We start from the raw sequence: 56756 nt of genomic DNA on the forward strand, positions 1-56756 counted from the left end.
GGCGGTCAAGCTTCGCTAAAAGGATCATTTACAACTCACCGCCAACCTCACGGTTGAAAGCGAGCGCCGAAATGATCCGGAGATAATGAAGGCTCGCGCAACGATTTGCTGCACGATCCAACTCGGATCGATCTCCTCTTTACGATGTCAGAAATCACGCAACCTCACCGTCCATCCGGACTGGTGGGTGCGAAGTGATGTTTCGCGGACGATTTAGGTGCAAGACCTAGGTACAAGCTGCGCCGGCAATCAAACCATCTGGTGGAGCCAGACGGGATCGAACCGACGACCTCATGCTTGCAAAGCACGCGCTCTCCCAGCTGAGCTATGGCCCCGTAACCAGAAGACGAATGCCTACACTCGATGAAAGTGGTGGGCCTGGGAAGACTTGAACTTCCGACCTCACGCTTATCAAGCGCGCGCTCTAACCAACTGAGCTACAAGCCCCTAACGCATATCCTTCCTAGGACAAGGGTCTTGCTCGCGTGCGACCGGCGGCAAGCGCCAATCGTACAGCGCAGCCCCTGGCGCGTGTTCGTCCGCGAAGAAAGAGAAACGAAGACGGCGAAATCCCGCCAATGGAGCTCAACGATCTGGCGATCTGTTGGCCCCTGATGTTTCTAAAACGGTCCGATAGTGAGCGTGAGCTCTCTGAAGGACCATCCTTAGAAAGGAGGTGATCCAGCCGCAGGTTCCCCTACGGCTACCTTGTTACGACTTCACCCCAGTCGCTGACCCTACCGTGGCCGGCTGCCTCCATTGCTGGTTAGCGCACCGTCTTCAGGTAAAGCCAACTCCCATGGTGTGACGGGCGGTGTGTACAAGGCCCGGGAACGTATTCACCGTGGCGTGCTGATCCACGATTACTAGCGATTCCAACTTCATGGGCTCGAGTTGCAGAGCCCAATCCGAACTGAGACGGCTTTTTGAGATTTGCTAGGACTTGCGTCTTCGCTTCCCATTGTCACCGCCATTGTAGCACGTGTGTAGCCCAGCCCGTAAGGGCCATGAGGACTTGACGTCATCCCCACCTTCCTCGCGGCTTATCACCGGCAGTCTCCTTAGAGTGCTCAACTAAATGGTAGCAACTAAGGACGGGGGTTGCGCTCGTTGCGGGACTTAACCCAACATCTCACGACACGAGCTGACGACAGCCATGCAGCACCTGTGTTCCAGGCTCCGAAGAGAAGGTCACGTCTCTGCGACCGGTCCTGGACATGTCAAGGGCTGGTAAGGTTCTGCGCGTTGCGTCGAATTAAACCACATGCTCCACCGCTTGTGCGGGCCCCCGTCAATTCCTTTGAGTTTTAATCTTGCGACCGTACTCCCCAGGCGGAATGCTTAAAGCGTTAGCTGCGCCACTAGTGAGTAAACCCACTAACGGCTGGCATTCATCGTTTACGGCGTGGACTACCAGGGTATCTAATCCTGTTTGCTCCCCACGCTTTCGTGCCTCAGCGTCAGTACCGGGCCAGTGAGCCGCCTTCGCCACTGGTGTTCTTGCGAATATCTACGAATTTCACCTCTACACTCGCAGTTCCACTCACCTCTCCCGGACTCAAGATCTTCAGTATCAAAGGCAGTTCTGGAGTTGAGCTCCAGGATTTCACCCCTGACTTAAAGACCCGCCTACGCACCCTTTACGCCCAGTGATTCCGAGCAACGCTAGCCCCCTTCGTATTACCGCGGCTGCTGGCACGAAGTTAGCCGGGGCTTATTCTTGCGGTACCGTCATTATCTTCCCGCACAAAAGAGCTTTACAACCCTAGGGCCTTCATCACTCACGCGGCATGGCTGGATCAGGGTTGCCCCCATTGTCCAATATTCCCCACTGCTGCCTCCCGTAGGAGTTTGGGCCGTGTCTCAGTCCCAATGTGGCTGATCATCCTCTCAGACCAGCTACTGATCGTCGCCTTGGTGAGCCGTTACCTCACCAACTAGCTAATCAGACGCGGGCCGATCTTTCGGCGATAAATCTTTCCCCGTAAGGGCTTATCCGGTATTAGCACAAGTTTCCCTGTGTTGTTCCGAACCAAAAGGTACGTTCCCACGCGTTACTCACCCGTCTGCCGCTGATGTATTGCTACACCCGCTCGACTTGCATGTGTTAAGCCTGCCGCCAGCGTTCGCTCTGAGCCAGGATCAAACTCTCAAGTTGGACTTGAACTTTGAACCGGCTGATCACAACGTTTGACGAGGTCCCACCAAATCGCATAGCGATTCACATCGCTAGCGAACTGACCTCCGAAGAGGCCATGGTGTTACCTTTGAAACGTGTACCGCCGAAGTCTTTCGTCCGGTCTCGATCAGAAAAGCCGAAGCTTTTCAGAAGCGAGACCCGCAAGGACTCCGCCGTCCACGTTTCTCTTTCTTCATCTTCACTTGTCAAACAGCCCGGGACCGGAGAGGCCCCAACCTTCCTGGGAGGAAGGGTTCCGACACCCTTACCGACGATGAATGAACTCCAACCGACTAGCGTCGGCTGTTGTGCACTCAACAAGGTGAGGAGCATCAGTGGCGCGTTCGCTCGCCTCGGTCAGTGACCCGGCGGCGCCGCGCTCAGTGGTCGTGCTTATAGGCCCCTCCCCTCGGCGCTGTCAACGGGTATTGTCAACAAATCGTCGCACGGCCGAAGTTTGTGTGCAGTGCGGAAAAAAGCCGGTGTTTTCCGAGGCTTACGCGACAGGCACTTCGGCCTTCGACGACGCATTCGAAGAAAAACGCGAAAAAAGTTTGGTCCGCGAGAGAAAAATTTGGGTTCCGACCGGGGCTCAGAGGAGCCCTCTTGGCGGCAGCTCGCCCCGAGGTCCAATTGGGAAACTTTTTCAGAGTTAGGCGCCGTACTAGAGCCACAATCCCGCGGCGTTCTGGTATGACACAAGCTTGAATCGTTGGACGCCAGTGGGGGCTGCCGGCGATTTTCACTGGTCAAGGGGTGGCGAGCGATCTGTAAAGATGCAGCTGCCTTCCCGGGACATTCGAGAGACATCGAGAGACTTTCATCCGCTTCGCTGTTCGTGAACTTGGCCGGCCCGTTCGAGGGCTTTCTGGCTGACGAACGTCTTCAAGCGGCGCGCCTTGTTCCGAAGATCCCCCTTAAGAGGGCGAGTACGGCAAGGCGCGAGAACAGGCTTCGCGCATGTCGGTGATATTGGGGGACTTGGGTTGAACCATAGGGCGCCACGCGGGGGTTATGGGCGTGAGACCGGGATCATCGATCTCGGCCACGAACCGCCGCTTTCCGTCGATGGTTCCGAAGCTGCCGTCATCGATCGCCGTCGCGTCTCCGTACAATGGTTCAGCGGCACGATTCTGACCGGACTCTGCGGCGCGGCCTTGATCGGCGGCGCCGTTTTCGCATCGCTCGACGGCGAGATGACGTTTGCCAAGGTGCCGGAGCGCGTCGAAGGCGTGCTGCGCGGCGCATTCGGCGCCAATGATCGCGCCGCGACCGTGCACAAGAGCGACCGCCTGCCGCCACCGAGTGAATCCACCGCCTCGCGCAACGTGGTGCGCGTTTCCACTGTTGCCCGCGTCGGCAACCGCGACGTGATGCGGGTGCGGCCCTTCGTCCGCATCGCCGGCAACCTCTCGATGACGGCGAGCGATCTGTCGGCCAAGATCCCGCCGTTCAATGCCCAGCGCCTACTGACCGACGTCGGCTCCGACCCGAAGACCGCGTCCGACGATCCCAACAATCCCGAGGCGGTCGAGCCCGACGCCGAAGTTTCCTTCGTCACGAAGGATCTCTCGCCGGTGCTGCCGAAGGCGAAGATCGCGGCGGTCGTCGCGCTCGACGATATCCTGATGCGGGTGCGCGATGCCGCCAACTGGCGCGGCAATGGCGGCGGCGTCCGCTATGCCGCGCTCGCCAACGCCACCGCCGACGTCTCGGGCGCGACCGGCCCCTCCGACATGAAGATGGCCTACGCCACCGAGGCGCCCTCGGCGGACCCCTATGCCGGCTTCGAGACGCGTGTGGTGCCGGAAAACGTCACGCTGCTGCCGAAGACCAAGGAACAGATCACTGGCGGCAATCCCACTGGCGAGCGCGTGCACCCCGTCAAGAAGGGCGACTCGGTCGCCTCCGTGCTGCGCGATCTCGGCGCGACGGCCGAGGAGATCAAGGCGATCACGACAACGCTCGGCCCGCGCGGCCGCGACGGCGGCGTGAAGGAAGGCGAGAAGCTTCGCATCCTGATGGCGCCCGCAAGCCCCGGCGCAAGGCTTCAGCCCTACCGCGTGGTCGTCGCCAACGACACCACCGTCGAAGCCATCGCCGCGCTGTCGGATCTCGGCAAATACGTCGCGGTCGACGTCTCCAGCATGAACACGGTCGCCGACGCGACCGCGAACACGAACAGTGACGACGATGACGACGACGACGGCACCGGCGTCCGGCTCTACCAGAGCATCTACGAGACCGCGATGCGCAACAAAGTGCCGATGCCGGTCATCGACGACATGATCAAGATCTACTCCTACGACGTCGATTTCCAGCGCAAGGTGCAGCCGGGCGATTCCTTCGACGTCTTCTACGCCGGCGACGACGAGGGTACGGCGGCGGCCGACAAGAGCGAGGTGCTGTTCGCTTCCCTCACGGTCGGCGGCGAGACCAAGAAATACTACCGCTTCCAGAGCCCCGACGACGGCGTCGTCGACTACTATGACGAGACCGGCAAGAGCGCGAAGAAGTTCCTGGTCAGGAAGCCCGTCAACAGCGCCATCATGCGCTCCGGCTTCGGCGGCCGGCGCCACCCGATCCTCGGCTACGTGAAGATGCACACCGGCGTCGACTGGGCCACCGCCTACGGCACGCCGATCTTCGCCGCCGGCAACGGCGTGATCGAAAAGGCCCAGCTCGAAGGCGGCTACGGCAAGTACGTTCGCATCAAGCACAACAACGGCTACGAGACCGCCTACGGCCACATGTCGGCGTTCGCGAAGGGCATGGAGCCCGGCAAGCAGGTGCGGCAGGGCCAGGTGATCGGCTTCGTCGGTTCGACCGGCCAGTCGACCGGACCCCACGTTCACTACGAAATCCTGGTCAACGGCCGCTTCGTCGATCCGATGCGCGTCAAGCTGCCGCGTGGTCGCTCGCTCGAAGGGCCGATCATGGCCGGCTTCGAGAAGGAACGCGACCGCATCGAGACGATGATGAGCAACCGCTCAAGCGGCATCGCCCGCATCTCGGATGCGACCGGCGGCCCGCTCCAGGTCACGAACCGCTAGAACCCTCCTCCTGTTCGTCGGTGGTCTGGAGCTCGCATTCGCGTGTGCGCGGCCACTTCGACAAAGGTCTCACGGTCGCCGCGGGAACCGCGAGGAACCGCGTGGTGCGCGGGCCAGTTGTTCTGTCATCACGGGCAGGACTCCGATGGAGCAATGCCATGGACAATTGGACGAACGCAAAACTATGCGACGTCGCGAACCTGATCCTCGGCGCGTTCCTGTTCGTCTCACCCTGGATTTTCGGTTTCGACGCCGGACACGCCTCTCAGAACGCCCATATCGCAGGCATCGTGATCGCAGTGCTGGCGATCGCGGCGCTGGCTGCTTTTGCGGTGTGGGAGGAATGGCTGAACCTGATCGTCGGCCTGTGGACGCTGATTTCGCCTTGGGTGCTCAGCTTCCATGCCAACAGGGCGGAAATGACGGTTCACGTCGTGGTCGGTATTCTGGTTGCCGTGCTTGCGGCGATCGAACTCTGGATCATGTCGCAGACCCCGCCGCGGCTGACGGCAAGCCGCTAGCAAGCGGCCGGTTGGTGCTTCACCGCGGGAGATCGCATCGCGCCGATCTTCCGCGGCAGCCCTACGACAGCGCCGAGGCGCGCACGATCACGAACACGATCCCGATCGCCGTTAGGCCGAACGAGACGGCCATCAGCGGCAAGAGGACGTCGATCGCAGCGTGCGTGCCGTGAAGCTTCGCGCCCCAGACCACGAAATCGCCCGCCTCCCAATCGTGCAGGGATGTGCGACCGAGCGGCGGCTCGTTCGACATCCGATGCTTGCGCCAGAGGCGGGAGAGGATCCAGGGCAGGCCGACCGCGACAACGAACAGCAGCGTCACGAAGCCGAGTGAAAGGCTGACGTCGCTGCTGCGGTCGAACAGCACCCAGGCCATCAGCGCGAACCAGGCGATGAGGGCGACTGCGGCGCCGTAGATCTTGGGGTGAAGCTGGTCGAAGACGGGTCGATTGTGGGAGACGAGATCCCTGTTCATGGCGATACCTCGCGCTGGCTGGGGATTCGCCGTGACCCTCAAACAAGTTTCGCTACGGCAACCGACGGGGATCGCGAACTGGTTGACTTGAGGATGGCGTGACTTGCCGAGTGAGTTCCGGCGCTGGATCGCTCCGTCCACCGGCGAATCCATTGGGGCAACCGCCGCCCACGGCGGCCGTTTCATTAATTATCCTCCAGCGTGCAGCCCTCTGCTGCCTCTCCCGGTGGCGCGGAACCAATCGACGGTCATGATAATTTATTCCTCTGGTGCGAATTCCAACCGATCGAGTCAGGAGGAGGACGATTCATGGGGCACCTCTCACGCGACGACGTCACCAAGGCCGTCAGCGGGGCTGACGACGTCACCATTGCAGAGATCATCGGAACAGGCGCGACCATCGACGAGCTCGCCGAAGCCCAGGCCTGGCTCGCCAATGACGAGCCCATGATCAACGACCTGCGGCCGCTGGCTCAGGGCCGCGTGCGCGAGCTGGTGGATATCCTGTCGGAGCTCGAACAGGACGATGACGAGCAAGGCCCGGCCAATCCGGGCTCCGTGTCCACAGCCAGCTAGCCAGCAGGATCTGACAAAACAAACTCGCCCCGGAGAGGACGACCTCTCAGGGGCGGTTTGTTGTTTGGAGCGACAGGGACGATCAGTTCAGCTTGCGCTTCGGCACCGGTGCCTCGAACTGGGCGATCTCGGCCGTCTGCTGCGCCTTGCCGTTGAAGGTCAGCACGTTGCCCTCGGTGGAGATCCCAACGGTGTCACCGTCCTTCACCTCGCCGGCCAGGATCATCTCGGCGAGCGGATCCTGGAGATAGCGCTGGATCACCCGCTTCAAGGGCCGCGCCCCATAAGCCGGATCCCAGCCCTTGGCAGCGAGCCAGTCGCGGCCTGCGCCATCCAGCGCCAGCGTGATCTTGCGATCGGCGAGCAGCTGCTGGAGCCGCGCGAACTGGATCTCGACGATCCGTCCCATCTCGCTCTTCTGCAAACGATGGAACAGGATGATCTCGTCGACGCGGTTGAGAAACTCTGGCCTGAAATGTCCTCGCACCGTTGCCATCACGTGCTCGCGCACGGCAGAGGTATCTTCACCCTCCGGTTGATTCACCAAAAACTCCGAACCGAGGTTCGAGGTCATGATGATCAGCGTGTTGCGGAAATCGACGGTACGGCCCTGGCCGTCGGTGAGGCGGCCGTCGTCGAGCACCTGCAACAGGACGTTGAAGACGTCAGGATGCGCTTTCTCGATCTCATCGAACAGCACGACCTGGTAGGGCCGGCGCCGCACCGCTTCGGTCAGCGCGCCACCCTCGTCATAGCCGACATAGCCCGGAGGCGCGCCGATCAGCCGCGAGACCGAGTGCTTCTCCATGTATTCGGACATGTCGAGGCGGACCATCGCGGTCTCGTCGTTGAACAGATACTCCGCGAGCGCCTTGGTCAGCTCGGTCTTGCCGACGCCGGTGGGGCCCAAGAACATGAACGAGCCGATCGGCCGGTTCGGATCCTGCAGGCCCGCGCGCGAGCGGCGCACTGCGGTAGCGACCGCATGCACGGCCTCAGCTTGGCCGACGACGCGCTTGCCGAGCGCCTCCTCCATCTTGAGGAGCTTTTCCTTCTCGCCCTCCAGCATCTTGTCGACGGGCACGCCGGTCCAGCGCGAGACCACCTGCGCGATGTGGTTGGCGGTGACCGCCTCCTCCATCATCTCACTGCTGCCTTCACGCGCCTCGATATCGGCGAGCTTCTTCTCCAGCTCCGGGATCCGGCCATAAGCCAGCTCGCCGGCCTTCTGGAATTCGCCGCGCCGCTGCGCATTGGCAAGCTCGACGCGCAGGGCGTCGAGCTCGGCCTTGAGCTTCTGCGCGTTGGAGAGCTTGTTCTTCTCAGCGCTCCAGCGCGACGTCAGCGCCGCCGATTTCTCCTCGAGATCGGCAAGCTCCTTCTCCAGCGCCTGGAGGCGGGTCTTGGAGCCGAGATCGCTTTCCTTCTTGAGGGCTTCCTGCTCGATCTTGAGCCGGATGATCTCGCGATCCAGCGAATCCAGCTCCTCGGGCTTGGAATCGACCTGCATCTTCAGCCGTGCGGCGGCCTCGTCCATGAGGTCGATCGCCTTGTCCGGCAGGAAGCGATCGGTGATGTAGCGGTTGGACAGCGTCGTCGCCGCCACCAGCGCGGAATCGGTGATCCGCACGCCGTGGTGCTGCTCGTACTTGTCCTTCAGCCCGCGCAGGATCGAGATGGTGTCCTCGACCGATGGCTCGCTGACGAAGATCGGCTGGAAGCGCCGGGCCAGCGCCGCGTCCTTCTCGACGTGCTTCTGATACTCATCGAGCGTGGTCGCGCCGATGCAGTGCAATTCGCCGCGGGCAAGCGCGGGCTTGAGCAGGTTCGACGCGTCCATCGCGCCGTCGGCCTTGCCGGCACCGATCAGCGTGTGCATCTCGTCGATGAACAGGATGAAGGTGCCTTCGGTCGCGGTGACCTCCTGGAGCACGGCCTTCAGCCGCTCCTCGAACTCGCCGCGGTATTTTGCGCCGGCGATCAGTGCGCCGAGGTCGAGCGAGAGCAGCTTCTTGTCCTTGAGGCTTTCCGGCACGTCGCCATTGACGATGCGCAGCGCCAGTCCCTCGACAATGGCGGTCTTGCCGACGCCGGGTTCGCCGATCAGCACGGGATTGTTCTTCGTACGGCGGGAGAGCACCTGGATGGTGCGGCGAATCTCCTCGTCGCGACCGATCACCGGATCGAGCTTACCGTCGCGCGCGGCCTGCGTGAGATCGCGGGCGTATTTCTTCAGCGCGTCGTAGGCGTTCTCGGCGGTTGCGCTATCGGCCGTGCGGCCCTTGCGCAGCGCCTCGATCGCCGCATTGAGGTTTTGCGGGGTGACGCCGCCCTTGCTGAGGATCGTGCCGGCTTCGCTGCTCTTTTCGAGCGCGAGCCCGAGCAGCAGGCGCTCGACCGTGACGAAACTGTCGCCGGCCTTCTCGCCGGCCTTTTCGGCAGCGTCAAAGGTGCGCGCGAGCTCGGGCGCCAGATAGATCTGCCCGGCGCCACCGCCGCTGACCTTCGGCACCTTGTTCAGGGCGTCCTCGGTCGCCTTCAAAATCGCGCGGGAATTGCCGCCGGCACGGTCGATCAGACCGGCAGCGAGGCCCTCATTGTCGTCAAGGAGGACTTTCAGGAGATGGAGTGTAGAAAACTGCTGGTGCCCCTCGCGCATTGCGAGCGACTGCGCGGACTGGACGAAGCCCCTGGAGCGTTCGGTGTATTTTTCAATGTTCATTTTGTCTTTCCCTCGGCCTGCCCCTGGAGCCCTCTAAGGCACTCCAAATGGCATCTTCATTGGGTTTCCGCTCGCCGCATTGACGTTCCTCAAGCAGCAAACGGTCGTTAGCAGCCGACGCTGGCGCCGGCCTGACGCAGATGTGGGAACCAAGTCACGGGAACGGAAGAGGCTTCTTCACAAATTCGTGCGCCAAATGGCCGGCTTGGCGCCGGCGGGTAGAATCCCTTAACTAGCGCCATGATGACCAGTCCGACTGCCGAGATCACCGGCCTTTACCGCTATCCGGTCAAAGGCCTCACGCCCGAGCCCCTGCCTCGCGTTGCGTTGCGGGTCGGGCAGACCCTCCCCGCCGACCGCCGCTATGCCATCGAGAACGGCCCGAGCGGGTTCGATCCGGAGGCGCCGCAATGGATGCCCAAGACCCAGTTCCTGATGCTGATGCGCAATGAGCGGCTAGCCGGCCTCAACAGCCGGTTCGAGGACGCGACCAATCTTCTGACCATCCGCAAGGACGGCGAGGTCGTCGCCAGCGGCGACCTGGAGACGGCAAGCGGGCGCGCTGCCATCGAGAGCTACTTCACCGGCAATTTCCAGAGCGAGCTGCGGGGCCCGCCAAAAGTGCTGTCGGGGCGCGACCACAGTTTTTCGGATGTCGCTAGCAAGGTCGTCTCCATCATTAATCTCGGCAGCGTCGGCGCCATCGAGGAGATGCTCGGCGGCACCGCCGTGCATCCCCTGCGCTTCCGCGGCAACCTCTACGTTCAGGGCTGGCCGGCCTGGTCCGAGCTCGACCTCGTCGGCCACACGCTGGCGATCGGCAATGCGCGGCTGAAGGTGGTCAAGCGCATCAAGCGCTGCGCGGCGACCAATGTCGATCCTGTGACCGCGGAACGCGATCTCGAAATCCCGCCGACGCTGTCGCGCCATCTCGGCCACATGGATTGCGGCATCTATGCCGAGGTGATCGCAGGTGGTGAGATTGGCGTTGGCGACAAGATCGTGATGGAAGAGCCGAAGCTGGTGTGAGAGGACTGTCCCGCTACGTCCGGGGCCGCAAGATCGGCTGACCGCTTTTCAACCGTTCCAGAAAATCCTGTGGATCGATGGACCCACCATCGCCGAAGCTTAGCTGGCGCAGCGAGGCGTCTAGCTGGCGCAGTGAGGCGTCGCGGTCGTGGCGCGGCTCGATCGCCTGGGCAGCCGCATCGGTGTAGCCGATCGGCAGGCAATAGCCATCGCCGAACTCCATCTCGGCGGAGCCCCCGACCTCGGCCCAAATGTCCCACCCGTAGAAGAAGCGTGTCCGCAAGCTTCCGGAGACGATCAGCGTCGAATCCTCGAACGAGTTGAGGATGAGATCGCGGGCGACGAGATCGCCGTCGATGACGGTAAGTTTCCCGTAGGTGCCGGCAAAGGAGCCGCAGCTGACATTGCCGAACACAATGAAGAGCCCACCCCCGTCGTAACCATCGGGATTGCAGAGATCGGCAAGACCATCAACCTTGAGATCGCCGAGAACGATCGTGGCAAATGCCGGCGCCTGCAACAGGTTGGCAGCCGACAGTGGTCCGCGATGCACGATGCAATCGTCGGCTTCGTACAAATGCGCGAAGTCGTGGCCACACCGCTCGAGAAAGGTCGGCGAGCCGTTGCCAGCGATGATCCCGTCGAATTCCGCCAGCGTCACTTTCTCGAACGCCATGATTGATACATCCCTTTCGGCCAGTGGCATGCCGGAGGACCGATCGACCGCCCAACCGCCAACCCTGTTGTCGCCTGTCGCGACCGCCGGGTTCAAAGGATCAGGCTTCGCCGCATTGCCTGCTTGGCTTACTTGAAAATCGGTCGACCGCTTCTGATCAGGTTCAGAAAACGGTGAGGCTCGATATAGTCCGTGTTGTCGAGATTGAGCCGGCGTAGCGACGTCGCGCGATTATGCAATGGTTCGATCGCTTCAGCACCGGCGCTGGTATAACCGATCGGCAGGCAGTAGCCGTCGCCATAGTGCATCTCGGCCTTGCCGCCGACCACCGCCGAGATGTCCCGGCCGTAGAAAAAATAGGTCCGCAGGTTTCCCCTCACCACCAACGCGGAGTCATCGAAGGCATTCAGAATCAACGAGTCGGCTTCGAGATTGCCGTCGATGAACGTCCCCTTGGCAAAGCCCGTCGAGAACACCGTGCTGGCGACATTGCCGAGCACAACGAACACCCCACCTTCATCAAATGCACCCGCGCTCCCAAGATCGACCAGGCCGTCGACGGTCAGATCGCCCATCACCAGCGTGTTGAAGGCCGGCACGTCGACGAATTCGGATGCTGCGAGCGGCCCGCGAAGCACGGCACAATCATCCCGCGCAGGTGGGTCAGACTCCAGATCGTAACGGGCGAGCTCCCGCCGAAATCTGGCCGATCCATTGTTCGCCAGAAGCTCGTCGAAGACGGCCCGCGTCACTCTCTCGAACGTCATCCTGCCGCACCCCCCATGATCCGCCGGGCAAATGGCGCTAACCGCCGAGCCCGCGCCTCCTTAAGGTCGCACGAGCCCGACGACAGGTTCGCAATGTGCGGGAACGATCGATCAGTTCGGCATCACGTACGCATAGATCCGCCCGCGCGAGATCGGTGCCTCGCGGACGCGATTGCCGTTGTTGCCGGAGATCATGATCGGATTGCCCTTGGCGTCGATGCCGGTGATGATGCCGACATGGCCGCCGCGGCGACCGCGCGACATGACCGCAATCGCGCCGACCTGCGGACCGGAGACACGCGTTCCGTAATGCGCGAACGAGTTCGCCATGTCGGAGCCGGTGCCCTGGTGGCCGGTGTGCTGGAGCACCATGTTCATGAAACGCGCACACCACAGGCTGCCGCGTCCGGTCGGATTGCCACCGAGATAGCGGCGCGCTTCCGAGACGAGGCCCGAGCCACTGCCAAAGCCGCCCGCCACGGCCGCGGCATTGGCGCTCTGATCATAGCTGGCCTGCGTATCCATGAAGCCGTTCGCCTGCAATTGCGCGGCGCCGCGCTCGAAGCGCGATGAGCCTGCGTGGCGATAGTGATGATGCCTGCGCGCATGGTGCCCGGCGTGATGCACGTGAGCGTGCCGCTCTGCGCTGTGACGATGAGACCGTGCCGATGCTGGAGAGATAGATGCGGCGAACGCCGCGGAGAAGAGAGCCAGCGCGATGACGTGACGCAGCCGGCCGAACGCAAACAACTCAAACATTCTTCATCCTTCGTTGACACCCCCAATCCCCGTCGGCCGGTGCGGCGGCCGACATCCGCGGGTCGTATGAAAGTCGAGATGTGGCGAGAGCAAGGCACAATGCTGCATAGCAGAAATTCGCTTCAGGGAATTTATGCGATGATCCTGTGTCGATGCTGGTCTGATGCTGCCGCATTGCTGCCCACAGCATTAACTGCGATGCTTAACGCGACGGCTCAGAAAGAGGGAAACGGTTAATGCCCCACGCCACGACCAGGGACGATGTCCGCATCTATTTCGAGGAAGCGGGCCACGGCACACCAATCATCTTCCTGCACGAATTCGCGGCCGACTGCACCAATTGGGAGCCGCAGATGCGCTACTTCTCGCGCGGCCGTCGCTGCATCAGCTATTCGGCGCGCGGCTATACGCCGTCGGACGTGCCCGCGTCAGCCGACGTCTACACCTACAAGCACTTCTACACCGATGCACTCGCGGTGCTCGATCATCTTTCGATCGATCGCGCACATCTCGTCGGCCTCTCGATGGGCGCCTATTCCTCGCTCCAGATCGGCCTCAATGCGCCACAGCGCGCGCTATCGATGACGCTGGCCGGCGTCGGTTCAGGCTCGGAGCTCGACAATCTCGAAGCCTGGCGCCAGCAGTGCCGCGCCAACGCCGAGCAGTTCGAAACGCTCGGCTCCGTGGACGTTGCGAAAGCCACGCGCGAGGCGCCGAGCCGGATTCCCTTCCTGGTCAAGGACCCGCGCGGACACGCCGATTTCTATGCCGCACTCGCGCGGCACGATTCCAGGGGCTCGGCCAACACCATGCGCGGCTTCCAGGGCGGCCGCCCCTCGATCTACACGATGACAGATGCGATCAGAGCCGTCGCTACGCCCGCGCTGATTATCTGCGGCGACGAGGACGATCCCTGCATCGGGCCGAGCCTGTTCCTGAAGAAGCATCTGCCGGCGGCGGGACTTGCAATGTTCCCGAAGTCCGGCCACGTGCTCAATCTCGAAGAGCCCGCGCTGTTCAACGAAACGGTGGAGCGGTTCGTCGCGCTGGTGGAAGCCGGGCGTTGGCCAGTACGCGATCCGAGGTCAGTGGCTGCTAATTAGTTTGCTGTCGTTCCGGGGCGCTCGAAGAGCGAACCCGGAATGACACCAGAGGTGTCACTTCCCGCCGCCGCGGCTCAGCAGAAATACGCCCTGCTCGCCGAACAGATTCCACACCCACCAGGGCAATCGCAGCCGCAGCGGACGGCCGTAGAGATCGAGCGCTTCGGCGCGCTCCATCTTCACGCCGATCTCGTCGCAGAGCTGGACGAAGTCCTTGATGGTGCAGAAATGGATGTTGGCGGTGTCGTACCAGGTCGCCGGCAGGTTCTGCGTGCGCGGCATGTGGCCGCCGATCAGGAGCTGCAAGCGCATCTTCCAGTAGCCGAAGTTCGGGAACGACACGATGGCGCGGTGGCCGATGCGCAGAAGATTTTCCAGCACCACCCTCGGCTGCCGCGTCGCCTGAAGCGTCTGCGACAGGATCACATAGTCGAAGGCGTCGTCGGGATAGTTGATGAGGTCGGTGTCGGCGTCGCCCTGCACCACCGCGAGCCCCTTGGCGACGCAGCGGTTGACACCCTCGCGCGACAGCTCGATGCCGCGGCCGTCGATGCCGCGGTTTTCCAGGAGTTGCAGCAGATCGCCGTCGCCACAGCCCACGTCGAGCACCTTCGAGCCGCGCTTGACCATCTCCGCAACCAGCAAATGATCGGCGCGAAACTGGCCGGATTGTTCGGTCGCAAGGCCACCGAGCGGCAGCACTTCCTGTACAGACATTTCAGCCGCCCTTGCCGTTGATGCCGCGCGCCTTGCCCGCGGATTGCAGGAAGGCGCGGGAGATATCGAAGAATTCGGGGACGTCGAGCAGGAAGGCGTCATGGCCGCGATCGGTTTCGATCTCGGCGAACGACACCCGCGCGCTCGACGCGTTGAGCGCGTGCACCAGCGCGCGCGATTCCGAGGTCGGGAACAGCCAGTCGCTGGTGAACGACACCACGCAGAAGCGCGTCTTGACGCCGGCAAACGCCTTCGCCAGCACGCCATCATGGTCGCCGGCGATGTCGAAATAGTCCATCGCGCGCGTCAGGTAGAGATAGCTGTTGGCATCGAACCGCTCGACGAAAGACGAGCCCTGGTAGCGCAGATAGCTCTCGACCTGGAAATCCGCATCGAACGAGAATGTCGGTAGCTCACGGTCCTGCATGCGCCGGCCGAATTTACGATGCAGCGCTGCGTCCGAAAGGTACGTGATGTGCGCAGCCATCCGTGCCACCGCGAGCCCGCGATGCGGATGGATGCCGTGATCGGTATAGCGCCCGTTGCGCCAGTCGGGATCGGCCATGACGGCCTGGCGGCCGAGCTCGTGGAAGGCGATGTTCTGCGCGGAGTGCCGCGTCGAGCAGGCGATTGCGAGCGCCGAGAACACGCGCTCAGGATAGGCCGCGGTCCATTGCAGCACCTGCATGCCGCCCATCGAGCCTCCGACCACCGCAAACAGCGTGTCGATGCCGAGGCGATCGATCAGCATCGCCTGCGCGCGCACCATGTCGGGGATGGTGATGATGGGAAAATCCAGGCCCCACACCTTGCCCGTCGCTGGATTGAGCGAGGCAGGTCCGGTCGAGCCCATGCAGCCGCCGATGACGTTGGCGCAGATGATGAAGTACTGGCCGGGGTCGAGCGGCCGGCCGGGCCCGACCAGGGTCTCCCACCATCCGGGCTTGCCGGTGACGGGGTGGACATTCGCGACATGCTGGTCGCCGGTCAGCGCATGGCAGATCAGCACGGCGTTGGAACGCTCGGCATTGAGCTCGCCATAAGTCTGATAGGCGATCTGGAACGGGCTGAGGTCGATGCCGCAATCGAGGGGCAACGGTTGCTCGGCGCCGAAATACGCAACCTGCGAACTCGGATGATCCGCCTCATGGGAGCGCTCTTCGGCGATCGCGGGGCTCGGTACTGACGTGACGCCAACCATCTGACCATCGACCTCGTTGGCGGCGGCCCTCAAGCCACCGTTGACATCAGGCCATGAAAAACCCGGCCTGAACGATAGGTTCGGCCGGGATCGGATGCGTCCCCGGCCTGTTTAGCGAGTTTTTTAACGTGGCTGCAAGCCGGCCGGCTCAAATGACCACGGAACAGGCAAAAACTAGTTGCTGGAGCGCTTTTCGTCAAGCCGAGGCACCGATTAACCAAAGGGGGCCTTGCGAAGTCAGGCGAAAGAACCGTGATTTCTCTTTGCTTTCGGCGCCCATCCTGCCTAATCAGTCCCTTTGATGCAGCAGGTCCGCCTCTTCCGATCCGCTTTTGAAAACCTCTCAACAGCCCCTGGCAGATATGTCCCAACGTCCGCCCGCGCCACCATCGCTCCAGGAATTGCGCAAGGAGATCGATGCGATCGACGAGGAAGTGCATCGCCTCTTGATGCAGCGCGGCGACATCATCGACCGCCTGATCCAGGCGAAGCAAACGCAGGAGGTCGGCTCGGCTTTCCGGCCGGCGCGCGAGGCCAGCATGATGCGCCGCCTCGTCGAGCGCCATCGCGGCATCCTGCCGCTCGACACCATCGAGAGCATCTGGCGCGTCATCATCTCGACCTTCACTTATGTACAGGCGCCGTTCTCGGTGCATGCCGACGTCTCGGTCGGCGAGTCCGCGATGCGGGATTCGGCGCGATTCCATTTCGGCTTCACCACACCCTATGTGCCGCATTTCAGCGCGCAGGCCGCCGTCGAGGCGCTGGCGAAATCGAAGGGTGATTTGGCTCTGGTCTCGGCGATCTCGAGCCGCACGCCATGGTGGAGCGAGCTCGAGGCCGAGGGCGCGCCGAAAATCATCGCGCGGCTGCCGTTCCTCGAGCGCGCCGACCATCCGGCTGCGCTGCCCGTCTTCGTGATCTCCCGGGTCGCCGACGACGCCATGGTCACGGAGGTCCAGACCTGGAGCGTGCGCGTGTCCGGCTGGAACGCCGACACCGCGAGGGCGCTGGCGCCGCTCGCTGACATCGTCGCGGTGCCCGATACCGCCTTCGACGGCGCTGCGCTGCTGGTGTCGGAGACCGGCATCGGCTTCGAGAAGATCAAAATGGCCCTGATCCGGGCCGGCGCCTCGGTCCGCTCGTCGGCTCTCGTCGGCGGCCACGCAACGCGCTATACGGTGCCTCCGAACGGGTCGGCCAAATCCGATGTGAAGGCTTGAGCCGCCCCGCATCCTTTCCGGAGTAGACGATGTCCCGCCCCGTGCCGAATCCCGGCATTCTCGATATTGCGCCCTACACGCCCGGCAAGAGCCCGGTGCCGGAGCCGGGCCGCAAGGTGTTCAAGCTGTCGGCGAACGAGACGCCGTTCGGGCCCTCGCCGAAGGCGATCGAGGCCTTCACACGTGTGGCGACGCATCTGGAAGACTATCCGGAAGGCACCTCGCGCGTGCTGCGCGAAGCGATCGGCCGCGCCTATGGGCTCGATCCCGACCGCATCATCTGCGGCGCCGGCTCGGACGAGATCCTCAATCTGCTCGCGCACACTTATCTCAGCCAGGGCGATGAAGCGATCTCCACCACCCACGGCTTCCTGGTCTACCCGATCGCCACCATGGCGAACGGCGCGAAGAACGTCGTGGCGGCGGAGGCGAGCTTCACCGCCGACGTCGATGCCATTCTGAAGGCGGTGACGCCGCGCACCAAGCTCGTCTGGCTCGCCAACCCCAACAACCCGACCGGCACCTATCTGCCCTTCGACGAGGTCAAGCGCCTGCGCGCCGGCCTGCCGTCGCACGTGCTGCTCGTGCTCGACGCCGCCTATTGCGACTACGTGTCTCGCAACGACTACGAAATGGGGATCGAGCTGGTCGCGACCACCGAGAACACGGTCGTGACCCACACCTTCTCCAAGATCCACGGCCTCGCCGCGCTGCGCATCGGCTGGATGTTCGGTCCTGCGCATATCATCGACGCCGTCAACCGCATCCGCGGTCCGTTCAACGTCTCGACGCCGGCGATGTATGCCGCGGTCGCCGCGATCGAGGACACCGCGCATCAGCAGATGTCGAAGCAGTTCACCGAGACCTGGCGCAACTGGCTGACCGAGGAGATCGGCAAGCTCGGGCTGAAGGTGACGCCGAGCGTTGCCAACTTCGTGCTGATTCATTTTCCGGCCGAGAAGGGCAAGACCTCCGATGAGGCCGACGCCTTCCTGACCAAACGGGGACTGGTGCTGCGCGCACTGAAGAATTACGGCCTGCCCCATTCACTGCGCATGACCATCGGTACCGAAGAAGCCAACCGCCTCGTGGTCGGGGCCTTACGCGACTTCATGGGGGGCAAATGAGCGTCGCTCCGCACTTCCAGCGCGTTGCACTGATCGGCTTCGGCCTGATCGGCGGCTCGATCGCGCGCGCCGCGAAGCTCCAGGGCCTGGCTTCCGAGATCGTCACCACTGCGCGCTCGGAGAAGACGCGTGCGCGCGTCGCCGAGCTTGGCATCGTCGACCACGTGGTCGCCACCAATATCGAGGCCGTCAGGGATGCCGACCTCGTCATCCTCTGCATTCCCGTCGGCGCCTGTGGACCAGTGGCGCAGGAGATCGCGGCACATCTGAAGCCGGGCGCGATCATCTCCGACGTCGGCTCTGTCAAGGGCGCGATCGTCAGGGACATGGCGCCGCATCTGCCGCAGGGCATTCATTTCGTCCCCGCGCATCCCGTTGCGGGCACCGAGCATTCGGGCCCGGATTCCGGCTTCGCCGAGCTGTTCATCAATCGTTGGTGCATCCTCACGCCACCGGAGGGCGTCGACGCGGCCGCCGTCGACCGCTTGCGCGCGTTCTGGGCCGCGCTCGGCGCCAAGGTCGAGATCATGACACCGGATCATCATGATCTCGTGCTCGCGATCACCAGCCATCTGCCGCATCTGATCGCCTACACCATCGTCGGCACCGCCGATGAACTGCAACAGGTGACGGAATCCGAGGTGATCAAGTTCTCAGCCGGCGGTTTTCGCGATTTCACGCGTATCGCGGCGTCCGATCCGACGATGTGGCGCGACGTGTTCCTCGCCAACAAGGAGGCCGTTCTGGAGATGCTCGGCACCTTCAACGAGGACCTCGCAAAACTCACGCGTGCGATCCGCCGCGGCGATGGCGAAGCCCTGTTCGACCACTTCACCCGCACCCGCGCCATCCGCCGCGGCATCGTCGAGATCGGCCAGGATTCGGCGGCGCCGGACTTCGGCCGCCCGCATCCACCGCTGACGAAGCAGTAAGGATCTTAACGGCGCGTAGTCCGGATGGAGCGCTGCGAAATCCGGGGCTCTCGATCACGGCTGGCGCTGTCCCGGATTATGCTTCGCTCCATCCGGGGCTACGACCTTCAATACAGCGGCGCGAGCTGCGCGATCTTCAGCGCGCCGAGCATCACCGCGCCATCGGCGAAGCGAAGCGGGAAGCTGCGCGCCTTCTTGCCTTCGAGGGTGCTTTCGGTACCGAGCGCATTGATGCCGGCGGCGACGCCGACATTGGCATTCTGCTTCACGACCTTGCCGAGGCCGGGAATGGCCCGGTCGAGCGCGCCGAAGAGGCTGTTGAGGTCCTGCGACTTCACGCCCGGCGCGACGCGGTCCAGCGTTGCTTGCGGCACGCCCTCTTCCAGCATCTTGTCGATCCCAAGCGCGGGGATCACGCGCTCGAGGCCGGTCACCGTCATCTTCAATTCGCCGTCGAGCCGGCCATTCGGCGAGATACCGAGCGTGCCGGCGGCGACCGCGATCATGTCGCCCTGCTGGATGCGCGACTGCACGATCTCGATATGCCCGCCGGCTGCCTGGAGCTCGCGGAAACGTTGCGGCCATGGCTTTGGCGTCAGATCCTTCAGCCCCGTGATCTTCGAACGCACGTCCGCTTCGAACGGCTCGGCCAGCAGCGGATGCACGCCCTGGATGCTGCCTTGCGCGATCTGGAGCACGGTCTCGATGATGGGATTGTCGCGCGAGGATCCCTCGGCGAGGCGTCCGTGCAGCTCGACCAGCTTGGCCTTTGCAACCGGCACCTGCACCGAGCCCTCGACGCGATTGATAACGGGATCGTCGAACACGATCGAGGCGCGATCGGGCACGGCCGGCAAGCCGACCACGCTGCTGCGACCCTTGCTCCAGTTCACCACGAAGGACGTCTGCGTGACGCCGTCGGTCAGCGTCGCCGGCGCGGTGAATTCGGCGATCACGAGCTTGGGATCATAGACCTGGGCGACGACCAGGATGTTGTCGAGCCTGGCCGTGAACGGCGTCTTGCTCGCGGTCTGCGAGACCAGCGACACGCTGGCGCCGGAGCACTGCACCTCGAAGCGGAACGGGAAACCGGCGATCGAGCGCTTGGCGCAATCATAGATGCGGCCCGACTTGGCCTCCTGGGCGCGCCAGGCATCGGCAGCCACTTCGGCCTGGGAGGCGGCGTAGAACCAGAAGCCGCTCCAGGCGACGGCGAGAATCAAGAGGAGGACGGGCGCGATGAAAAGGCCCCAGCGGGGGCGCCGCCTGGCGGCAATGGTCATATCGGACATGCGGCGACCCTTTGACCCCAGATGATGGCAAATGTAAGCGAGATTGGCTTGCTGCAGGAGGTCGAGAATTCACTTCGCCTGGACGGCGGGGTCTGGTAGCGGTGCCAAACATGTCCGAAATTACCCTCCCCTCTGTCACGACGGCCACCGGCGACCTCTGGGTGTTCGGCTATGGCTCGCTGATGTGGCGGCCCGGCTTCGCGTTCGAGGAGCGCGTGCCGGCGCGGCTGGTTGGCGAGCATCGCGCGCTCTGTGTCTATTCCTTCGTCCATCGCGGCACGCCCGAGAAGCCGGGCCTCGTGCTCGGGCTCGATCGCGGCGGCGCCTGCCGCGGCATCGCCTTCCGCGTCGCTGCGAGGAGCCGTGCCGATGTGGTCGCTTACTTGCGCGAACGCGAGCAGGTCACCTCGGTCTATCGCGAGGTGATGCGCTCGGTGTGGCTCGAGAACGACGCGCGGCAGCGCGTCAGTGCCCTCGCCTACGTCGTCGACCGCGGCCATGTGCAGTATGCGGGACGCCTGTCGCTTGCCGAGCAGCATCGCCACGTGCTGCAAGGCCACGGCCAGTCCGGTGCCAATCGCGACTACGTCACCGCGACGGTGAAGGCGATCGAGGCCGAAGGTTTTCGCGATACGCAGCTGCATCAGCTTGCGGTTCTCCTGCACAACGATGCGCATTCCCTGCATGATCCGGCTCCGAGCAGCGAGCGGGACGAGCGCTAGTTGCTGGAAGCCACGTAGCTCGGCGCGCTGCCGATGCGCTGCTCCTGCTCTTTCCGTCCGGCTTCGACGATGCGGCCCGTGGCCTCCTCGATCGCGTCGCGAACGCGTGCGATGTACTCGTCCTTCGGCAGACCCGGCGGCAGCGGATCCAGGAACTCCACCACCAGCGTGCCGGGATAGCGCATGAAGGTCCGGCGCGGCCAGAACAGACCGGAGTTGAGCGCGATCGGCAGGCACGGCACGCCGCAGGCCGAATAGATCTGGGCGAAGCCGGTCTTGTAGTCCGGCGGCGCGCCCGGCGCGCGGCGGGTGCCCTCCGGGAAGATCACCAGTTGGCGGCCGGAGCGCACCGCATCGCGCGCCCGCCGCGTCATGTCCAGGAGCGCCTTGACGCCGGCGCTGCGATCGATCGCGATCATGCCGGTCTTGCCCAGGAACTGACCGAACACCGGAATGTGCATGAGCTGGCGCTTGAGAATGAAGATCGGCCGGTCGAAGAACCGCAGCAGCGCGAACGTCTCCCAGAAGGATTGATGCTTCGACGCGATCACCAGTGGTCCCGCCGGGATCTTCTCCACACCTCTGAATTCCACCTTGATGTTGCAGATCACCCGCATCAGGAACAGCGTCGAGTTCGCCCACCATTCGGCAACCGTCAGCATCGCGCGGGGCGACATCAGGAAGGTCGGCAGCGCGATGATCGCACAGAACACCAGGACGGCGTAGAACAGCACGTTGAAAACCAGCGAACGCAGGAAGAGCAAGAACATCAACGATCCTAATTGGCCTGTGCGGTGGCGGGCCGTTTCGTCGGCTGCACGCCAGGAGGCTGCTCCGACACTTCGGGCGAAAGGTCAATCCCGAAATCCTCGAGCCGCACGCGCAGCTCGGCGGCAACATATTTGACATATTCCGACAACAAGAGCCGCAACGTCGAGGACGAGGTCCACCACGGCTCCTCCCGCCATTTGTCGCCGACCACCGCAAACGGGATCAGCGCGATCTCGGGCATCGCGTGCGAGAATTCCACCAGCGCGCGCGGCATGTGGTAGTTCGAGGTCACCACGATCAGCGACTTGAAGCCACGCTCATGCGCCCAGCGCCGCGCCTCTGCCGCGTTACCACGGGTCGAGACCGCGGAGCGGTCGAGATCGACGCAGCAGCGCATGTAGGACTGGTTCTCCGGCAGCGTCCGCGAGATATCGCTGACCGTGGAGGTCGGGTGTACGCCGGAGATCAGGAGCCTTTGGCCGAAGCCCGCAGCTAACAGCTCCATCGCATCCGACACCCGCGACGATCCGCCGGTCAGGACCACGATGCCGTCCGCCTTGCGATCCGGTGCCAGCTCGGCGCCGCGCAGCTGCGACAGGAACGCGACGAAACCCGCCGCCGCGCCGACGAAGGCGATCGCGAGCGTCGACACGACGGCCGCGCGCAGCCAGCCGCGCGGCAACTTCGGCGATCGATCGTCGGTCGGCGAGGTCATATGATGTCGTGGTCCCTTCCCCTAACAATTTTAGAACGTTTTTGGATGAAGTGGAGTCCGGTTTGACGCACGACGCCTTAATCGACGTCGTTCAGCGTCGCGAACAGCGTCTGGCGCGACGCCACAGCCGTGATCGCGCCGATCAGGACCGCCTGCACCGCGAGCACGACGTAACCCGACGACCGCAACGAGAACGTGCCGAGCAGGGCGGCGAACTGGTCGCCGACCGGCGTGCCGGAGAACCAGCCGGCGATCGACTCGGAGAAGCCGAATACCAGCATGGCGACGCCCCCGCCGATCACGCCGCCTTCGAGGCCGAGGCGGAGGAAATGCCGCAGGAAGCGGTTGGCGATATAGCGGTCGCCGGCGCCGACGAAATGCAGGACCTCGACGATCGGCCGGTTGGCGGCCATCGCGCCGCGGGTTGCGAACGACACCGAGATGATGGTCGCGACGATGACGAGCGCGAGGATACCGAGGCCTGCGAGCACGGTGGCGTTGGTCATCGAGCGCATCCGCTCGATCCAGGCGCGGTGATCGTCGACGCTCGCGTTTGGCGCGACCTGCGCCACGCGGCTGCGCAAGGCGACGAGATCGAGCGTCGTGCCCGGCTGCACGCGGGCGATGATCATGCGCGGCACCGGAAGATCGTCCATCGACAGGCCGGTGCCGAGCCAGGGCTCGAGCAGCTTCCCGGATTCCTCCTTGCTGAACGGCTTGACCTCGACGATGCCTGCTTGCGCGCGCATCGCTTCCGTCACGGCAGTGGTGTCGCGCTCGATGTCGCGCCCGGCCTGGGGCCGGACCTGGATGGTGATTTCGCTCGCGACATCCGACTGCCATTCGGCCGCGGACGCGCTCACCAAGAGCACCGCGCCCGTGGTCATCGAGGCAAGGAAGGTCATGATCGCCACGACCGCGACCAGCGCGCGGCCATGGATCGAGGCGCGCGGCACGATCGGCGACATGTTGCGCGCTTTCGCCGGGACCTGCGGACGCTCCTGTCCGAGGTCGACGAAGACGCCGCGCTCGTCGGTCCTATTCATAGACGTGCAGTCGTCCCTGGTGCAGCACGAGCCGGCGCGCCTCGTACTGGTCCATCAACCCGATATCGTGGGTCGCGATGATGACGGCGGTGCCGGACTTGTTCAACTCGATGAAGAGCCGCAGCAGCCTGCGACCAAGCGTCGGATCGACGCTGCCGGTCGGCTCGTCCGCGAGCAGAAGCTGCGGCCGCGAGATCACCGCGCGCGCGATCGCCGCGCGCTGCTTCTCGCCGCCCGACAGGATCGGCGGCAGCGCATCCATGCGCTCGCCCAGGCCCACCCAGCGCAGGAGATCGATGACCTCCTTGCGGTAGCTGGATTCGTTGCGGCCCATCACGCGGAACGGCAGCGCGACGTTCTCGTAGGTCGTCATGTGGTCGAGCAGGCGAAAATCCTGAAGCACGATGCCGATGCGCTTGCGCAAATCGGCGATCTCGTCCTTGCCGAGCAGCGAGATGTCGTGGCCGAACAGATTGACGAGGCCGCGCGTCGGCCGATGCGACAGGAACAACAGGCGCAGCAGCGACGTCTTGCCGGCGCCGGAGGGGCCGGTGAGGAACTGGAAGGAGTGCGCCGGGATCTGGAAGCTCAGGTCGCGCAGAATCTCCGGCCCCAGACCGTAACGCAATCCGACATTTTCGAACCGAACCAAGCTCAGCTCCGTTCGAGGTGGGGCGCGGCGCACGCCGCAAAACTCTGCCGCATGCGATGAAAGCCTTGTGCGGCCGTTATGGTTTCCGATTCGTTAACGGTCGCCTTGTAGCATCGAAAGAGCCCGGTTTCGCTACGGCTGGGTCATCGCCGAGGCTGGTCCATGCACATCGTATGCCCCCATTGTACGACATCTTACGCCATCAAGCTCGCAAGCCTTGGGGCGAATGGGCGCACCGTGCGCTGCTCCCGCTGCAAGGAGACGTGGGTGGCGCGGCCCGAGGACGCCGTCGAGGAAGTGCAGGAGAAAGCTAACGCGCCGGCCATGGCCACGGCGAGCCAGGCAGGGGACCAGTCCGACATCGCGGAGCAGTGGAACACCTACGTCCGGGAGGACGCCGCCGATACGCCGGTGGTCGACAGCCCCTCGATCGCCAGCGACTGGCCCACCGAGGAAACCAAGGACGACGACTGGTCGGAAGCCGAGGCCGACGACGACGAATTGGCCGGAGAGCCGCATCAGTCCTGGTTCCGCGGGTTGTTCCGCCGCCGGGCCCGGGTCGTTCGTCCGGTCAGCAGACCGCCGCGAAAGTCCCATTTCGGCCTGCCGACCGCCTGCGTTGCCATGGGCGCGCTGGCCGTTGCGCTGGTGGTCTGGCGCGCCGACATGGTCCGCCTGCTGCCGCAGACCGCGGCGTTCTACAAGATGATCGGCATCGAGGTGAATCTGCGCGGTCTCGCTTTCAGGGACGTCAAGGTGACCTCCGAGACCGTCGACGGCAAGCAGGTACTGGTGATCGAAGGCGCGATCGTCGGCGAGACCAGGAAGGCGGTCGACATCCCCCGCCTGCGCTTCGCCGTGCGCGACGCGCAGGGCGCCGAGATCTACGCCTGGAACGCAGTGCTGGAGCAGACCGTGCTGCATCCCGGCGAGCGCGCCTTCTTCAAGTCGCGCCTCGCCTCGCCGCCACCTGAAGGCCGCAATATCGATATTCGTTTCTTCAACCGGCGTGACATCGCCGGCGGCAGCGCGTGATCGGGCTGCCAGCTTCCACAAGGGTTTGGCCCGATGCCAAAGGTGCTGATCGCCGATGACGAGGAGTCCATGCGCACACTGGTGGCGCGTGCCATCGCCATGGACGGCCACCAGACCGTCACCGCGCAGGACGGCGCCGAAGCGCTGGAGATCTTGACGCGCGAGGACGGCGCGTTCGACCTCCTGCTCACCGACATCCAGATGCCCGTGATGGACGGCATCGCGCTCGCACTCTCGGCCGCGCGCGATTTTCCGGAACTGACGATCTTGCTGATGACCGGCTTTGCCGATCAGCGCGAGCGCGCCTCGAACCTCAATGCGCTCGTGCACGACGTGGTGACGAAGCCGTTTTCGGTGGCGGATATCCGCACGGCGGTTGCCGACGCACTGGCGGCGAAGAAGGGGTAGCGGGGCAACCCCACATTCCTCTGTCATGCCCCGCGAAAGCTTTTCGCGGGCGATGACGGCTGGGGGTGTGGCGACGCCTGTAGCCCCGCATGGAGCGAAGCGGAATGCGGGACATCCGCGGAACGAGTCCCGGATTTCGCTTCGCTCCATCCGGGCTACGAGAGGGTGCTCAAAAATCCTTCAGCAGCCGCTCGAGGTAGTCGAGCTCGAGCTGCGGCCTAGACGGATCGCCCAGGCGACGGCGAAGCTCTTCGAGGATGCGGCGGGCGCGCTGGACGTCGATTTCGCCGGGGATCTTCACCGTGTAGTCGTCGCTGAACTCGTGGCCGTGCAAGGGACGGCCGAGCGGGTCGGTCTGGTTGCCGCCGCTCTGCTGCCGGCCGGCGCGATTGCCGGGGCCATCCCCCTGGCCATCGCCGTCGCCCTGCTGCATGGCCTCGGCCATCTTCTGCGCACCCTTGCGCATCGCGTCGAGCGCCTTGCCTTGCGAGTCCACGGCGCCGTCGGCATTGCCTTCACCGAGCTTGGAGCCGGCATCGCCCATGGCGTTGTCGGCTGCATCGAGACCGCCGTCATCATCACCCTGGTCGGCATCCTCATCGCCGCCCTGGCCTTGCTGGCCCGGTTGTCCCTGCTCGCCTTGCTGACCCTTTTGGCCTTTCTGGCCCTTCTGCCCCTTTTGGCCGTTCTGCGCGAGCCCGCGCTTCTGGAGCTCATCCTGAAGCTTCTTCAAGCGATCGCGCAGCGCCTGCTGGTCCTGCTGCAGGTCGGACATCGACTGATCGCCCTGCTGGCCCTGCTTGCCGCGCATGCGGTCGCGCCGGGAATCCTGGCCCTGCTTGAAGGTCTTGTCGCGCAATTGCTGCTGCTTGCGGATCATGTCGCCGAGCTCGTTGAGCGCCTGCTCCATGTCGCTCTCGCCGCTCTGGCCCGGCTGCGCCATCTGGAGGCCCTCCAGCATCTGCTGGAGCTGGTCGAGCAATTGCTTGGCCGCATCCTTGTCGCCGGAACGCGACAGGCGCTCCATGCGGTCGATCATGTTGTTGAGATCCTGCTGGCGCATGATCTTCGTGTTGGGATCAAGAGGACGGGCGAGCTGCTGCGGATTGTTGCGGAACTGCTCGGCGAGCTGGCGCATGAAATTGTCCAGCGCCTGACGCAGATCCTGGGTGAGCTTCTTGATCTCCTCGTCGCTCGCACCGCGCTCCAGCGCCTGCTTGAGCGCGTCCTGCGCCGCGCGGAGCGCCTTGTCGACGTCGGTGATGTTGCCGTCCTCGATCGTCACCGCAAGCGCCCAGAGGCTCGCAACGACCTCGCGCAGCGCGTCGTCGGTTCGGGCAGCCTCTAGCTGCCTCGCGACGTTGTAGAGGCCGAGATATTGGCCGGTCTCGGGCGTGAACAATTCCGGCGCAATCATCAGCGCGTCGAGGGCGGCATAGACGTCGGAGTTCTTGTTGGCGTCGAGCGCCAGGATGCGGCGCTGCTCGATCAGCGCGCGCGCCAGCGGCTTGGTGAAGAGACGCTCGGGCAAACGCATGTTGAAGGGGTCGCTCTTCGCCTCATTGCCTGCCTCGTCCTTGGCAGTCAGCGTCAGCGCGACGTCGGCGCCCGCATAGGGGTCCTCGCTGAGGTCCTTGACGGTCTGGCCGAGGCCGTTGCGGGTGCGCGCGTTCGGCAGCACGAGTGCGAATTGCGGCGGCTGGAAAAGCGGCCGCGGCGCGGCCTTCTGATCGTCGCCCTTCTGGGTATCGGACGGACGCACCGCGAATTGCGCCTCGGCGCCGGTGACACCGTAATCATCCTCGATCTTGTAGGAGAGCTGTAGCGCGCCCCTGGCCTGACGCTCGGGATCCTTGGCCAGCGAAATCGTCGGCGGCCGATCGGGCGTCGCGGCGAACTTCCATTGCGGCTGTCCGGAGGGCGCACGGACATGCGCCGTGCCGTCGCTCGCGATGGCAAAATGCTTCTCGTTGGTACCCTTCGGGGCTTGCTCGTTCGGCGCAACTTCCTTGAGGCCGCCAGAGACCACGACGTCGAGGCTGCCGCCGGAGGAGCGCACAATCAGCGTGGAGCCGGCGGGAACGGCGAGCGGGCCGCTCGCGGGAAGCGCTGCAGCCTCCTTGTTGGCGGCCGACAGGATGATCGGCGGCTTGGAGGTGTAGACCGGCGGTGTGACCCAGGCGTCGACGCGGATATTCGTCGGTGCCAGCACGCCGTTCCAGTCGAAGGCGGCACCCATACGCATGGCGCGCTCGTCGCCCGCGGCGAAGAAGGTTGCAACCAGCATCACCATCACGGCTCCGCGCAGCGCCCACGGATCGTGGATCGCGAGCCGCGGATGCGGCAATCCGGCGCGGATGCGCTTGAGCGAGGCCAGCGTGCGCTCGCGCTGCGCCTGCCACAGCACCTGTGCGACCGGGTCCTGCGTGCTCAGGGTGTCGGTGAGCGTCGTTGCCGGACGGTGGCGGATACCGGAACCGCTATCGAGTCGACTCAGGCTCTGCTCGCGGCTCGGCCAGCGGAAGCGAATCAGCGGAAACAGGGCGGCAAGCGCCGCGACAGCAAACAGGCCAAGCCCGACCGCGCGGGCGATGAAGGGCAGCACCAGCCAAAGGCCAGCCCAGGATACCACCAGAAACAATCCGACAACGGACAAAAACCGCGCCAGATGTGGCCAGGCGCGCTCCCAGGCGATCGCATATGTGGCCCGCTTGAGGGCCTGCGCCAGCTTCAGCCGCGACAGAGCGTTGCCATCGCGGATCGGGTCTGACGGCTCAGGGGTGACGCCGTTCAATCAGCTCTCCAAGTTGCCCGGAACAAGAGCCTACCACAACGGCAGCACTGAGGCACCCGTTCCTCTACGGGACCCCGCACCCGAGCGGTGCATAACACGAAGGCGTGACTGGTTGTGTTCGACACCGTAGGTTTCCGTCCGCAAATCCTTCACGCAAGACACAAGGAACGCCATGGACAAGAAGATGCACGATAAGGGGCTGGAAGTTCGCAAAGCGGTGCTCGGCGAGGCCTATGTCAACAATGCCCTGAAGAACGTCGACGACTTCACCCGGCCGTTCCAGGAGATGCTCAACGAATATTGCTGGGGGACCGTGTGGGGCCGCGAGGAGCTGCCGCGCAAGACCCGCAGCATGCTCAACATCGCGATGATCGCGATTCTCAACCGCCAGCACGAGTTCCGCGCGCACCTGAAGGGCGCGCTGACCAACGGCGTCACGCGCGACGAAATCCGCGAGATCCTGATGCAGGTCGCGATCTACGGCGGCATGCCGGCGGCGGTGGACAGCTTTCGCATCGCGCGCGAGGTGTTCGCGGAGATCGATGGGAAGGCGTGAGGTCTCTCACCTGTCGTTCCGGGGCGCGCCACCGGGTCCGCGCAAAGCGCGGCCCGATGACAGGCTCCGCGCGAGCCCGGGACCCATAACCACAGGAAGATGTGATTACGGAGACTCGGAGTTAGCACTTCGCTCCACGACTCCTCCCTGGGGTCATAGGTCCCCGCTTTCGCGGGGACGACAGTGAATGCTTGGCGAGCCGCTCCCGTCCATCAGCCACAACAACAAACACAAGGAAACACCATGGACATCGGATTCATCGGTCTCGGAAACATGGGGTTTCCGATGGCGCGCCGGTTGATCGAGGCGGGGCATCGGCTCGTTGTGTTCGATACGCGGAAAGCGGTCCTCGATACGCTGGTTGTGCGCGGTGCAACGGCGGCGACGTCGCCGAAAGATGTCGCCGACCGGGTCGAGACCGTGATGGCGAGCCTGCCGTCGCTGCAGGCTTCGCTCGAGGTCGCAACCGGTGCGAACGGCGTGATCGATGGCAAGCGCGTCAAGCGTTTCGTTGATTTGTCGACCGTCGGCTCGCAGATGGCGGCCAGGATTCACGGCCTGCTGGCGATGCGCAACATCGTGCAGATCGACAGCCCCGTCTCCGGCGGCGTCGCCGGTGCCGAGAAGGGCACGCTGGCCGTGATGGCGTCCGGACCGAAGGGGGAGTTCGACACGATCAAGGCCGCGCTCGACGTGATCGGAAAGGTATTTTTCATCGGCGAGAAGCCGGGCGCGGCGCAGACCATGAAGCTCGCCAACAATTTTCTCTCAGCAACCGCGATCGTGGCAACGTCGGAAGCGGTGGTGATGGGCGTCAAAGCCGGGCTCGATCCGGCCGTGATGATCGACGTCATCAATGCGGGCTCCGGCATGAACACCGCAAGCCGCGACAAGTTTCCGCGTTCGGTCCTGCCGCGGAGCTTCGACTTCGGCTTTGCCACCGGGCTGATGGTGAAGGACGTGCGGCTGGCGCTGGAGGAGATGAAGCAGCTCGGCCTGTCGATGGAGGTCGCCGATGCGGTCGGCCGTCTCTGGGAGACCGTGATCAGCGAGGAAGGCGCGGGTTCGGATTTCACCGCGGCGATAAAGCCGATCGAGAAGCGGGCGGGTGTGATCGTGGGCCGGAAGAAATGACGCCAGTCTCGTAGCCAGGATGGAGCGTAGCGCAATCCGGGTCCTTCGCAACGCGTGATGGACCGTCCCGGATTTCGCTGCGCTCCATCCGGGCTACAACATCCCCCTCACAGCCACGGCGCGGGCGTGTCCATGGCGATGAGCTGCTCGACGTCGATGCGGGGGCGCACCACCGCATACTGATCGCCCTTGACCAGCACCTCCGCCACCAGCGGCCGGGAATTGTACGTGCCGGCCTGCACGGCGCCATAGGCACCAGCGGTCATGATGGCGAGGAGATCACCCGGCTTCGGCGTCGGCAGCGTGCGGTCGAGCGCGAGGTAATCGCCGGTCTCGCAGACCGGGCCGACGACGTCGGCCAGCATCGTCGGCGCGCCCGCGGCGGGCTGCCTGACCGGCAGGATGTCGTGATGGGCCTCATAGAGCGTCGGGCGGATCAGGTCATTCATCGCGGCGTCGATGATGACGAAGTTCTTGCCGTCGCCGTGCTTCACGTAGATCACTTTGGTGACCAGGATGCCGGCGTTGCCGACGATCATGCGGCCCGGCTCGAACATCAGCGTGCAGCCGAGGTTGTGCGTGATGCGCCTGACCATCGCAGCATAGGCATCGGGCGCGGGCGGCGCCTCGCGGTCCATGTAGTAGGGAATGCCGAGGCCGCCGCCGAAATCGACATGCGAGATGTTGTGGCCATCGGCGCGCAGCGTCTGAACGAATTCGGCGAGGATGCGGAACGCGATCTCCATCTTGGAGAGATCGGTGATCTGGCTGCCGATATGCACGTCGGTGCCGGTCACCACAATGCCGGGCAGCTTCGCCGCCCGTGCATACACCTCCCGGGCGTGGACGATCGGGATGCCGAACTTGTTCTCGGACTTGCCGGTGGAGATCTTTGCGTGCGTGCCCGCATCGACGTCCGGATTGACGCGCACGGAGATACGCGCGGTCTTGCCCATCTCGCTTGCGAGGCATGACAGCAGCTCGAGCTCAGGCTCGGATTCGACATTGATGCAGAGGATGTCGGCGGCAAGCGCCGCGCGCAGCTCGGTCTCAGTCTTGCCGACGCCCGAGAACAGGATCTTGCTTGGGGGGATGCCGGCGGCGAGCGCACGCTTCAATTCGCCGCCCGAGACCACGTCGGCGCCGGCCCCCAGCTTTGCCAGCGTGCGCAGCACCGACTGGTTGGAGTTCGCCTTCATGGCGTAGCAGACCAGCACCTTCTCGCCGGCAAAGGCATCGGCGAAAACGCGGTAATGCCGCTCGAGCGTCGCGGTCGAATAGCAATAGAAGGGCGTGCCGACGGTCGCGGCGAGATCGGAAAGATTCACCGCCTCGGCGTGCAGGACGCCGTTGCGGTAGTCGAAATGATTCATGGCGTTCGCTCAGTCATCCCGGCTCACTTGCCGGGCTTTTCGTCCAGCAGCGGGTCGAGGACAAACGATTTCTTCTTGCCCTTGGCGGCGGCGGGCGCAGCATCCGCGCCATAGGTGGGATTGAACACGCTCGGCGTCTTCTGGGCCTCGGTCTCGGTATCGGTGGGAGCCGGGGCAACATTCGCCGTGGACGCATTGGACGCAGTCGGCGGCAGATCCAACGGCCCCTTGCGGCCACAGCCGGCGAGCGCCAGCGCGCTCACGCTCAAGACAATGATGGCCCACCCCGAGCCGGTCGGGCGAAACTTTGACGTCACGACGAGATCCCCACTACGCGGGCCGCACCATACAGAGATTGGCTCGCTCTGGCGAGAGCCGGATGATCATGAAAAACCAACGAAATTTTGCGCTCAGCCCGATTTTCGCTCTTTTTCCAAGCGCTTCGCCCAGGCCTTGGCCTGCGCCGTCACGTTCTTCGGCGCCGTGCCGCCAAAGCTGGTGCGGCTCTTCACCGACGATTCGACCGAGAGCACGCCGAGCACATCCTTGGTGATTTTCGGCTCGATCGCCTGCATCTCCTTGAGCGGAAGCTCGTGGAGCGCGACGCCGTCGCTCGCGGCCTTTGCCACGATCCGGCCCGTGACGTGATGAGCCTCGCGGAACGGCATTTTCAGCGTCCGCACCAGCCAGTCGGCAAGATCCGTCGCGGTGGCATAGCCTTCGCCCGCAGCCGCCTTCATCTTGGCTTCGTCCGGCACAAGGTCACCGACCATGCCGGTCATGGCGCGGATCGCGAGCGACAGCGCCGCAAAGCCTTCCATCGCGCCCTGCTTGTCCTCCTGCATGTCCTTTTGATAGGCGAGCGGCAGGCCCTTCATCACGATCAGGAGGCCATTGAGCGCGCCGATGACGCGTCCCGTCTTGGCGCGCACGAGTTCGGCGGCGTCAGGATTGCGTTTCTGCGGCATGATCGAGGAGCCGGTGGTGAACTTGTCGCTGAGGCGGATGAGGCCCACGAGCGGCGAGGTCCAGATCACGATCTCTTCCGCAAAGCGCGACATGTGCACGGCGCAGATCGAGGCCGCCGACAGCGTCTCCAGCACGAAGTCGCGGTCGGACACCGCGTCGAGCGAGTTGGCCATCGGCCGGTCGAAGAAAAGCGCTTTCGCCGTGGCGCGGCGGTCGATCGGGAACGAGGTACCGGCAAGTGCGGCCGCTCCCAGCGGAGATTCATTCAGCCGCTTGCGGGCATCCTGAAAGCGGCCGCGATCGCGGGCGGCCATCTCGACATAGGCGAGCAGATGGTGGCCGAAGGTGACGGGCTGTGCGGTCTGCAGATGCGTGAAGCCGGGCATCACGGTCCCGGCATGTTCCAGCGCGCGTTGCACCAGCGCCTCCTGGAACGCGGCGAGCGCGGCGTCCGTTTCGTCGATGATGTCCCGGACGAACAGGCGGAAGTCGGTCGCGACCTGGTCGTTGCGCGAGCGCGCGGTGTGCAGGCGGCCGGCGGCGGGGCCGATCAGCTCGGACAGGCGGCTTTCGACATTCATATGGATGTCCTCGAGCGCGCGCTTGAACGCGAAGCCGCCCTTGCCGATCTCTGACAAAATCGTGTCTAGACCCCTGCCGATATTTTTCGCATCAGAGGCCGTGATGATGCCCTGCGTGGCGAGCATCGCGGCATGGGCCTTGGACGCGGCAATGTCCTGGGCGAAGAGGTGACGATCGACGTCGATGGAGACGTTGATTTCCTCCATGATCTCGTCGGGACGTTCCGAGAACCGGCCGCCCCACATCTTGTTGCTCATGATCCCCTGCTCACGCCTTGCTGCTTGCTGCGCGGTCTGTGCCGCACGTTTGCTGACTGCTGCCAGCCGTATTAAGAGGCCCCTGATAGCCATATCTGCGACCGGATGACAAACGATATGCTCGACCCCAACGATATGCCCGACCAACGGAAAGCGCGGTCGGCCACGCGCCGGATTCCCCTGGTGATCGCCACCGTGGCGGTCGGGGGCCTGGTTGGCTTTGGCGCGCTATACGGGCTGGGCCTGAAACGGGGGCCCGCGGGCGATCCGGCCTGCCGCGCGGCGGTCCAGACGGCCAACCGGCTAGCGCCGCTCGCCCGCGGCGAGGTGGCGGCGCTGACCATGGCGACCGCGCCGTTAAAGCTGCCGGACTTCGCCTTCGAGGACGCCGACGGCAAGCCGAAAAGGCTCTCCGACTTCCGCGGCAAGACCGTGCTGGTGAACCTCTGGGCGACCTGGTGCGTGCCCTGTCGGAGGGAGATGCCGGCGCTGGATGCGCTCCAGACCAAGCTTGCGGGTCCGAATTTCCAGGTGGTCGCGATCAATATCGACACCCGCGACCCCGAGAAGCCGAGAAACTTCCTGAAAGAGGCCGGCCTGACGCAGCTCGGCTATTTCAACGACCAGAAAGCGAAGGTTTTCCAGGATCTTAAGACAATAGGTCGGGCGCTGGGCATGCCGACCTCGGTGCTGGTCGACCCGCAGGGCTGCGAGATCGCGACGATTGCAGGCCCGGCCGAATGGGCGAGCGATGATGCCATGAAGCTGCTGCGCGCCGCGCTGAACCCGGCCGCCGCGGCGCTTTAAGCCGTAATATTGAGATTATTGCCGACGCCGGCACCGACATTGGCGAGCGAGGGCTGGCCGGTACCGAGCAGCGTCAGGACAGCGGATTTCTCCGCATCCATGTTCTGCTTCATCACAGTCGTCGCGATGTTCGACTGCAACGCGCCTTGCTGAGCGGTCAGCATGCTGCTGACCATGGCCATCATGTCCATACGTAGACCCTCGTACGGGCGGCAGCCTAGGCGCGAAGGGTTAACGAGAGGTGGAGGTTCGGGGCAGTTCGTGTCCCGGACAAGGTGCGGATTGCCGAATGGGCAAAGCGAAGCGTGCCCACCTCTTCTGCTGCAAGCGAGGAGAGATGGTGGGCACGGCGCTCCGCGCCTTTGCCCACCCTACGACACCTGTTGTTGAATGGACGGGTTTACCGCGTCGGGACCGGCTTGGCGCCGCGGTAGTCGTAGAAGCCGCGCTGCGTCTTGCGGCCGAGCCAGCCGGCTTCGACGTATTTCACCAGCAGCGGGCACGGGCGGTACTTCGAATCGGCCAGCCCCTCATGCAGCACTTGCATGATGGAAAGGCAGGTATCGAGGCCGATGAAATCGGCCAGTTCCAGCGGGCCCATCGGGTGATGAGCGCCCAGCTTCATCGCGGCGTCGATCGCCTCGACGTTCCCGACACCTTCATAAAGCGTGTAGATCGCCTCGTTGATCATCGGCAACAGAATGCGATTGACGATGAAGGCCGGGAAATCCTCGGAGACCGCGACCTGCTTGCCCAGCTTGGCCACGAATGCCTTGGAGGCCTCGAAGGTAGAATCATCGGTGGCGATGCCGCGGATCAGTTCGACCAGCTCCATCAACGGCACCGGATTCATGAAATGAATGCCGATGAAGCGCTCGGGGCGGTCGGTGGCCGCGGCCAGGCGGGTGATCGAGATCGAGGAGGTGTCGGAGGCGACGATCGCCTCGGGCTTCAGGACGGCGCAGAGCTCGTGGAAAATCTTGCGCTTGACCTCCTCCTTCTCGACCGCGGTCTCGATCACGAGGTCGCAGTCGGCGAGGTCATCGAGCTTCTCGGCAAGGGTGATGCGCGACAGCGCCTTGGCCTTGTCGTCCTCGCTAACGGCCTTCTTGGAGACCTGGCGCGACAGATTGCCGTTGATGGTAGCCATGCCCGACTTCAAACGGTCAGCCGAGACGTCGTTGAGCACCACGTCGAAACCGGCCAGCGCCGCGACATGAGCGATGCCATTGCCCATCTGCCCCGCGCCGATCACGCCGACCTTCTTGATTTCTGCCATAATGTCATCCACCGGAACGGCGCGGATGCCGCGCCCTGCCTATCCCCCGTGAGCCGAGGGTCCGATTTAATCAGAACCCGGGCTCGAAACCTAGATTGGATCGCGCCCTTCCACGTGCCCCCGCGAAAGAAACCGCCTCAGAAATGAAACACCGGCCGGAGTTAGGACATCCGGCCGGTGTTTTTACGGTGTTTTACTTCCCGAGCTTGCCGAGTTCGGCCGTAAGCTCAGGAACCGCCTGGTAGAGGTCGGCGACCAGGCCGTAGTCGGCGACCTGGAAGATCGGCGCGTCCTCGTCCTTGTTGATCGCGACGATGACCTTTGAGTCCTTCATACCCGCGAGATGCTGGATCGCGCCGGAGATGCCGACGGCGACATAGAGTTCGGGGGCCACGACCTTGCCGGTCTGGCCGACCTGCCAGTCGTTCGGCGCATAGCCGGCGTCGACCGCCGCGCGCGAGGCACCGACACCGGCGCCGAGCTTGTCCGCGAGCGGCTCGATGTACTTTGCGAAGTTTTCGCGGCTCTGCATCGCGCGGCCACCGGAGACGATGATTTTCGCCGAGGTCAGCTCGGGGCGGTCGCTCTTGGCGACTTCCTCGCCGATAAAGGACGACAGGCCCGGATCGGCTGCCGCCGCGACGCTCTCGACGCTCGCGCTGCCACCGGCCGGCGCAGCGGCGAAGGTCGAGGTGCGCACCGTGATGACCTTCTTGGCGTCCTTCGACTTCACCGTCTGGATGGCGTTGCCGGCATAGATCGGCCGCTCGAAGGTGTCGGGCGCGACGACCTTGATGATCTCCGAGACCTGCATGACGTCGAGCAGCGCTGCGACGCGCGGCATCACGTTCTTGAAGCGCGAGGTCGCAGGCGCGACGATCGCGTCATAGCCGGACGCCAGCGAGACGATCAGCGCGGCCAGCGGCTCGGCGAGATCGTGCGCGTAAGCCTCGCCGTCGGCGAGCAGCACCTTCTTCACGCCATTGAGCTTTGCGGCGGCGTCCGCCGCACCCTTGGCGTTCTGGCCGGCGACCAGCACGTCGACGTCGGTGCCGAGGGCAGCGGCCGCCGTCAAGGCCTTGTTGGTCGCATCCTTCAGCGACGCATTGTCGTGTTCAGCAATCAGAAGCGTCGTCATCAGAGCACCCCGGCTTCGTTCTTGAGTTTCGACACCAGCTCGGCGACGTCCTTGACCTTGACGCCGGCCTTGCGGCCCGGTGGCTCCGTCGTCTTGAGAACTTCAAGACGCGCAGTGACGTCGACGCCGTAATCGGCGACCGTCTTCTCCGCGATCGGCTTCTTCTTCGCCTTCATGATGTTGGGCAGCGAGGCATAGCGCGGCTCATTGAGACGGAGATCGGTGGTGACGATCGCCGGTCCCTTCAGCTTCACCGTCTGCAGGCCGCCATCGACCTCGCGCGTGACCTTGAAGTCGCTGCCTTCGACCTCAAGCTTGGAGGCAAAGGTCGCCTGCGACCAGCCGAGCAGCGCGGCCAGCATCTGGCCGGTCTGGTTGCTGTCGTCGTCGATCGCCTGCTTGCCCAGAATGATCAGACCCGGCTGCTCTTCTTCGGCGACCTTCTTCAGGATCTTGGCGACCGCGAGCGGCTCCACGTTGCCGTCCGCCTTCACCAGGATGCCGCGGTCGGCGCCCATGGCGAGACCGGTGCGGATCGTCTCCGACGCCTGCGCCGGTCCAATGGAGACCACCACGACCTCGGTGGCCTTGCCGCCTTCCTTCAGGCGCAGCGCTTCCTCGACCGCGATTTCGTCGAATGGGTTCATCGACATCTTGACGTTGGCGAGTTCAACGCCCGACCCATCGCCCTTGACGCGGACCTTGACGTTGTAATCGACCACCCGCTTTACCGGCACTAAGACCTTCATCGATCCTCTTTCACTTGAATTCTTGAGGGGGGTTATCAACTGGCGCGGAACCTAATGGCCCGGCCCAGTCCGGTCAACGCGCGCGGAGGCCCAAAAATTGGCTTTGCGAGCCAATCTTGGCGGTTTGCTTAGCGGTTCTGGCCCGGCACCCAGAGCACGTCGCCAGCGCCATTATGATTGGCTGCGCGGCTCGCGACAAACAGGAAATCCGACAGGCGGTTCATATATTGGATGCCAGCCGCCCCGACCGGCTCGTCCGCCTTTGCAGCGAGTTCCACCATCACGCGTTCCGCGCGGCGGCATATCGTGCGCGCGACATGGAGATGGGCGGCGGCAGCGGTTCCGCCCGGCAGCACGAAGGAGGTGAGCGGGGCGAGCTTTTCGTTCAGCGCGTCGATGTCGCGCTCGAGCCGCTCGACCTGGCTCGCCACTACCCGCAACCGTTCACCTTTGCCGTCTCGCTCGGGCACCGCGAGATCGGCGCCGAGATCGAACAGGTCATTCTGGATCCGGCCGAGCATCTCATCGAGCTCCGGCCGGTCCTTGACGTGCAACCGCACCACGCCGATCGCGGCATTGGTCTCGTCGACGGTGCCATAGGCCTCGATCCGCAGATCATATTTCGGACGGCGCTCGCCGGAGCCGAGCGCGGTCGTGCCGTCGTCACCGGTACGGGTGTAGATACGGTTGAGAACGACCATGTTTGCCTCTCCAGCCGCCGGCTTCTCAGTGTTTGAGCATGATCTTGTCGGAAAACCGCTGCACACTTTTCCGGATCATGCTCTAGCGCCCCATCGCCCAGACCGCGAGCATGGCGATGACGATCGCCACGAACTGAAACAGCACGCGCAACCGCATCAGCCTCTGCGAGGTGTTGGGCGAGCCGCCGCGCATCATGTTGACGAGACCGAGCAGCAGCACCAGCGCCACGGCGCCGACAGCCACCGGCAGGATGAAAGAACTCAGGAAGGATGCCATTAGGGGTAGATAACACTGTGTTTGCCGCTGCGCCATCGCGGCGCGATCTGGCTTTTAGGCCAATAATATCAGAAGCTAAGCGGATGATCGTTGATTTGAGCCAGCCCGCACGATTCGCCTCTCGCCGCTTGCGGGGAGAGAGCGCAGAGCAGCGCCGGGGTTCGCAGTGAGGCAGATCCGCTACCTCTACCTCGTTGTGATGGACGCGTTCTATACGTTCCTGGCTGACGACGGCTGGGCGATCGCGAGCCATATCGCGCTGTCGACGCTGATGGCGTTGTTCCCCTTCCTGATCGTGCTGACCTCGCTGGCGGGCTTTTTCGGCTCCAAGGAGCTCGCTGACCAGGCTGCGGGACTGATGCTGGAAGTCTGGCCCAGGCAGGTCGCCAACAGCCTCTCCGGCGAGATCCACGATGTGCTGACCACGACCCGCACCGACGTGCTGACCATCGGCGCGGTGCTTTCGGTCTACTTTGCCTCGAACGGCGTCGAGGCCTTGCGGGTCGCACTCAACCGCGCCTATGCGGTGGTCGAGATGCGGCGCTGGTACTGGCTGCGGCTGGAATCGATCGGCTATACGCTGGTGGCGGCCTTCACCGCCCTCGCCATGGCGTTCCTGATCGTGCTGGGACCGCTGCTGATCGAGGCGGCGAGACGGCACATTCCGCTCATCGTCGAATCCAACGAAAACATCCTGACCTGGGTGCGCTATGGCATCACGATCGGCGCGCTGATCGTGGCGCTGTTCATCCTGCACGCCTGGCTGCCGGCGGGGCGACGCGGCTTCCTCCAGATCCTGCCCGGCATCGTCTTCACCATGGTGGCGTCGCTGATCTCGGGCATCGTGTTCGGGCAATATCTGGCGCGCTTCGCCAACAACTACGTGACGATGTATGCGGGGCTCGCCTCGGTGATCATCGCGCTGGTGTTCCTGTATTTCATCGCCGCGATCTTCGTCTATGGCGGCGAACTCAACGCTGCGATCATCAAGTCGCGGCTTCCTCACGGCGTCTCGCTTCAAGCAGCGCAGTCGCTAGCGCACGCGGAGACACGGGCTTGATCAGGAAGGCGTCGGCGCCGGCCTCGCGCGAGGCCGTCTCGTCCTCGCCGCGGCCGGAAATGCCGATGATCGGGATCTGACCGAGCGGGGGACACATCGTGCGGATGCGTTTGATCGCCTCGATGCCGTCGATGCCCGGCAACACCATGTCCATCAGCACCGCATCGAAAGCGCCTTGCGCAAGCCGGTTTTCCGCGTCCTCGCCACGACCGATGAACTCCGCATGATGGCCGAGTTCGGTCAGGATGGTGTTGAGCACGACGCGCCCGAACGGATTGTCCTCGACGCTGAGCACGCGCAAGCCCGTCGCCGCATCCTCCCCGCGACCGTCGTGCGCTCCTGACTCTGCGGATTTTTCCGCCTTGGCCGAGGTCAGGGAGACCGTCAATGTGAAGGTCGCACCGCCGCCGCGCCGGGGCGCGACCGTGATGTCGCCGCCCATTGCGCGCGCCAGCTGCTTCACCGATGACAGCCCGAGCCCGGCGCCGCCAAAGCGCGAGGCGATGGTGACATTGGCCTGCGAGAAGGGGCGGAACAGTCGCTTGATCTCGGCCATGGTCAGCCCGATACCACTGTCGGACACCGCGAAGGCGACGCCGATCTTGTGCCTGTCCTTGGCTTTGCCTTTGGCGGTTGGCGATGGCGTGGCCGAGAGCGCGACGCCCCCCTGCTCCGTGAACTTCACGGCGTTGTCGATCAGGTTTTCCAGCGCTGCACGCAGGCGGACGGGGTCACCGACCACCAGCGCGGGAAGCTTCGGCGAGATGTCGACCTGGGCCTGCAACCCCTTGGCGGCCGCCCGACCCGCAAGTGAGTTGCCGGCCGTGCGCGCAAGCGCGCGCAGGTCAAACAGATCCTGGCCGAGGCCACCGACGCCCTTGGCTGTCTTGGCGGCGTCCACGAACAGGGTCGCAAGGCTCGCCAGATGCTCCGCGCCGGCCTTGATGGTGTCGGCCCAACGGCGCTCGCGCTCACCAAGGTCCGAGGTCGCCAGCAGATCGCTGATCGCGAGGATTCCGGTCAGGGGGGTGCGGACCTCATGGGCAAAGGCCGCGAGTGCGGCCTGAACCACGTCTGCCGCGGCAGGTCTTGTGCTCGCCTTGGCACTGGTCTTGGCGCTGCGCTTGCCTGCCACCGCGGCACGCTGCTTTCCACGCGTGGCGGCAAGCGGCTTGGCACGCGACTTCACACGCGACTTGGCACGCCTCTTGGGCAGCCGCCCGGACGACCGCGTGGTGCGCGCGATGCGCGTTTTCGCCGCCATGTTTCCCCTTGAACCCCGGCTGGAGGTCACCATGGCACGGAGCGGCCCAGGGAGTCACGGAGGCGTTTTGCTAAACCCCAGAGAAACTTAACGTAATCCCACCAACGCGCGGATGTCGGCAGGGAGCGCTCCGGCCGCGCGCAACTCGCGCAAACCCGTGGCGCTATTTGATTTGGAGAGTTTTTGCCCCGCCGTATCGCGGATCAGCCGGTGGTGGCGATAGGCGGGCGCGGGCAGGCCGAGCAGCTCCTGGAGCAGGCGGTGGACCGACGTGGCCTGGAACAGGTCCTGACCGCGCACCACCTCGCTTACCCCCTGAAGCGCATCGTCGACGACGACCGAGAGGTGATAGCTCGTCGGCGTCTCCTTGCGCGCCAGGATGACGTCGCCCCAAGCCTGCGGTTCGGCAACAATACTGCCCTGCTCGCCCGCGGGCCCCTTCCCGTCTTCGCGCCAGGCGAGGTCAGCCACATGGCAAAAGGCGGCAGCCATGTCGAGCCGCAGCGCATAAGGCACGCCGGACGCGATCAGCCCCGCGCGCTCGTCCGCGGAGAGCGATTTCGCAGTGCCCGGATAAAGCGGCGCGCCGTCCGGATCGCGCGGCCAGGGGCTATCCACCTCGCGCTGTTTCACCAGCTTCGCGATCTCGGCACGGCTTTCGAAGGCGGGATAGACGAGGCCAAGGGCGGTGAGCCTGTCCAGCGCCGCGCGATAGGCGCCAAAATGCTCCGACTGCCGGCGCACCGGCGTCTCCCAGGCGATCCCGAGCCAGGCGAGGTCCTCGTAGATCGCCGCCTCGAACTCCACCCGGCAGCGCGCCCTGTCGATGTCCTCGATGCGCAGCAGAAAGCGCCCGCCCGTCTCACGCGCCCGATCGAAGTTGAGCAGCGCGGAGTAGGCGTGGCCGAGATGTAGGAAGCCATTCGGACTAGGGGCGAATCGGAAAACGGGTGGCGTCATGCGACAGACCTCGTCATGGCCGGGCTCGTCCCGGCCATCCACGTTCTTCAGTGCGGTACGACGATCATGTCAAGTTCACCAGCTGATACCCCAACGCCACTCATGCTAAGAATGACGACCGTCCTGGAGAGGCGTCATGGCCGGGACAAGCCCGGCCATGACGCAGACGGAGATCGTGTTCTGAAATGACCATCCACCTCGAAACCCAGTCTGATCTCGAAGAGGCCATTGAGGCGCTGGTCAAGCGTGATACCCGGCTGAAGCCGGTGCTGGAGGTCGCGGGCATGCCGAGCCTACGGCGGCGCGAGCCAGGCTTTGCGGGGCTGGCGCATATCGTCTGCGGCCAGCAGCTCTCGACCGCGAGCGCAGGCGCGATATGGGGACGGTTGAACACCGCCTTCGATCCGTTCGACCATGAGGCCGTGCGCCGCGCGCGCGCCGACCGACTCGGACGGCTTGGCCTATCGGCCGCCAAGATCAAGACGCTGAAACATCTCGCGCGCGAGCTCGCGGCCGAACGACTGAACTTCGACGTGCTCGCCGAGGAGGACGCCGACGCTGCGCATCACACGCTGATCGCGCTGCCCGGCATCGGGCCGTGGACCGCCGACGTCTATCTGTTGTTCTGCCTCGGCCACGGCGATGCCTGGCCCGCCGGCGACCTCGCCGTACAGGAGGGAATCCGCATCGGGCTGGGTTTGAAAACCCGCCCCACCGAGAAGCAGATGGCGCCGCTCGCCGAACCCTGGCGCCCCCTACGCGGCGCGGCTGCGCATCTGTGGTGGAGCTACTATCGCGCGGTCAAGAAACGCGAAGGCGTCATCGCGGGCGAAGCGAACGCCGTTTTAAACAATGTTGCTGTTGCAAAGCGCTCACGGGTGAAAGAGAAGATGCCGGCACGGAAAAAGCCGGGACCTTCACCATGACATCGACCGACTTCATCGTTGCGCGCAACGACCTCGAGCAATGCAAGCTGATCGAGACCGCAATTCCCGATGCAGCCAAGCTGCCGGCGGATGCGATGCTGGTAAAGGTCGAGCGCTTCGCGTTCACCGCCAACAACATCACCTATGCCGTGATGGGCGACGAGCTGAAATACTGGCAGATCTTTCCGGCGCCGCAAGGCTTCGGCAACATCCCGGTATGGGGATTTGGCGAGGTCATCGCATCGAAACATCCTGGCGTCGCCATCGGAGAGCGGTTGTTCGGCTATTTCCCGATGGCAACGCATCTCGTCATCGAGGCGGTCGACGTGAGCAAGCGCGCTCTTCGCGACGGCGCCGAGCATCGCAAGCAGGTGTCGCCGGTCTATAACGTGTATTCCCGTGTCACCGGGGATCCGGCGTTCGCCGGGCATCAGGGCGATCTCCAGGCGCTGCTGCGGCCGCTGTTCATGCTCTCTTTCCTCGTGGACGATTTCCTCGCCGAGAACGACGATTTTGGCGCGCGCAGTGTGCTGCTCTCGAGTGCATCGAGCAAGACCGCGTTCGGGCTCGCGCATCTCCTGCACAGCCGCGGGCGCAAGGTGATCGGACTGACCTCGGCCGGCAATGCTTCCTTCGTCGGCTCGCTGCCCTGCTACGATGAGGTCGTCACGTATGATCGCGTCAGCTCGCTGCCGACGGATATTCCGGTCGCCTTCGTCGACATGGCCGGCAGCAGCGCGTTGCGGGGCGAGCTGCACCACCACTTCGGCGACCAGACGGCATGCTCACTGCGCGTTGGATTGACGCATCGCGCGACCGACGCCGACGAAGGTGCGCTGCCGGGTGCGAAGCCACGCTGGTTCTTCGCACCGGATCACATGCGCAAGCGGGCGAAGGACTGGGGCCCGGGCGGTATCGACCAACGCTTTGGCGTGGCATGGTCAGGCTTTGCGCCGATGCTCGAAAAATGCCTCGCCGTGATCGAGAACCGTGGGGCCGAGGCAGTGCAGCAGATCTATCTCGACACGCTGAAGGGGCGTATTCCGCCTGAGCAGGGCCACATGCTTTCCCTACTGGGGTAGTCGGCTTTTGGCTCCTGCCAAAACAGTATAGCGTTGACCTGAGGAAACGCCGCGAAGACGGCCACGAGGTCGCGCATGCTGGACAGGACGAAGGACATTCTTGTGTCCGCGCAAACCTGGCTCGACCAGTTCGAGCAGGCGCTCGGCGACCCCGGTCATGGCGCGCTGCATAAGCTCTTCCTGGCCGACAGCTACTGGCGCGACGTGCTGGCGCTAAGCTGGAACCTGCAAACGATCGCCGGCCGCGACGCGACCGTGCGGGAATTGAGCACGCTCGCATCCGAAGCTGCGCCAAGTTCTTTCGAGATCGCATCGAGCCGCGCGCCGCCGCGCTGGGTGACTCGCGCCGGAACCAAGACGATCGAGGCGATCTTCTCGTTCGAAACCGCCGTCGGACGCGGCAGCGGCATCGTTCGGCTGCTGCCCGATGCCGATGACGGCGACCGCCTGAAGGCGTGGACACTGCTCACCGCGCTGGAGGAGCTGAAGGGATTTGAGGAGCAGCTCAACCGGACTCGGCCGCGCGGCCAGGCCTATTCGCGCGACTTCCGCGGGCCGAACTGGCTCGATCTGCGCAAGGCATCCGGCGATTATGCCGATCGAGATCCGGCCGTGCTGGTGATCGGCGGCGGTCAGGCCGGGCTGGCGATCGCGGCGCGGCTGAAGCAGTTGAACGTCGACACGCTGATCGTCGATCGCTGGCCACGCATCGGCGACAATTGGCGCAAACGCTATCACGCGCTCACCCTGCACAACCAGGTGCAGGTCAATCACCTGCCCTACATGCCGTTTCCGGCGAACTGGCCGGTCTATATCCCCAAGGACAAGCTCGCGAACTGGTTCGAGGCCTACGTCGATGCGATGGAGCTGAACTATTGGACCGGTACCGAGTTCGAGGGCGGCACTTACGACTATGCGAAGGAATGCTGGATGGTCACGCTGCGCTGCGCCGACGGCACGACGCGCACCATGCATCCGCGCCATGTGGTGATGGCGACCGGCGTCAGCGGAATCCCGAACATGCCCGATATTCCGAGCCTGAAGGATTTCAACGGCACGCTCGTGCATTCCAGCCGCTATGAGGACGGCGAGAACTGGGCCGGCAAGCGCGCGATCGTCATCGGCACCGGCAATAGCGGCCATGACATTGCGCAGGATCTCTACTCCAGCGGCGCGGAGGTGACGCTGGTGCAGCGCTCACCGACGCTGGTTACCAATATCGAACCTTCGGCACAGCTCGCCTACGCGACCTACAACGAGGGCACGCTCGAGGACAACGACCTGATCGCGAGCTCGATGCCGACGCCGCTCGCGGAGAAGACCCATGTGATGCTGACGGAGCAGTCGAAGACGCTCGACAAGGAGCTCTTGGACGGCCTGCGGCGCATCGGCTTCAAGCTCGACTTCGGCGAAGGCGGCACTGGCTGGCAGTTCAAATACCTCACCCGCGGCGGCGGCTATTACTTCAACGTCGGCTGCTCCGATCTCGTCGTGAAGGGCGCGATCGGGCTCAGGCAATTCGAGGACATCGAAAGCTTCGTCGCCGAGGGCGCGCGGATGAAGGACGGCGCGATCATATCCGCCGACCTCATCGTGCTCTCAACGGGCTACAAGCCGCAAGCCTATCTGGTGCGAAAACTGTTCGGCGATGCCGTCGCCGACCGCGTCGGCCCGATCTGGGGCTTTGGCGACGGCCTTGAGCTGCGCAACATGTATGCGCGCACGAAGCAGCCCGGCCTGTGGTTCATCGCCGGCAGCCTGGCGCAATGCCGCATCAATTCGAGATTCCTGGCGCTCCAGATCAAGGCGATCGAGGAAGGGATGTTGGGGCGAACATGACCCTCGTCATTCCGGGGCGCGCGTCAGCGCGAGCCCGGAATCCATCCATCCGCGCGATATGTTGCACAATGGATTCCGGGCTCGCGACTTCGTCGCGCCCCGGAATGACAGAAGGAGGGACAACCAATGCCAGCCATACTCGGCTCGGGCGAGCATCGTTACCGCGTTGTCGAAAACTGGGCCAAACTGCCGGACGGCTGGCAGCTCACGGACGTCGCGTCCGTCGCAGTCGACAGCAAGGACCGCATCTACGTCTTCAACCGCGGCGCCCATCCGATGGTGGTGCTCGACCGCGAGGGCAGTTTCCTGCGCAGTTGGGGTGAGGGACTGTTTAACCGCGCCCACGGTCTGCATATCGACGCCGACGACAATCTCTATTGCACCGATCACGGCGATCACACTGTGCGCAAGTGCACCCCCGACGGCAAGGTGCTGTTGACGATCGGCATCCCCGAGAAGCCCACGCCGTTCATGAGCGGCAATCCGTTCCATCGCTGCACCCACACCGCGCTGTCGCCGAAGGGCGAGGTCTACGTCTCCGACGGCTACGGCAACGCCCGCGTCCACAAGTTTACACCCGACGGCAAGCTGATGATGAGCTGGGGCGAGCCCGGCACTGATCCCGGGCAGTTCAACATCGTTCACAACATCGCCACCGACACCGACGGTTATGTCTACGTCGCCGACCGCGAGAATCATCGCGTGCAAGTGTTCGACGGCAACGGCAGATACGAGACGCAGTGGAACAACCTGCACCGGCCTTGTGCGCTGTGCTGCTGCGGCGGCAAGCAGCCGACCTTCGTGATCGGCGAGCTCGGACCCGGCATGGCCGTCAACCGCAAGGTGCCCAATCTCGGGCCGCGGCTATCGATCGTCGATGCCAAGGGAAAGCGGATCGCGCGGCTCGGCGGCGAGGACGGGCCGGGGGTTGCGAGCGGAAAATTCCTGGCGCCGCACGGCATCGCGCTGGACTCGAAAGGCGACATCTATGTCGGTGAGGTCGGCGTCACCGACTGGAAGACGAGTTTTCCCGACGAGGAAATGCCGGCGGTGGTGCGCGCCACGCGGTGTCTGCAGAAGCTGGAGCGGCTGCGCTAGCTAGCGTCTTATTGCGTGACCGGCGGCAGCGCCGACGTCCCCGATCACGACCTGTTGTTCCCGGAAGGGGCGCGCGAGCATTCGCCGAGGAAGCGCGCCACCGAATCAGTGGCGCGCCGGCGGATCGGCGGATTGCCGCGCAGTGAATGACACTTCTCCGAATAACGGCTTTTTTGCAGCCTGTTCCAGCCCACCGGCGCCCTTAATAAGTCGCTCAACGGGCTTCACAATCCCGTCACGCTGCATGTAGTATGTCAATACATGCTGCTTCGCAGCGTACATGGAGGCCAGGAGCGTTACTTGAACGCACATGTCTCGCAAGGCAGTTGGCCGGTCTTGGTGCTGAATGCGGATTTCCGGCCGCTGAGCTACTACCCGCTGTCTCTCTGGTCGTGGCAGGACGCGATCAAGGCGGTGTTTCTCGATCGCGTCAACATCGTCGCCCACTACGACCAGGCGGTACGAAGTCCGACGTTGGAGATGCAACTACCGAGCGTCGTCTCGCTCAAATCCTTCGTCAAGCCGACCACCCATCCTGCCTTCACCCGGTTCAACGTCTTCCTCCGCGACCGCTTCAATTGCCAATATTGTGGCTCGCCCGAGGACCTCACCTTCGATCACATCATCCCGCGCAGCAAAGGCGGCCAGACCACCTGGGAGAACGTGGTCGCGGCCTGCTCGCCCTGCAATTTGCGCAAGGGGAATCTCACGCCGGCGCAGGCGAAAATGTTTCCGAGGCAGGCCGCGTTTGCGCCGACCGTGCACCAGCTCCACCGCAACGGCCGCCTCTTTCCGCCGAACTATCTTCACGACAGCTGGCTCGATTATTTGTACTGGGATACCGAGCTGGATCCGTAGAGTTTTACCCGCGTTTCTCTCCATGAGTCTGGCAGAGAAGCGCGAACCTGCGGGACCGACCGGCGATTTCCGGCGTTGGCGCTAGCTTGCCGCGGCCGCGGGACGGGAACTTATCGGCACGCCGGACGTTGTATCCGTATGACAGTCGATCATTCGGTACGCCCGCCCCGCATTCTCACGCCTGACGAGCGCAGGGCGCGCGACGAGGCGCGACGGGCCGATGCGGAGCAGGCCATGCGCGAGCATGAGGCCGCGCAGAAGGCGCTCTATTCCAACATGGAGCGGCTGAGGGCGGAGCGGCGGGCGCGCGAAGCCCGATCGAAAGACCGATAGGCCCGCGTCTCGCGGGCTCGGGGCGCCAAATCCTTTCCGGTTCGTTACCGTCCTTTAAGCCTCCCACGGCAATCTCGGGCCTGATGGGCGATGTAGTTTTGTGCACGCCGCCACCGGGCCGAGATCGTCATGCTTGCCGAAGCGCTGGAGCAGATTCAGTCCTCGCCGTCGAGGCGGGCGATCTATGTGCGGGTCATCCTCGCCGCACTGGCGGCGATCGTCATCGTCAAGACGTTCTGGTTCGCACGCATCGGTCCCTGGCACTTTCGCGAGCTCGCCGATTTCGACGCGTTTCACATCGTGGCACAACGGGTCTGGCTCGGCGATGTCGGCGAGGTCTACCGGCTCGCGACCTTCGGCAAGATGCAGGCAGACGCGGCCGGCGGCACGACCGGTGTGATGCCCTGGACCTACCCGCCGCAATTCGACCTGCTGCTTGCACCGCTCGCCTTGCTGCCGGTCGGTGCAGCATATCTGATGTTCACCGCCCTAACGCTCGCGCTCTATCTCGTCGCGTTATGGGCGATCGCGCGCGAGAAGCTCGCACAAGTCCTGATCATCTCGTTTCCCGCACTCGTGGTCACGATCGGCTGCGGCCAGAACGGCTTTCTCACCGGTGCGTTGATCGGCCTGTTCTGCCTCACCTTGCAGAAGCGCGCGGTGCTTGCGGGGCTTGCGCTCGGCGCGATGGTCATCAAGCCGCATCTTGCCGTCGCCGCAGCCGTCTATCTCCTGGTGACGCGTCGCTGGACCGCGATCACCGCTGCCGCAGCGGTAGTGCTCGTGAGCTCACTCGTCTGCACGCTGATTTTCGGCCCCCAGATCTGGGCCGCACTTGTAGCCTCGGTGCGGGAGTCGGCGAGCTATCTCGACCAGGGCTTCTACCAGCTCTTCCGGATGATCTCGGCCTATGCGGCGCTGCATACGGCAGGCATACCCGCCACGGGTGCCATCTGGGGACAGATCGCCGTCGCTACGTTCGCGCTGCTTGCGGTCGTGCTCAGCGCCTTGCGCGGGCCCTCGCCAGGCTTCGCGCTCGCCGTCACCGCGATGGCCTCGGTGATGATCAGTCCCTATGCCTATGACTACGACCTGCCGATGCTGGGGATCGGCCTGGCACTCGCGCTCCCGGACCTTGACCACATCGCGTCGACACGCGAACGCAGCGCGATGTACGGGCTGATCCTGCTCGCCGGCGCCTATGGGCTCGCGCTGTCGACGCAGGCGTCGGGGCAGCAAGCCGCACCGGCCATGGCCGGTTTTGCCTTGATGGCCGTGCTCGCGCTGCTGCTGCGATGGCAATTGCGCGATGAGGCAGCCGTTCGCGACGGCAGCGCGGGTCACCTGCCGCGCAGTGCCCTCCGCGATGCCCTCCATGTGCCCGACTAGAAACCGGCGGCCAGGCTGCGCGTTCACCTCTGGACTTCGTTCAGGCGCAGTTTAGTCTCTTCAGACGGAAATCCTGACTTGCGCCCTGCCGCCACTCATGGAGGTTCGTCATGACTGCTCAAGACAAGGATCACGTCTACAAGATCCTGGAACTGGTCGGATCGTCGGAAAAGTCGATCGAGGACGCGATCCAGAACGCGATCAGCCGCGCTGCAAAAACCATCCGCGAGATGAAATGGTTCGAGGTCGTGCAAACGCGCGGCCATATCGAGAACGGCACCGTGCGCCACTACCAGGTCACGCTGCGCGTCGGCTTCACGCTCGAGGCATGAACCGGCGCCTGACGAAATCGATCACCGGTCGTGGTTCGGGACCCATTCCTCGGCGGTCGAGTCCCAATGATGGGTATCGTCGAAATGCCGCCAGGGCGGTCGCTGGGGTTCGAGCTCAGTGGGCATTTTTCGCAGTTGGAAGATGAGCGCACCAAGCCTGGTCGTCCAGCCGCGAGTGCTCTGTTCCAGGTTCGGCCTGTTGACGGTGGTGAGCATCGACACCTCCTTCAAGCAAGAAGCCCGGTCATTCTAGCATCAGCAGAACCATACCGGTGTAAAAAGCTTCACACTCCAGAATGAACCTTTCCAGCTCCTTTTGGGTCAAAAAGAAGGGCGTGGCGTCCCACATCCATCGGTACCGCAACAGGGGTGTGGTCGGCCGACCGCTCACCAAGCGTAGCGAACGGTGCCCTTGCCTGAGTAAGACTGCGTGACGTTCGAAAACTCGCCTTCAAACGTTCCCGCGGCCGACCAGCCGTTCAGCCATCTCATTTCCACGGACGCGGTCGTAAGTGCTGAGTCGCGCGCCTGCGCGGCGCCGTTGACGACGAAACTTGCGCCGGGCAGCGCCACGAAGGTCGCAGCGATCGAACGGTCCGGACTGAAATCATGCGCCCAGGCAAAACGGCCGCGCAACGTCAGCACGCCGTCCGGCATGGCAAAGGACTTGTCGGTGCGCATACCCAACTCGCTGCGAGTGTCGGTGACGCTCTTTGACGCGTAGCTCAACGCGAATGCTGACGTGCCGGAGATAACCTGCTCGGCATAGGCCGGCAGATCGAACGTCGTGAACTGCGCCGCGCCATAGGGCGTGAGGCCGATCCCGCCGATCCACGGCGCGACGAAGCGATAGCCGCCTTCGAGGCGGCCGGAAAACGCATTGGCGTTGAATTCGGCGCGCAGATGATCGGCGCCGGCGATCGTCACCGTGCGATCGGTGGTGATGTCCTGCCAGCCATAGGCAAGCGCGGCGGAGATGTACGCCGGACCATTGGTGTGGCGCAGATAGGCGCCGGCCTGGAACAGGTCGGAGCGGCCGGAGCCGAGACCGCTCGCGACGCTGAAATTGGTCCCGCCGCCGGCCAGCGCAAAGCCGGCGAGCGTATGTGCCGAGACTTGGTAGTCAGCTCCGACGGCGGTGCCAAACACGCGACTCGTGGTGTCGTTCGAAGCCGTCACCGTGTTGCCGTCGGTCGCTTGCGCCCCGCCGAAGCCTGCGGCCCACACGCTCCAGCGCGGCTCGAAGCTCTTCGGCGGCGCCTTGGTGACCATGGCAAAGGCGTCGGTCCGCTTGCTTGCGGCGTAAGCGCTGACGTCATCCTCGTCTGCAAAGCCGGACACGCCGCCGGTCGACTCCATTCCGCCGCTGCGCGCCGCGGAGGGATCGGTCAGCAGACCCATGAACTGGCCCATGGCATTGAACGTCGTCTGCTGCGAGGCGGTGGCGAGCTCTCCGGAGGCTTGCGCCAGGCCGGCCGGCGTCAGCGCGCCATAGAGAAGCGGAATGCTGCCATTGGCATTGAATAAACTGCTCAGCGCGTTGCCGACCGCCTGCTGATTGCCGTTCAACCCACCAGGAATCGCAAAATTCAGGATCAGGTTGAGATAGGCATCGTGGGCGTCATAGCTCAGTGTGGCGTGGAAGTTCGTCGGCAGGTTGGTGTGGACGACGGTCGATGCGAAGGTCCCGGACACGCCACCGCTCGCGGTGAGGATGGTGTAGGTCTTGCTGATGTAGCTGCCGCTGGCGAACACCGCATTGACCGTGGCGCCGCCGAGCGTCGCCGTTCCGGTGACACTCGCATAGGATGCCGTCGACGGGTTGACCTGAACGAGATAGATCGCACCCGACTGGAAGGCGAGATTGCCATTGATCGTCATCAAGCTGCCGGGCGTGCCGTTGCCAGGCGCAAACGTGCCACCGCTGTTGACATAGGTGTCGCCGACTGAACCGCTGCCGGTCAGCGTGCCGCCGCTGTTGACGGTGGGATCGCTGAGCGTGCCGATGACATCGAGGATGCCGCCGTTGACCGTCGAACCGCCGGTGTAGGTGTTCGTACCGGTCAGAACCGTCGTGCCGCTCGTCGTGGTCAGGCTCGCGCTGCCGCCGATGCCGTTGAGGACACCGCCGGTCGAGGTGATCGCCGCATTCAGATTGCCGTTCTGGATCGTTCCGCCGGCGAGACTGACAGCCGCCTGCGTCTGCGTCGTGCCGCCCAGGTCGAGCGTGCCGCCAGCAACCGTCGTCGTGCCGGTCACAGCACCGAGCGTGCCAGCCCCTGAGAGCTGCAAGGTGCCCGCCGAAATGGTCGTGCCGCCGGAATAGGTATTGGCGCCTGAAAGCACCAGCGTGCCCGGCCCCGCCATCTCGAGAAAACCGGGCGAGGTGCCATCGGAAATCACGCCGGAGATGGTCTGCGTCGTTCCGGACGGCGGCGTGAAGGTCGGATCGCCGGAGATCGTGATGTTGTTCGCGATGGTGAAATTGCCGGTGCTTGCGAAAGAGAGCGTCGTCCCTTCGGCCATCGCGAGCGTCCCGGTGCCGAGCGCGGCATTGTTGCCGACCACGAGCGTGCCAGCGTTCAGCGTCGTGCCGCCGCTATAGGTGTTGGCAGCCGACAGCGTCAGCGTGCCGCCATTGCTCTTGGTGATCGCGACGCTGCCACCCTGATCGGCCACGTTCGTCCCACCGCCCGGATTGGTGCCGCCGGAGCCGATGTAGTCGGCGATGCCATCGGCAATGGACTGGTTGCCTGAGCCGAAGCCGAGCACGGTGCTCGAGCCGCTGGTGCCTTGGAAGAAGATACCGGAGCCGAACGCCGAGCCGGAGCCGCCACCATTGAAGCCGCTGCCGCCGGATACACTGCCCGCCACCTGGGAGAGATCCCCCTGGACGGTGACCGTTCCGCCGCTCTGCACGAAGATTGCGCCGCCCGCGCCGAGGCCACCGCCGCCACCGGAATTAGAATTCACGCCAATACCACCGTTGCCGGCACCGAAGCCGCCTGCGCCTGCTGTTGCTGTGCTGCCATACGTGAACCCGCCACCGCCGCCCCCAAACCCGCCGGCCCCGCCAGTCTGAACAGCGCTGCTGGACGCCGAGCCGCCGCCGCCTCCATATCCGCCAGCGCCGCCTCTTGCCGATGAACCCGCATTGGCGGCACCGCCACCGCCGCCGAAACCGCCAGCCCCCCCAACAACGCTTCCGGAATCGGAGGCAGCTCCGCCGCCGCCGCTGGCAAATCCGCCGGTACCGCCCGTCACATTAGCGGCTCCGCTGACGACCGTGGCTGTCCCGCCATTTGGGCCGCCGCCATTGAACGAGGCGCTTGGCGCGTCGGAGCCGACGAAAAGGCCTCCACCGCCGCTCGGGACGTTTGCATTGCCCTGTCCGCCCATGCCGCCGCCGCCTCCCCCTCCCCCCGGTCCGAGCACCGCGTTGCCACCGTTCGCGTGGGCGTTTGACACCGCGACGTTCGACAGGGTCAATGCCCCGTTGCTGGAGACGAAGACCGCGCCGCCGAGCCCGGCGCCGGCACCGGAGCCCAAGCCGCTTCCCCCCTGCGCCACTGCGTTGGCGATGGATAAATTCTTCAACGTGACCGCGTAGGTCGAGCCGGTTGTGCCGGCATCGCCGATGAAGAAAGGCCGATAGATGCCCGCTCCGCTGATGGTCGGATTGTTGCCGTTGCCGTCAATGGTGACGTTCTTGGTGATGATCGGCAATTCGCTCTGGAGCGTGATGGTGCCACCGACCTGGAACAGGATGGTGTCGCCGCTGGCGGCACTAGTCATGGCGGCACGGAGGCTGCCTGCACCGCTGTCGGCCGTGGTCGTCACCACCAGGGTCGCTGCGCGCGCCTCGCTGGGAAGGCCGATCGTCATCACTGCCGCTGTGACCCCGGCAAGCGCTACGCGCAAACAGGCGACGAGCCGGAAGCTCGCATACCCAATCGGCAGGCAGAACGGCGGGCCTAATCTGGTTGTCATGGAAAGCCTCGGACGCAAATCCAGCCGCACCCGACCAAGAAACAGGCAGCGACAATAAACGAAACTGGAACGGGCTTAGCAGGCAACCCGCGCGGCCGATGTGCCCAGAGTCTCAGCCGCCAATTCCCACCGGTACTGATGCAATCGCATCACAACTTCCGCGCACGCCTTGCCAATTCCACACGATTGCTCGAAGCTGGCCGGGTCATTTAGATACGGCGTTTGGATGTCTGTGCTCCGGATGGTCTTCGTCCGTGCGGCTTGGCTTGGTCGGGGGACGGGATGGACGGAGCGTCAGCGAACGCGGGCACGCGATCGAGCGACGGCACACATGAGGGCTTACGCGGCCCGGAGGCGGTGAAACAGCTTCGCATCATGCTCGCAGATCTCTGCGACCTGATCCCGCTCACCGCCGAGGCAGATTTCCGCTTCACGTCGCGGACAAAAATGATCGGCAATGCCCTGCTGGTGGAGTCGCTGGTCAGCGATCTGGAATATGACCGGACGCCGGCACACATCGCCCGGGGAGGGCTCGATCACTATAACATCGCCCTGTGCGTCGAAGGTGAGATGTGGTTCGGCTCCGGCCGGCGCGAAGTGACGTTGAGGCCCGGCGACATCTGCCTGCTCGACATGGGCCAGCCGAACCGCACGGTGCAACGCGGCGGCGGCGGTCGAACCCGGATCATCGCGATCATTCTGCAACGCGCGATGCTGGTCCCACGCCTTGCGCATCCTGACTCGGCGACGGCGATCTTGCTGCCGTCGGACCACCCCCATGCACGTCTGCTCGGGAAACACTTCGCGGCGCTGATGCTGGCTCCGGCCCCCGAGGCCGGCAGCGCCGAGGCCACGATCGAGGCGATCGCGGAGATCGTCGCGGCGGTTGCCGGCGGCGCGGCCGACATTGCCGAGGGCGTTGAGCGGGCCGAGCGGCATCTTTATCTCACGATGATCAAGCGCCACATCGCCGGCCATCTCACCGACACGCTCACTGCCGGCGAGCTCTGCCGCCAATTCCAGATTTCGCGCGCGAGCCTCTACCGGCTGCTCGAAGCCGACGGGGGCCTGGCGCATTACATCAGGGAGCAACGGCTCAACCACGCCTTGCGACTCCTGATATCTCCGGCCGCGCAGGACACGCGTCTGATCGACCTCGCCGTCGACCTGCACTTCAGCAGCGACTCCACCTTCATCCGGGCGTTCCGGCGAAAGTTCGGCCTGACGCCGGGCGAGCTCAGGGAGATGTACGATACGTGGCTGCGCGAGACCGGCGCGGTGCCGGCGTTCGACACGGTGCTGCATCAACTGGCCCGTCGGCGCGCGCCGTAGACGTCTGATCAGGCGAGCTCCACGCCGCGGCGCTCGGGGATCAGCGCGAGCAGCGCCACGATGTCGAGGATGTAGAGCAGCGCGAGCCCGGCGATTGCGGTCGGGAAGCCATAGGCCGCGCTGACGATGCCGACCACCAGTGGACCGAAACCGGCGACCGCGCGACCGACATTGAAGAACACGTTCTGCGCGGTGGCGCGCGCCGCGGTCGGATAGAGCTCGCTCATCAACGCGCCGTAACCGCCGAGCATGCCGTTGACGAAGAAGCCCATCACGGCGCCGCCGACCAGCAGCGCCGTCGCGGCTGTCAGCTGCGCATAGACCACCACCATGATGGCCGCGCCCAGCATGTAGGTCAGGAACGCAGGACGGCGGCCTAAGCGATCGGCAGCGTGGCCGAACAGGAAGATGCCGAGCGCCATGCCGGCGATGGTGACCGATGTCCAGACCGCCGATTGCGTCAGACCATAGCCGAACCGCGTGGAGAGATAGTTAGGCAACCAGATCATGATGCCGTAGTAGCCGAAATTCTGCACCGAGCAGAGGATGATCATCCCGAGGCTGATTTTGGTCGTCTCTCTATCGGCCACGAGCGCGCGAAGCGAAGAGGCCGCATCCGTCGCTTTCGCCTTGTGCGCCATGAAGACATCGGGCTCGTGAAGTTTCCGCCGGATCACATAGGCGACCAGCGCCGGAAACACGCCGAGTGCGAACATCCCGCGCCAGCCGATGACGGGCAGCAGGATCGGCGTCACCAGCGCCGCGATGAGCACGCCGAACTGCCAGCCGAGACCGACATAGGATGTGGCCCGCGCGCGTTTCTCAGCGGGCCAGGCCTCCGCCACCAGCGCCATGCCGATGCCGAACTCGCCACCGAGACCAATGCCGGCGATGGCCCGGTAGGTCAGGAGATCCCAGTACCCCTGCGCGAATGCGCAGAGGCCAGTGAAGATCGCAAACAGCACGATGCTCCAGGTCAGGACTCGGACCCGGCCAAGCCGGTCCGACAGCATGCCGAAGACGAAGCCACCGAGCACTGCGCCGACCAGCGTCCCCGTCACCAGCGAGGCGGCCTGGGGTTGCGTGAGATGGAGGTCCTTCGAAATCGCGCTCAGCATGAAGCCGAGGATGAGAAGGTCGAACCCATCCATGGCGTAGCCCAGCGCCGAGCCCCACAGCGCCCGGCGTGCCAGGGCGTCGACATCCCCTGCACGGGATGCGAGCGGTGCTTCGGCTCCAGTGAGACTAACGCCCGGCATCTGGCTCATTGCTCCCCCGCTCCCAGACCGACACCGCTGAGATCGCGTCCCCCATTACGGCCGCACCCTACACCTCAGACCAGATGACACGCCACGGCGTGACCGCTCGCCCCCTCCTTCAGCTCCGGCGCGCTCTCCGAGCAGCGCGGCTGGGCAATCGGGCAGCGGGTGTGGAAGTGGCATCCCTTTGGCGGATTCATCGGGCTCGGCACGTCGCCCTTCAGGCGGATGCGGTTGCGCTTGAGCTTGGGGTCGGGCACCGGCACCGCGGAGAGCAGCGCCTGCGTATAGGGATGCTGCGGATGGCGGTAGAGATCGCTCGCTTTCGCCAGCTCGACGATGCGGCCGAGATACATCACGGCGACGCGGTCGGAGATGTGCTCGACCACCGAGAGGTCGTGCGCGACGAAGAGATAGGTGAGGTTCAGCTCGGCCTGGAGGTCCTCCAAGAGATTGATCACCTGCGCCTGGATCGAGACGTCAAGCGCGGAGACCGGCTCGTCGCAGACGATTAGCTTCGGCTCGACCGCGAGCGCGCGCGCGATGACGATGCGCTGGCGCTGGCCGCCGGAGAATTCATGCGGGTAGCGGCGCATGTGCTCAGCCTTCAGCCCGACCTTCACCAGGAGGCCCGCGACGCGCTCCTCGCGTTCCTTGGCCGATGAGGCAAGGTTATGGATGGTGAAGGCCTCGCCGAGGATCGCGCCGACCGTCATG

Annotated in this window: 52 protein-coding genes, 2 tRNA genes, 1 rRNA gene and 1 riboswitch (1 of these 56 only partly in view); of the genes, 24 read left to right on the forward strand and 31 right to left on the reverse strand. The window is 64.3% G+C overall.

Annotated features, from left to right (window positions below):
* Window positions 1-259: 259 nt before the first annotated feature.
* From SO156_RS21420 to SO156_RS21430, 3 genes are all read right to left on the reverse strand, one after another.
* Window positions 260-335, reverse strand: a tRNA-Ala gene (locus SO156_RS21420).
* 35 nt (window positions 336-370) lie between these two features.
* Window positions 371-447, reverse strand: a tRNA-Ile gene (locus SO156_RS21425).
* A 222-nt stretch (window positions 448-669) separates the two neighbouring features.
* Window positions 670-2158, reverse strand: a 16S ribosomal RNA gene (locus tag SO156_RS21430).
* A 1007-nt stretch (window positions 2159-3165) separates the two neighbouring features.
* On the opposite strand from SO156_RS21430, the gene SO156_RS21435 reads away from it, so the two are divergent.
* Complete coding sequence (locus tag SO156_RS21435; RefSeq protein WP_458143901.1) at window positions 3166-5232, forward strand: peptidoglycan DD-metalloendopeptidase family protein; 2067 nt, start codon at window positions 3166-3168, stop codon at window positions 5230-5232.
* A gap of 158 nt (window positions 5233-5390) precedes the next feature.
* Window positions 5391-5753 (forward strand): SPW repeat protein, encoded by a 363-nt coding sequence (locus tag SO156_RS21440; RefSeq protein ID WP_498536158.1) that lies wholly within the window; start codon window positions 5391-5393, stop codon window positions 5751-5753.
* 61 nt (window positions 5754-5814) lie between these two features.
* Here SO156_RS21440 and SO156_RS21445 read toward each other — a convergent pair whose 3' ends face one another.
* Window positions 5815-6228: a hypothetical protein gene (locus SO156_RS21445; protein ID WP_458143906.1), complete on the reverse strand. Its 414-nt coding sequence runs from the start codon at window positions 6226-6228 to the stop codon at window positions 5815-5817.
* A 309-nt stretch (window positions 6229-6537) separates the two neighbouring features.
* On the opposite strand from SO156_RS21445, the gene SO156_RS21450 reads away from it, so the two are divergent.
* Window positions 6538-6804, forward strand: a complete 267-nt coding sequence (locus tag SO156_RS21450) for a hypothetical protein (RefSeq protein ID WP_458143908.1) — start codon at window positions 6538-6540, stop codon at window positions 6802-6804.
* 82 nt (window positions 6805-6886) lie between these two features.
* Here SO156_RS21450 and clpB read toward each other — a convergent pair whose 3' ends face one another.
* On the reverse strand, window positions 6887-9526 hold the full coding sequence (gene clpB, locus SO156_RS21455; RefSeq protein ID WP_458143910.1) for an ATP-dependent chaperone ClpB: 2640 nt from the start codon (window positions 9524-9526) through the stop codon (window positions 6887-6889).
* Between the two features lie 240 nt (window positions 9527-9766).
* Here clpB and SO156_RS21460 point away from each other — a divergent pair, with 240 nt between their 5' ends.
* The gene (locus SO156_RS21460; protein WP_498536159.1) at window positions 9767-10555 is read left to right on the forward strand and encodes an MOSC domain-containing protein; all 789 of its coding nucleotides are present in this window, start codon (window positions 9767-9769) and stop codon (window positions 10553-10555) included.
* Window positions 10556-10568: 13 nt separating this feature from the next.
* Here SO156_RS21460 and SO156_RS21465 read toward each other — a convergent pair whose 3' ends face one another.
* From SO156_RS21465 to SO156_RS21475, 3 genes are all read right to left on the reverse strand, one after another.
* Window positions 10569-11231 carry a hypothetical protein gene (locus SO156_RS21465; protein ID WP_498536160.1) on the reverse strand — a complete coding sequence of 221 codons (663 nt, stop codon included), beginning with the start codon at window positions 11229-11231 and terminating at the stop codon, window positions 10569-10571.
* Between the two features lie 128 nt (window positions 11232-11359).
* Window positions 11360-11830, reverse strand: coding sequence for a hypothetical protein (locus SO156_RS21470; RefSeq protein ID WP_498536161.1), 471 nt, complete (start codon window positions 11828-11830; stop codon window positions 11360-11362).
* 279 nt (window positions 11831-12109) lie between these two features.
* Window positions 12110-12757, reverse strand: a complete 648-nt coding sequence (locus SO156_RS21475; protein WP_498536162.1) for a TIGR02594 family protein — start codon at window positions 12755-12757, stop codon at window positions 12110-12112.
* A 236-nt stretch (window positions 12758-12993) separates the two neighbouring features.
* On the opposite strand from SO156_RS21475, the gene SO156_RS21480 reads away from it, so the two are divergent.
* A complete protein-coding gene (locus tag SO156_RS21480; RefSeq protein WP_498536163.1) occupies window positions 12994-13860 on the forward strand; it encodes an alpha/beta fold hydrolase in 867 nt (288 codons plus the stop codon).
* Window positions 13861-13914: 54 nt separating this feature from the next.
* Here the strand turns inward: SO156_RS21480 and metW are convergent, their stop codons facing one another.
* Together metW and metX are read right to left on the reverse strand one after the other, a co-directional pair.
* Entirely contained in the window at window positions 13915-14577 is a 663-nt protein-coding gene (gene metW / locus SO156_RS21485) for a methionine biosynthesis protein MetW (RefSeq protein ID WP_498536164.1), read from the reverse strand.
* Between the two features lies 1 nt (window position 14578).
* Window positions 14579-15778, reverse strand: coding sequence for a homoserine O-acetyltransferase MetX (gene metX / locus SO156_RS21490; protein ID WP_498536165.1), 1200 nt, complete (start codon window positions 15776-15778; stop codon window positions 14579-14581).
* A gap of 90 nt (window positions 15779-15868) precedes the next feature.
* Window positions 15869-15948, reverse strand: a riboswitch (SAM riboswitch).
* Between the two features lie 192 nt (window positions 15949-16140).
* Here metX and SO156_RS21495 point away from each other — a divergent pair.
* From SO156_RS21495 to SO156_RS21505, 3 genes are read left to right on the forward strand one after another with little or no spacing between them, the layout of a single operon-like run.
* A complete protein-coding gene (locus SO156_RS21495) occupies window positions 16141-17001 on the forward strand; it encodes a chorismate mutase (RefSeq protein ID WP_458143922.1) in 861 nt (286 codons plus the stop codon).
* A gap of 29 nt (window positions 17002-17030) precedes the next feature.
* On the forward strand, window positions 17031-18128 hold the full coding sequence (hisC, locus tag SO156_RS21500; RefSeq protein WP_498536166.1) for a histidinol-phosphate transaminase: 1098 nt from the start codon (window positions 17031-17033) through the stop codon (window positions 18126-18128).
* Window positions 18125-19060, forward strand: a complete 936-nt coding sequence (locus tag SO156_RS21505) for a prephenate/arogenate dehydrogenase family protein (RefSeq protein ID WP_458143924.1) — start codon at window positions 18125-18127, stop codon at window positions 19058-19060. The genes hisC and SO156_RS21505 overlap by 4 nt, the downstream gene beginning before the upstream one ends.
* A 107-nt stretch (window positions 19061-19167) precedes the next feature.
* On the opposite strand, the gene SO156_RS21510 is transcribed toward SO156_RS21505, so the two are convergent.
* A complete protein-coding gene (locus SO156_RS21510) occupies window positions 19168-20352 on the reverse strand; it encodes a DUF2125 domain-containing protein (RefSeq protein WP_498536167.1) in 1185 nt (394 codons plus the stop codon).
* Between the two features lie 110 nt (window positions 20353-20462).
* Here SO156_RS21510 and SO156_RS21515 point away from each other — a divergent pair, with 110 nt between their 5' ends.
* Window positions 20463-21074 carry a gamma-glutamylcyclotransferase gene (locus tag SO156_RS21515; protein ID WP_458143928.1) on the forward strand — a complete coding sequence of 204 codons (612 nt, stop codon included), beginning with the start codon at window positions 20463-20465 and terminating at the stop codon, window positions 21072-21074.
* Here the strand turns inward: SO156_RS21515 and SO156_RS21520 are convergent.
* The 4 genes from SO156_RS21520 to ftsE form a co-directional block, all read right to left on the reverse strand.
* Window positions 21071-21844, reverse strand: a complete 774-nt coding sequence (locus tag SO156_RS21520) for a lysophospholipid acyltransferase family protein (RefSeq protein WP_498536168.1) — start codon at window positions 21842-21844, stop codon at window positions 21071-21073. The two genes, SO156_RS21515 and SO156_RS21520, sit on opposite strands and share 4 nt — an antisense overlap.
* A gap of 8 nt (window positions 21845-21852) precedes the next feature.
* Window positions 21853-22560, reverse strand: coding sequence for a YdcF family protein (locus SO156_RS21525; protein WP_458143932.1), 708 nt, complete (start codon window positions 22558-22560; stop codon window positions 21853-21855).
* A gap of 77 nt (window positions 22561-22637) precedes the next feature.
* Entirely contained in the window at window positions 22638-23606 is a 969-nt protein-coding gene (locus tag SO156_RS21530) for a cell division protein FtsX (RefSeq protein WP_498536169.1), read from the reverse strand.
* Complete coding sequence (ftsE, locus tag SO156_RS21535; RefSeq protein ID WP_458143936.1) at window positions 23599-24258, reverse strand: cell division ATP-binding protein FtsE; 660 nt, start codon at window positions 24256-24258, stop codon at window positions 23599-23601. The genes SO156_RS21530 and ftsE overlap by 8 nt, the downstream gene beginning before the upstream one ends.
* Window positions 24259-24420: 162 nt before the next feature.
* On the opposite strand from ftsE, the gene SO156_RS21540 reads away from it, so the two are divergent.
* Both SO156_RS21540 and SO156_RS21545 read left to right on the forward strand, forming a co-directional pair.
* Window positions 24421-25293, forward strand: a complete 873-nt coding sequence (locus tag SO156_RS21540; protein ID WP_498536170.1) for an MJ0042-type zinc finger domain-containing protein — start codon at window positions 24421-24423, stop codon at window positions 25291-25293.
* A 33-nt stretch (window positions 25294-25326) separates the two neighbouring features.
* A complete protein-coding gene (locus tag SO156_RS21545) occupies window positions 25327-25701 on the forward strand; it encodes a response regulator (RefSeq protein WP_458143940.1) in 375 nt (124 codons plus the stop codon).
* A 169-nt stretch (window positions 25702-25870) separates the two neighbouring features.
* Here the strand turns inward: SO156_RS21545 and SO156_RS21550 are convergent, their stop codons facing one another.
* Window positions 25871-28495 (reverse strand): TIGR02302 family protein, encoded by a 2625-nt coding sequence (locus SO156_RS21550; protein ID WP_498536171.1) that lies wholly within the window; start codon window positions 28493-28495, stop codon window positions 25871-25873.
* Window positions 28496-28667: 172 nt separating this feature from the next.
* Between SO156_RS21550 and SO156_RS21555 the strand changes: the two genes are divergently transcribed.
* Complete coding sequence (locus SO156_RS21555; protein WP_458143944.1) at window positions 28668-29051, forward strand: carboxymuconolactone decarboxylase family protein; 384 nt, start codon at window positions 28668-28670, stop codon at window positions 29049-29051.
* 243 nt (window positions 29052-29294) lie between these two features.
* Complete coding sequence (locus tag SO156_RS21560) at window positions 29295-30185, forward strand: NAD(P)-dependent oxidoreductase (RefSeq protein WP_498536172.1); 891 nt, start codon at window positions 29295-29297, stop codon at window positions 30183-30185.
* Window positions 30186-30292: 107 nt separating this feature from the next.
* Here the strand turns inward: SO156_RS21560 and lysA are convergent, their stop codons facing one another.
* The 3 genes from lysA to argH all read right to left on the reverse strand — a co-directional run bounded on the left by lysA (window position 30293) and on the right by argH (window position 33366).
* Window positions 30293-31558 (reverse strand): diaminopimelate decarboxylase, encoded by a 1266-nt coding sequence (lysA, locus tag SO156_RS21565; RefSeq protein WP_498536173.1) that lies wholly within the window; start codon window positions 31556-31558, stop codon window positions 30293-30295.
* Between the two features lie 23 nt (window positions 31559-31581).
* Window positions 31582-31875 (reverse strand): LPS translocon maturation chaperone LptM, encoded by a 294-nt coding sequence (gene lptM, locus SO156_RS21570; RefSeq protein WP_498536174.1) that lies wholly within the window; start codon window positions 31873-31875, stop codon window positions 31582-31584.
* Window positions 31876-31968: 93 nt separating this feature from the next.
* Window positions 31969-33366 carry an argininosuccinate lyase gene (gene argH, locus SO156_RS21575; RefSeq protein ID WP_498536213.1) on the reverse strand — a complete coding sequence of 466 codons (1398 nt, stop codon included), beginning with the start codon at window positions 33364-33366 and terminating at the stop codon, window positions 31969-31971.
* Between the two features lie 105 nt (window positions 33367-33471).
* On the opposite strand from argH, the gene tlpA reads away from it, so the two are divergent.
* Window positions 33472-34173, forward strand: a complete 702-nt coding sequence (gene tlpA, locus SO156_RS21580) for a thiol:disulfide interchange protein TlpA (RefSeq protein ID WP_498536175.1) — start codon at window positions 33472-33474, stop codon at window positions 34171-34173.
* On the opposite strand, the gene SO156_RS21585 is transcribed toward tlpA, so the two are convergent.
* The 6 genes from SO156_RS21585 to SO156_RS21610 form a co-directional block, all read right to left on the reverse strand.
* Window positions 34170-34364, reverse strand: coding sequence for a putative motility protein (locus SO156_RS21585; protein WP_498536176.1), 195 nt, complete (start codon window positions 34362-34364; stop codon window positions 34170-34172). The two genes, tlpA and SO156_RS21585, sit on opposite strands and share 4 nt — an antisense overlap.
* A 209-nt stretch (window positions 34365-34573) precedes the next feature.
* Window positions 34574-35455, reverse strand: a complete 882-nt coding sequence (locus SO156_RS21590) for a 3-hydroxybutyryl-CoA dehydrogenase (RefSeq protein WP_458144102.1) — start codon at window positions 35453-35455, stop codon at window positions 34574-34576.
* A gap of 190 nt (window positions 35456-35645) precedes the next feature.
* Window positions 35646-36590 carry an electron transfer flavoprotein subunit alpha/FixB family protein gene (locus SO156_RS21595; protein ID WP_458143954.1) on the reverse strand — a complete coding sequence of 315 codons (945 nt, stop codon included), beginning with the start codon at window positions 36588-36590 and terminating at the stop codon, window positions 35646-35648.
* Window positions 36590-37339: an electron transfer flavoprotein subunit beta/FixA family protein gene (locus tag SO156_RS21600; protein WP_027522144.1), complete on the reverse strand. Its 750-nt coding sequence runs from the start codon at window positions 37337-37339 to the stop codon at window positions 36590-36592. The genes SO156_RS21595 and SO156_RS21600 overlap by 1 nt, the downstream gene beginning before the upstream one ends.
* Before the next feature lie 128 nt (window positions 37340-37467).
* Window positions 37468-38040, reverse strand: a complete 573-nt coding sequence (locus SO156_RS21605) for a cob(I)yrinic acid a,c-diamide adenosyltransferase (RefSeq protein ID WP_458143956.1) — start codon at window positions 38038-38040, stop codon at window positions 37468-37470.
* Window positions 38041-38122: 82 nt separating this feature from the next.
* The gene (locus SO156_RS21610; RefSeq protein ID WP_027522142.1) at window positions 38123-38317 is read right to left on the reverse strand and encodes a twin transmembrane helix small protein; all 195 of its coding nucleotides are present in this window, start codon (window positions 38315-38317) and stop codon (window positions 38123-38125) included.
* 199 nt (window positions 38318-38516) lie between these two features.
* Between SO156_RS21610 and SO156_RS21615 the strand changes: the two genes are divergently transcribed.
* Entirely contained in the window at window positions 38517-39377 is an 861-nt protein-coding gene (locus tag SO156_RS21615) for a YihY/virulence factor BrkB family protein (protein WP_458144103.1), read from the forward strand.
* Here the strand turns inward: SO156_RS21615 and SO156_RS21620 are convergent.
* Both SO156_RS21620 and gluQRS read right to left on the reverse strand, forming a co-directional pair.
* Entirely contained in the window at window positions 39304-40641 is a 1338-nt protein-coding gene (locus SO156_RS21620; protein ID WP_498536177.1) for an ATP-binding protein, read from the reverse strand. The two genes, SO156_RS21615 and SO156_RS21620, sit on opposite strands and share 74 nt — an antisense overlap.
* An 87-nt stretch (window positions 40642-40728) precedes the next feature.
* A complete protein-coding gene (gluQRS, locus tag SO156_RS21625; protein WP_498536178.1) occupies window positions 40729-41601 on the reverse strand; it encodes a tRNA glutamyl-Q(34) synthetase GluQRS in 873 nt (290 codons plus the stop codon).
* A gap of 185 nt (window positions 41602-41786) precedes the next feature.
* On the opposite strand from gluQRS, the gene SO156_RS21630 reads away from it, so the two are divergent.
* The 8 genes from SO156_RS21630 to SO156_RS21665 all read left to right on the forward strand — a co-directional run bounded on the left by SO156_RS21630 (window position 41787) and on the right by SO156_RS21665 (window position 49458).
* Complete coding sequence (locus SO156_RS21630; RefSeq protein ID WP_498536179.1) at window positions 41787-42527, forward strand: DNA-3-methyladenine glycosylase family protein; 741 nt, start codon at window positions 41787-41789, stop codon at window positions 42525-42527.
* Window positions 42524-43609, forward strand: a complete 1086-nt coding sequence (locus SO156_RS21635; RefSeq protein WP_498536180.1) for a DUF2855 family protein — start codon at window positions 42524-42526, stop codon at window positions 43607-43609. The genes SO156_RS21630 and SO156_RS21635 overlap by 4 nt, the downstream gene beginning before the upstream one ends.
* Window positions 43610-43684: 75 nt before the next feature.
* Complete coding sequence (locus SO156_RS21640; protein ID WP_498536181.1) at window positions 43685-45448, forward strand: flavin-containing monooxygenase; 1764 nt, start codon at window positions 43685-43687, stop codon at window positions 45446-45448.
* Between the two features lie 126 nt (window positions 45449-45574).
* Entirely contained in the window at window positions 45575-46546 is a 972-nt protein-coding gene (locus tag SO156_RS21645) for a peptidyl-alpha-hydroxyglycine alpha-amidating lyase family protein (RefSeq protein WP_498536182.1), read from the forward strand.
* 300 nt (window positions 46547-46846) lie between these two features.
* Window positions 46847-47404 (forward strand): HNH endonuclease, encoded by a 558-nt coding sequence (locus SO156_RS21650; RefSeq protein ID WP_080135068.1) that lies wholly within the window; start codon window positions 46847-46849, stop codon window positions 47402-47404.
* Between the two features lie 138 nt (window positions 47405-47542).
* The gene (locus SO156_RS21655) at window positions 47543-47737 is read left to right on the forward strand and encodes a hypothetical protein (RefSeq protein ID WP_458143971.1); all 195 of its coding nucleotides are present in this window, start codon (window positions 47543-47545) and stop codon (window positions 47735-47737) included.
* A 129-nt stretch (window positions 47738-47866) separates the two neighbouring features.
* Window positions 47867-49126 carry a glycosyltransferase family 87 protein gene (locus SO156_RS21660; RefSeq protein ID WP_498536183.1) on the forward strand — a complete coding sequence of 420 codons (1260 nt, stop codon included), beginning with the start codon at window positions 47867-47869 and terminating at the stop codon, window positions 49124-49126.
* A gap of 110 nt (window positions 49127-49236) precedes the next feature.
* Window positions 49237-49458, forward strand: a complete 222-nt coding sequence (locus SO156_RS21665) for a dodecin (RefSeq protein ID WP_498536184.1) — start codon at window positions 49237-49239, stop codon at window positions 49456-49458.
* 21 nt (window positions 49459-49479) lie between these two features.
* On the opposite strand, the gene SO156_RS21670 is transcribed toward SO156_RS21665, so the two are convergent.
* Together SO156_RS21670 and SO156_RS21675 are read right to left on the reverse strand one after the other, a co-directional pair.
* Window positions 49480-49674 carry a hypothetical protein gene (locus SO156_RS21670; protein ID WP_498536185.1) on the reverse strand — a complete coding sequence of 65 codons (195 nt, stop codon included), beginning with the start codon at window positions 49672-49674 and terminating at the stop codon, window positions 49480-49482.
* Window positions 49675-49845: 171 nt separating this feature from the next.
* On the reverse strand, window positions 49846-53448 hold the full coding sequence (locus SO156_RS21675) for an autotransporter family protein (RefSeq protein ID WP_498536186.1): 3603 nt from the start codon (window positions 53446-53448) through the stop codon (window positions 49846-49848).
* Between the two features lie 375 nt (window positions 53449-53823).
* On the opposite strand from SO156_RS21675, the gene SO156_RS21680 reads away from it, so the two are divergent.
* Entirely contained in the window at window positions 53824-54780 is a 957-nt protein-coding gene (locus SO156_RS21680; protein WP_498536187.1) for a helix-turn-helix domain-containing protein, read from the forward strand.
* Window positions 54781-54788: 8 nt separating this feature from the next.
* Here the strand turns inward: SO156_RS21680 and SO156_RS21685 are convergent, their stop codons facing one another.
* Complete coding sequence (locus tag SO156_RS21685) at window positions 54789-56048, reverse strand: MFS transporter (protein WP_498536188.1); 1260 nt, start codon at window positions 56046-56048, stop codon at window positions 54789-54791.
* 65 nt (window positions 56049-56113) lie between these two features.
* Window positions 56114-56756, reverse strand: partial view of an ABC transporter ATP-binding protein gene (locus SO156_RS21690; protein ID WP_458143985.1) — the 3' portion only. Its footprint extends 326 nt past the window's final position; the window shows 643 of its 969 coding nt (coding positions 327-969); its start codon lies off the right edge, out of view; the stop codon is at window positions 56114-56116.

Source organism: Bradyrhizobium sp. UFLA05-125 (genome assembly GCF_059803515.1).

Excerpts from the sequence above, each read along its gene's own strand:
- argH (WP_498536213.1), bottom strand. The coding sequence starts at position 33,366 with ATGAGCAACAAGATGTGGGGCGGCCGGTTCTCGGAACGTCCCGACGAG.
- SO156_RS21515 (WP_458143928.1), top strand. The coding sequence starts at position 20,463 with ATGTCCGAAATTACCCTCCCCTCTGTCACGACGGCCACCGGCGACCTC.
- SO156_RS21655 (WP_458143971.1), top strand. The coding sequence starts at position 47,543 with ATGACAGTCGATCATTCGGTACGCCCGCCCCGCATTCTCACGCCTGAC.
- SO156_RS21530 (WP_498536169.1), bottom strand. The coding sequence starts at position 23,606 with ATGAATAGGACCGACGAGCGCGGCGTCTTCGTCGACCTCGGACAGGAG.
- SO156_RS21510 (WP_498536167.1), bottom strand. The coding sequence starts at position 20,352 with ATGTCCGATATGACCATTGCCGCCAGGCGGCGCCCCCGCTGGGGCCTT.
- tlpA (WP_498536175.1), top strand. The coding sequence starts at position 33,472 with ATGACAAACGATATGCTCGACCCCAACGATATGCCCGACCAACGGAAA.
- SO156_RS21440 (WP_498536158.1), top strand. The coding sequence starts at position 5,391 with ATGGACAATTGGACGAACGCAAAACTATGCGACGTCGCGAACCTGATC.
- SO156_RS21670 (WP_498536185.1), bottom strand. The coding sequence starts at position 49,674 with ATGCTCACCACCGTCAACAGGCCGAACCTGGAACAGAGCACTCGCGGC.
- SO156_RS21595 (WP_458143954.1), bottom strand. The coding sequence starts at position 36,590 with ATGACGACGCTTCTGATTGCTGAACACGACAATGCGTCGCTGAAGGAT.
- SO156_RS21660 (WP_498536183.1), top strand. The coding sequence starts at position 47,867 with ATGCTTGCCGAAGCGCTGGAGCAGATTCAGTCCTCGCCGTCGAGGCGG.
- SO156_RS21505 (WP_458143924.1), top strand. The coding sequence starts at position 18,125 with ATGAGCGTCGCTCCGCACTTCCAGCGCGTTGCACTGATCGGCTTCGGC.
- hisC (WP_498536166.1), top strand. The coding sequence starts at position 17,031 with ATGTCCCGCCCCGTGCCGAATCCCGGCATTCTCGATATTGCGCCCTAC.
- SO156_RS21475 (WP_498536162.1), bottom strand. The coding sequence starts at position 12,757 with ATGTTTGAGTTGTTTGCGTTCGGCCGGCTGCGTCACGTCATCGCGCTG.
- SO156_RS21600 (WP_027522144.1), bottom strand. The coding sequence starts at position 37,339 with ATGAAGGTCTTAGTGCCGGTAAAGCGGGTGGTCGATTACAACGTCAAG.
- SO156_RS21495 (WP_458143922.1), top strand. The coding sequence starts at position 16,141 with ATGTCCCAACGTCCGCCCGCGCCACCATCGCTCCAGGAATTGCGCAAG.
- SO156_RS21605 (WP_458143956.1), bottom strand. The coding sequence starts at position 38,040 with ATGGTCGTTCTCAACCGTATCTACACCCGTACCGGTGACGACGGCACG.
- SO156_RS21540 (WP_498536170.1), top strand. The coding sequence starts at position 24,421 with ATGCACATCGTATGCCCCCATTGTACGACATCTTACGCCATCAAGCTC.
- SO156_RS21520 (WP_498536168.1), bottom strand. The coding sequence starts at position 21,844 with ATGTTCTTGCTCTTCCTGCGTTCGCTGGTTTTCAACGTGCTGTTCTAC.
- metX (WP_498536165.1), bottom strand. The coding sequence starts at position 15,778 with ATGGTTGGCGTCACGTCAGTACCGAGCCCCGCGATCGCCGAAGAGCGC.
- SO156_RS21615 (WP_458144103.1), top strand. The coding sequence starts at position 38,517 with ATGGACGCGTTCTATACGTTCCTGGCTGACGACGGCTGGGCGATCGCG.
- SO156_RS21640 (WP_498536181.1), top strand. The coding sequence starts at position 43,685 with ATGCTGGACAGGACGAAGGACATTCTTGTGTCCGCGCAAACCTGGCTC.
- SO156_RS21445 (WP_458143906.1), bottom strand. The coding sequence starts at position 6,228 with ATGAACAGGGATCTCGTCTCCCACAATCGACCCGTCTTCGACCAGCTT.
- SO156_RS21675 (WP_498536186.1), bottom strand. The coding sequence starts at position 53,448 with ATGACAACCAGATTAGGCCCGCCGTTCTGCCTGCCGATTGGGTATGCG.
- SO156_RS21630 (WP_498536179.1), top strand. The coding sequence starts at position 41,787 with ATGACCATCCACCTCGAAACCCAGTCTGATCTCGAAGAGGCCATTGAG.
- SO156_RS21610 (WP_027522142.1), bottom strand. The coding sequence starts at position 38,317 with ATGGCATCCTTCCTGAGTTCTTTCATCCTGCCGGTGGCTGTCGGCGCC.
- SO156_RS21480 (WP_498536163.1), top strand. The coding sequence starts at position 12,994 with ATGCCCCACGCCACGACCAGGGACGATGTCCGCATCTATTTCGAGGAA.
- SO156_RS21645 (WP_498536182.1), top strand. The coding sequence starts at position 45,575 with ATGCCAGCCATACTCGGCTCGGGCGAGCATCGTTACCGCGTTGTCGAA.
- SO156_RS21525 (WP_458143932.1), bottom strand. The coding sequence starts at position 22,560 with ATGACCTCGCCGACCGACGATCGATCGCCGAAGTTGCCGCGCGGCTGG.
- SO156_RS21665 (WP_498536184.1), top strand. The coding sequence starts at position 49,237 with ATGACTGCTCAAGACAAGGATCACGTCTACAAGATCCTGGAACTGGTC.
- lysA (WP_498536173.1), bottom strand. The coding sequence starts at position 31,558 with ATGAATCATTTCGACTACCGCAACGGCGTCCTGCACGCCGAGGCGGTG.
- gluQRS (WP_498536178.1), bottom strand. The coding sequence starts at position 41,601 with ATGACGCCACCCGTTTTCCGATTCGCCCCTAGTCCGAATGGCTTCCTA.
- SO156_RS21460 (WP_498536159.1), top strand. The coding sequence starts at position 9,767 with ATGATGACCAGTCCGACTGCCGAGATCACCGGCCTTTACCGCTATCCG.
- SO156_RS21680 (WP_498536187.1), top strand. The coding sequence starts at position 53,824 with ATGCTCGCAGATCTCTGCGACCTGATCCCGCTCACCGCCGAGGCAGAT.
- SO156_RS21545 (WP_458143940.1), top strand. The coding sequence starts at position 25,327 with ATGCCAAAGGTGCTGATCGCCGATGACGAGGAGTCCATGCGCACACTG.
- metW (WP_498536164.1), bottom strand. The coding sequence starts at position 14,577 with ATGTCTGTACAGGAAGTGCTGCCGCTCGGTGGCCTTGCGACCGAACAA.
- SO156_RS21635 (WP_498536180.1), top strand. The coding sequence starts at position 42,524 with ATGACATCGACCGACTTCATCGTTGCGCGCAACGACCTCGAGCAATGC.
- SO156_RS21560 (WP_498536172.1), top strand. The coding sequence starts at position 29,295 with ATGGACATCGGATTCATCGGTCTCGGAAACATGGGGTTTCCGATGGCG.
- SO156_RS21620 (WP_498536177.1), bottom strand. The coding sequence starts at position 40,641 with ATGGCGGCGAAAACGCGCATCGCGCGCACCACGCGGTCGTCCGGGCGG.
- clpB (WP_458143910.1), bottom strand. The coding sequence starts at position 9,526 with ATGAACATTGAAAAATACACCGAACGCTCCAGGGGCTTCGTCCAGTCC.
- SO156_RS21585 (WP_498536176.1), bottom strand. The coding sequence starts at position 34,364 with ATGGACATGATGGCCATGGTCAGCAGCATGCTGACCGCTCAGCAAGGC.
- SO156_RS21685 (WP_498536188.1), bottom strand. The coding sequence starts at position 56,048 with ATGAGCCAGATGCCGGGCGTTAGTCTCACTGGAGCCGAAGCACCGCTC.
- SO156_RS21555 (WP_458143944.1), top strand. The coding sequence starts at position 28,668 with ATGGACAAGAAGATGCACGATAAGGGGCTGGAAGTTCGCAAAGCGGTG.
- SO156_RS21450 (WP_458143908.1), top strand. The coding sequence starts at position 6,538 with ATGGGGCACCTCTCACGCGACGACGTCACCAAGGCCGTCAGCGGGGCT.
- SO156_RS21465 (WP_498536160.1), bottom strand. The coding sequence starts at position 11,231 with ATGGCGTTCGAGAAAGTGACGCTGGCGGAATTCGACGGGATCATCGCT.